This window comes from Marivivens sp. LCG002 (assembly GCF_030264275.1).
Taxonomy (GTDB): domain Bacteria; phylum Pseudomonadota; class Alphaproteobacteria; order Rhodobacterales; family Rhodobacteraceae; genus Marivivens.
The window spans coordinates 360,001-416,129 of sequence record NZ_CP127165.1 but is presented as its reverse complement, the minus strand read 5'-3'; the positions used below and the strand labels follow the sequence as shown (position 1 = coordinate 416,129).

56 protein-coding genes, 1 tRNA gene and 2 rRNA genes (2 of these 59 only partly in view) are annotated in these 56,129 nt (G+C 58.0%); 12 read left to right on the top strand and 47 right to left on the bottom strand.

Features of this window, described 5'->3' with window-relative positions; all coding sequences use genetic code 11:
• The 8 genes in view from QQG91_RS02150 to flgB are tightly spaced (at most 57 nt apart) and all read right to left on the bottom strand, a layout consistent with a single transcriptional unit that may run on beyond the window.
• A protein-coding gene (locus QQG91_RS02150; RefSeq protein WP_285772300.1) for a flagellar basal body P-ring protein FlgI crosses the window boundary here: on the bottom strand, nucleotides 1–518 show its 5' portion. The gene continues 601 nt to the left of window position 1, outside the view; 518 of the gene's 1,119 nt are visible here — the first part of the coding sequence; it begins with the start codon at nucleotides 516–518; its stop codon lies off the left edge, out of view.
• Between the two features lie 2 nt (nucleotides 519–520).
• Nucleotides 521–1,177 carry a flagellar basal body L-ring protein FlgH gene (locus QQG91_RS02145; protein WP_285771339.1) on the bottom strand — a complete coding sequence of 219 codons (657 nt, stop codon included), beginning with the start codon at nucleotides 1,175–1,177 and terminating at the stop codon, nucleotides 521–523.
• A gap of 11 nt (nucleotides 1,178–1,188) precedes the next feature.
• On the bottom strand, nucleotides 1,189–1,977 hold the full coding sequence (flgG, locus tag QQG91_RS02140) for a flagellar basal-body rod protein FlgG (RefSeq protein ID WP_285771338.1): 789 nt from the start codon (nucleotides 1,975–1,977) through the stop codon (nucleotides 1,189–1,191).
• Between the two features lie 57 nt (nucleotides 1,978–2,034).
• Nucleotides 2,035–2,790 carry a flagellar hook-basal body complex protein gene (locus tag QQG91_RS02135; RefSeq protein ID WP_285771337.1) on the bottom strand — a complete coding sequence of 252 codons (756 nt, stop codon included), beginning with the start codon at nucleotides 2,788–2,790 and terminating at the stop codon, nucleotides 2,035–2,037.
• 24 nt (nucleotides 2,791–2,814) lie between these two features.
• A complete protein-coding gene (locus QQG91_RS02130; protein WP_285771336.1) occupies nucleotides 2,815–4,092 on the bottom strand; it encodes a flagellar hook protein FlgE in 1,278 nt (425 codons plus the stop codon).
• Nucleotides 4,093–4,116: 24 nt separating this feature from the next.
• Entirely contained in the window at nucleotides 4,117–4,794 is a 678-nt protein-coding gene (locus QQG91_RS02125; RefSeq protein WP_285771335.1) for a flagellar hook assembly protein FlgD, read from the bottom strand.
• Between the two features lie 11 nt (nucleotides 4,795–4,805).
• A complete protein-coding gene (gene flgC, locus QQG91_RS02120; protein ID WP_285771334.1) occupies nucleotides 4,806–5,228 on the bottom strand; it encodes a flagellar basal body rod protein FlgC in 423 nt (140 codons plus the stop codon).
• Nucleotides 5,229–5,230: 2 nt separating this feature from the next.
• Entirely contained in the window at nucleotides 5,231–5,620 is a 390-nt protein-coding gene (gene flgB / locus QQG91_RS02115) for a flagellar basal body rod protein FlgB (RefSeq protein WP_285771333.1), read from the bottom strand.
• An 84-nt stretch (nucleotides 5,621–5,704) separates the two neighbouring features.
• Here flgB and QQG91_RS02110 point away from each other — a divergent pair, with 84 nt between their 5' ends.
• Complete coding sequence (locus tag QQG91_RS02110) at nucleotides 5,705–6,457, top strand: hypothetical protein (protein WP_285771332.1); 753 nt, start codon at nucleotides 5,705–5,707, stop codon at nucleotides 6,455–6,457.
• Here QQG91_RS02110 and QQG91_RS02105 read toward each other — a convergent pair whose 3' ends face one another.
• Nucleotides 6,458–7,060: a response regulator transcription factor gene (locus QQG91_RS02105; RefSeq protein ID WP_285771331.1), complete on the bottom strand. Its 603-nt coding sequence runs from the start codon at nucleotides 7,058–7,060 to the stop codon at nucleotides 6,458–6,460.
• Nucleotides 7,061–7,481: 421 nt separating this feature from the next.
• Here QQG91_RS02105 and QQG91_RS02100 point away from each other — a divergent pair, with 421 nt between their 5' ends.
• The 3 genes from QQG91_RS02100 (at nucleotide 7,482) to QQG91_RS02090 (ending at nucleotide 11,954) form a co-directional block, all read left to right on the top strand.
• Complete coding sequence (locus QQG91_RS02100) at nucleotides 7,482–7,895, top strand: putative pterin-binding protein (RefSeq protein WP_285771330.1); 414 nt, start codon at nucleotides 7,482–7,484, stop codon at nucleotides 7,893–7,895.
• A 22-nt stretch (nucleotides 7,896–7,917) separates the two neighbouring features.
• A complete protein-coding gene (locus tag QQG91_RS02095; RefSeq protein ID WP_285771329.1) occupies nucleotides 7,918–10,503 on the top strand; it encodes an ATP-binding protein in 2,586 nt (861 codons plus the stop codon).
• 71 nt (nucleotides 10,504–10,574) lie between these two features.
• On the top strand, nucleotides 10,575–11,954 hold the full coding sequence (locus QQG91_RS02090) for an aminotransferase family protein (protein ID WP_285771328.1): 1,380 nt from the start codon (nucleotides 10,575–10,577) through the stop codon (nucleotides 11,952–11,954).
• A gap of 29 nt (nucleotides 11,955–11,983) precedes the next feature.
• Here QQG91_RS02090 and QQG91_RS02085 read toward each other — a convergent pair whose 3' ends face one another.
• The gene (locus QQG91_RS02085) at nucleotides 11,984–12,382 is read right to left on the bottom strand and encodes a DUF2177 family protein (protein WP_285771327.1); all 399 of its coding nucleotides are present in this window, start codon (nucleotides 12,380–12,382) and stop codon (nucleotides 11,984–11,986) included.
• Between the two features lie 128 nt (nucleotides 12,383–12,510).
• Between QQG91_RS02085 and QQG91_RS02080 the strand changes: the two genes are divergently transcribed.
• The 3 genes from QQG91_RS02080 to uxuA all read left to right on the top strand — a co-directional run bounded on the left by QQG91_RS02080 (nucleotide 12,511) and on the right by uxuA (nucleotide 15,207).
• Nucleotides 12,511–13,002, top strand: coding sequence for a hypothetical protein (locus QQG91_RS02080; RefSeq protein ID WP_285771326.1), 492 nt, complete (start codon nucleotides 12,511–12,513; stop codon nucleotides 13,000–13,002).
• Nucleotides 13,003–13,059: 57 nt separating this feature from the next.
• Nucleotides 13,060–13,902: an asparaginase domain-containing protein gene (locus QQG91_RS02075; RefSeq protein ID WP_285771325.1), complete on the top strand. Its 843-nt coding sequence runs from the start codon at nucleotides 13,060–13,062 to the stop codon at nucleotides 13,900–13,902.
• A 102-nt stretch (nucleotides 13,903–14,004) separates the two neighbouring features.
• A complete protein-coding gene (uxuA, locus tag QQG91_RS02070; RefSeq protein WP_285771324.1) occupies nucleotides 14,005–15,207 on the top strand; it encodes a mannonate dehydratase in 1,203 nt (400 codons plus the stop codon).
• Between the two features lie 3 nt (nucleotides 15,208–15,210).
• Here uxuA and QQG91_RS02065 read toward each other — a convergent pair whose 3' ends face one another.
• From QQG91_RS02065 to QQG91_RS01950, 24 genes are all read right to left on the bottom strand, one after another.
• Entirely contained in the window at nucleotides 15,211–17,271 is a 2,061-nt protein-coding gene (locus QQG91_RS02065; protein WP_285771323.1) for a 3-hydroxyacyl-CoA dehydrogenase NAD-binding domain-containing protein, read from the bottom strand.
• 65 nt (nucleotides 17,272–17,336) lie between these two features.
• Entirely contained in the window at nucleotides 17,337–18,248 is a 912-nt protein-coding gene (locus QQG91_RS02060) for a helix-turn-helix transcriptional regulator (RefSeq protein ID WP_285771322.1), read from the bottom strand.
• An 81-nt stretch (nucleotides 18,249–18,329) separates the two neighbouring features.
• Complete coding sequence (locus tag QQG91_RS02055) at nucleotides 18,330–18,743, bottom strand: acyl-CoA thioesterase (protein WP_285771321.1); 414 nt, start codon at nucleotides 18,741–18,743, stop codon at nucleotides 18,330–18,332.
• Nucleotides 18,743–19,930 (bottom strand): benzoyl-CoA 2,3-epoxidase subunit BoxA, encoded by a 1,188-nt coding sequence (gene boxA / locus QQG91_RS02050; protein WP_285771320.1) that lies wholly within the window; start codon nucleotides 19,928–19,930, stop codon nucleotides 18,743–18,745. The genes QQG91_RS02055 and boxA overlap by 1 nt, the downstream gene beginning before the upstream one ends.
• 2 nt (nucleotides 19,931–19,932) lie before the next feature.
• Nucleotides 19,933–20,079: a hypothetical protein gene (locus QQG91_RS02045; protein ID WP_285771319.1), complete on the bottom strand. Its 147-nt coding sequence runs from the start codon at nucleotides 20,077–20,079 to the stop codon at nucleotides 19,933–19,935.
• 56 nt (nucleotides 20,080–20,135) lie between these two features.
• Nucleotides 20,136–21,587, bottom strand: coding sequence for a benzoyl-CoA 2,3-epoxidase subunit BoxB (gene boxB, locus QQG91_RS02040; protein ID WP_285771318.1), 1,452 nt, complete (start codon nucleotides 21,585–21,587; stop codon nucleotides 20,136–20,138).
• Between the two features lie 75 nt (nucleotides 21,588–21,662).
• Complete coding sequence (gene boxC / locus QQG91_RS02035) at nucleotides 21,663–23,318, bottom strand: 2,3-epoxybenzoyl-CoA dihydrolase (RefSeq protein ID WP_285771317.1); 1,656 nt, start codon at nucleotides 23,316–23,318, stop codon at nucleotides 21,663–21,665.
• 179 nt (nucleotides 23,319–23,497) lie between these two features.
• A complete protein-coding gene (locus tag QQG91_RS02030) occupies nucleotides 23,498–23,905 on the bottom strand; it encodes a DUF309 domain-containing protein (protein ID WP_285771316.1) in 408 nt (135 codons plus the stop codon).
• Nucleotides 23,902–24,711, bottom strand: coding sequence for an alpha/beta fold hydrolase (locus tag QQG91_RS02025; RefSeq protein ID WP_285771315.1), 810 nt, complete (start codon nucleotides 24,709–24,711; stop codon nucleotides 23,902–23,904). The genes QQG91_RS02030 and QQG91_RS02025 overlap by 4 nt, the downstream gene beginning before the upstream one ends.
• Nucleotides 24,708–26,243: a benzoate-CoA ligase family protein gene (locus QQG91_RS02020; protein ID WP_285771314.1), complete on the bottom strand. Its 1,536-nt coding sequence runs from the start codon at nucleotides 26,241–26,243 to the stop codon at nucleotides 24,708–24,710. Before QQG91_RS02020 ends, QQG91_RS02025 begins: the two co-directional genes overlap by 4 nt.
• A gap of 39 nt (nucleotides 26,244–26,282) precedes the next feature.
• On the bottom strand, nucleotides 26,283–26,750 hold the full coding sequence (locus QQG91_RS02015) for a 4-hydroxylaminobenzoate lyase (RefSeq protein WP_285771313.1): 468 nt from the start codon (nucleotides 26,748–26,750) through the stop codon (nucleotides 26,283–26,285).
• 85 nt (nucleotides 26,751–26,835) lie between these two features.
• Nucleotides 26,836–28,371, bottom strand: a complete 1,536-nt coding sequence (locus QQG91_RS02010; protein ID WP_285771312.1) for an acyl-CoA dehydrogenase family protein — start codon at nucleotides 28,369–28,371, stop codon at nucleotides 26,836–26,838.
• Nucleotides 28,368–29,243 carry an amidohydrolase family protein gene (locus QQG91_RS02005; RefSeq protein ID WP_285771311.1) on the bottom strand — a complete coding sequence of 292 codons (876 nt, stop codon included), beginning with the start codon at nucleotides 29,241–29,243 and terminating at the stop codon, nucleotides 28,368–28,370. Before QQG91_RS02005 ends, QQG91_RS02010 begins: the two co-directional genes overlap by 4 nt.
• A gap of 11 nt (nucleotides 29,244–29,254) precedes the next feature.
• Nucleotides 29,255–31,048, bottom strand: coding sequence for a feruloyl-CoA synthase (locus QQG91_RS02000; RefSeq protein ID WP_285771310.1), 1,794 nt, complete (start codon nucleotides 31,046–31,048; stop codon nucleotides 29,255–29,257).
• Complete coding sequence (locus tag QQG91_RS01995; RefSeq protein WP_285771309.1) at nucleotides 31,020–31,496, bottom strand: MarR family winged helix-turn-helix transcriptional regulator; 477 nt, start codon at nucleotides 31,494–31,496, stop codon at nucleotides 31,020–31,022. The genes QQG91_RS02000 and QQG91_RS01995 overlap by 29 nt, the downstream gene beginning before the upstream one ends.
• Before the next feature lies 1 nt (nucleotide 31,497).
• Nucleotides 31,498–32,259, bottom strand: coding sequence for a crotonase/enoyl-CoA hydratase family protein (locus QQG91_RS01990; RefSeq protein ID WP_285771308.1), 762 nt, complete (start codon nucleotides 32,257–32,259; stop codon nucleotides 31,498–31,500).
• Nucleotides 32,260–32,268: 9 nt separating this feature from the next.
• Complete coding sequence (locus QQG91_RS01985; protein WP_285771307.1) at nucleotides 32,269–33,030, bottom strand: SDR family NAD(P)-dependent oxidoreductase; 762 nt, start codon at nucleotides 33,028–33,030, stop codon at nucleotides 32,269–32,271.
• A gap of 75 nt (nucleotides 33,031–33,105) precedes the next feature.
• Nucleotides 33,106–34,419 carry a TRAP transporter large permease gene (locus tag QQG91_RS01980; RefSeq protein WP_285771306.1) on the bottom strand — a complete coding sequence of 438 codons (1,314 nt, stop codon included), beginning with the start codon at nucleotides 34,417–34,419 and terminating at the stop codon, nucleotides 33,106–33,108.
• Entirely contained in the window at nucleotides 34,416–35,000 is a 585-nt protein-coding gene (locus tag QQG91_RS01975) for a TRAP transporter small permease (protein WP_285771305.1), read from the bottom strand. Before QQG91_RS01975 ends, QQG91_RS01980 begins: the two co-directional genes overlap by 4 nt.
• 76 nt (nucleotides 35,001–35,076) lie before the next feature.
• Complete coding sequence (locus QQG91_RS01970; RefSeq protein ID WP_285771304.1) at nucleotides 35,077–36,123, bottom strand: TRAP transporter substrate-binding protein; 1,047 nt, start codon at nucleotides 36,121–36,123, stop codon at nucleotides 35,077–35,079.
• A 191-nt stretch (nucleotides 36,124–36,314) separates the two neighbouring features.
• The gene (locus tag QQG91_RS01965; protein WP_285771303.1) at nucleotides 36,315–37,535 is read right to left on the bottom strand and encodes a 3-hydroxybenzoate 6-monooxygenase; all 1,221 of its coding nucleotides are present in this window, start codon (nucleotides 37,533–37,535) and stop codon (nucleotides 36,315–36,317) included.
• Between the two features lie 21 nt (nucleotides 37,536–37,556).
• A complete protein-coding gene (gene maiA, locus QQG91_RS01960; protein WP_285771302.1) occupies nucleotides 37,557–38,198 on the bottom strand; it encodes a maleylacetoacetate isomerase in 642 nt (213 codons plus the stop codon).
• Entirely contained in the window at nucleotides 38,195–38,890 is a 696-nt protein-coding gene (locus QQG91_RS01955; RefSeq protein WP_285771301.1) for a fumarylacetoacetate hydrolase family protein, read from the bottom strand. The genes maiA and QQG91_RS01955 overlap by 4 nt, the downstream gene beginning before the upstream one ends.
• Entirely contained in the window at nucleotides 38,887–39,924 is a 1,038-nt protein-coding gene (locus QQG91_RS01950; protein ID WP_285771300.1) for a cupin domain-containing protein, read from the bottom strand. Before QQG91_RS01950 ends, QQG91_RS01955 begins: the two co-directional genes overlap by 4 nt.
• Nucleotides 39,925–40,023: 99 nt before the next feature.
• On the opposite strand from QQG91_RS01950, the gene QQG91_RS01945 reads away from it, so the two are divergent.
• Nucleotides 40,024–40,491: a MarR family winged helix-turn-helix transcriptional regulator gene (locus QQG91_RS01945; protein ID WP_285771299.1), complete on the top strand. Its 468-nt coding sequence runs from the start codon at nucleotides 40,024–40,026 to the stop codon at nucleotides 40,489–40,491.
• Here the strand turns inward: QQG91_RS01945 and QQG91_RS01940 are convergent.
• Together QQG91_RS01940 and paaZ are read right to left on the bottom strand one after the other, a co-directional pair.
• Entirely contained in the window at nucleotides 40,488–41,258 is a 771-nt protein-coding gene (locus tag QQG91_RS01940) for a hypothetical protein (RefSeq protein ID WP_285771298.1), read from the bottom strand. The genes QQG91_RS01945 and QQG91_RS01940 overlap by 4 nt on opposite strands.
• 31 nt (nucleotides 41,259–41,289) lie before the next feature.
• A complete protein-coding gene (gene paaZ, locus QQG91_RS01935) occupies nucleotides 41,290–43,317 on the bottom strand; it encodes a phenylacetic acid degradation bifunctional protein PaaZ (protein ID WP_285771297.1) in 2,028 nt (675 codons plus the stop codon).
• A 103-nt stretch (nucleotides 43,318–43,420) separates the two neighbouring features.
• Here paaZ and paaG point away from each other — a divergent pair, with 103 nt between their 5' ends.
• The 4 genes from paaG to QQG91_RS01915 are packed head-to-tail and all read left to right on the top strand — an operon-like array spanning nucleotide 43,421 to nucleotide 46,514.
• Entirely contained in the window at nucleotides 43,421–44,206 is a 786-nt protein-coding gene (gene paaG, locus QQG91_RS01930) for a 2-(1,2-epoxy-1,2-dihydrophenyl)acetyl-CoA isomerase PaaG (RefSeq protein WP_285771296.1), read from the top strand.
• Nucleotides 44,203–44,631, top strand: coding sequence for a hydroxyphenylacetyl-CoA thioesterase PaaI (paaI, locus tag QQG91_RS01925; protein ID WP_285771295.1), 429 nt, complete (start codon nucleotides 44,203–44,205; stop codon nucleotides 44,629–44,631). Before paaG ends, paaI begins: the two co-directional genes overlap by 4 nt.
• The gene (gene paaK / locus QQG91_RS01920; protein ID WP_285771294.1) at nucleotides 44,632–45,942 is read left to right on the top strand and encodes a phenylacetate--CoA ligase PaaK; all 1,311 of its coding nucleotides are present in this window, start codon (nucleotides 44,632–44,634) and stop codon (nucleotides 45,940–45,942) included.
• The gene (locus QQG91_RS01915) at nucleotides 45,942–46,514 is read left to right on the top strand and encodes a TetR/AcrR family transcriptional regulator (protein ID WP_285771293.1); all 573 of its coding nucleotides are present in this window, start codon (nucleotides 45,942–45,944) and stop codon (nucleotides 46,512–46,514) included. The genes paaK and QQG91_RS01915 overlap by 1 nt, the downstream gene beginning before the upstream one ends.
• On the opposite strand, the gene QQG91_RS01910 is transcribed toward QQG91_RS01915, so the two are convergent.
• The 11 genes from QQG91_RS01910 to QQG91_RS01860 all read right to left on the bottom strand — a co-directional run.
• The gene (locus QQG91_RS01910; RefSeq protein WP_285771292.1) at nucleotides 46,511–47,575 is read right to left on the bottom strand and encodes a 2Fe-2S iron-sulfur cluster-binding protein; all 1,065 of its coding nucleotides are present in this window, start codon (nucleotides 47,573–47,575) and stop codon (nucleotides 46,511–46,513) included. The genes QQG91_RS01915 and QQG91_RS01910 overlap by 4 nt on opposite strands.
• 9 nt (nucleotides 47,576–47,584) lie before the next feature.
• Entirely contained in the window at nucleotides 47,585–48,037 is a 453-nt protein-coding gene (gene paaD, locus QQG91_RS01905; RefSeq protein ID WP_285771291.1) for a 1,2-phenylacetyl-CoA epoxidase subunit PaaD, read from the bottom strand.
• A complete protein-coding gene (gene paaC / locus QQG91_RS01900) occupies nucleotides 48,037–48,789 on the bottom strand; it encodes a 1,2-phenylacetyl-CoA epoxidase subunit PaaC (RefSeq protein ID WP_285771290.1) in 753 nt (250 codons plus the stop codon). Before paaC ends, paaD begins: the two co-directional genes overlap by 1 nt.
• Entirely contained in the window at nucleotides 48,789–49,073 is a 285-nt protein-coding gene (paaB, locus tag QQG91_RS01895) for a 1,2-phenylacetyl-CoA epoxidase subunit PaaB (RefSeq protein ID WP_285771289.1), read from the bottom strand. Before paaB ends, paaC begins: the two co-directional genes overlap by 1 nt.
• A 9-nt stretch (nucleotides 49,074–49,082) precedes the next feature.
• Nucleotides 49,083–50,069: a 1,2-phenylacetyl-CoA epoxidase subunit PaaA gene (gene paaA / locus QQG91_RS01890; RefSeq protein WP_285771288.1), complete on the bottom strand. Its 987-nt coding sequence runs from the start codon at nucleotides 50,067–50,069 to the stop codon at nucleotides 49,083–49,085.
• 105 nt (nucleotides 50,070–50,174) lie between these two features.
• Entirely contained in the window at nucleotides 50,175–51,491 is a 1,317-nt protein-coding gene (locus QQG91_RS01885) for a pectinesterase family protein (protein ID WP_285771287.1), read from the bottom strand.
• Nucleotides 51,491–52,540 carry a glycoside hydrolase family 88/105 protein gene (locus QQG91_RS01880; RefSeq protein ID WP_285771286.1) on the bottom strand — a complete coding sequence of 350 codons (1,050 nt, stop codon included), beginning with the start codon at nucleotides 52,538–52,540 and terminating at the stop codon, nucleotides 51,491–51,493. Before QQG91_RS01880 ends, QQG91_RS01885 begins: the two co-directional genes overlap by 1 nt.
• Nucleotides 52,541–52,563: 23 nt before the next feature.
• Nucleotides 52,564–53,970: a glucuronate isomerase gene (uxaC, locus tag QQG91_RS01875; RefSeq protein ID WP_285771285.1), complete on the bottom strand. Its 1,407-nt coding sequence runs from the start codon at nucleotides 53,968–53,970 to the stop codon at nucleotides 52,564–52,566.
• Nucleotides 53,971–54,100: 130 nt separating this feature from the next.
• Nucleotides 54,101–54,177, bottom strand: a tRNA-Met gene (locus QQG91_RS01870).
• 88 nt (nucleotides 54,178–54,265) lie between these two features.
• Nucleotides 54,266–54,380, bottom strand: a 5S ribosomal RNA gene (rrf, locus tag QQG91_RS01865).
• Between the two features lie 81 nt (nucleotides 54,381–54,461).
• Nucleotides 54,462–56,129, bottom strand: a 23S ribosomal RNA gene (locus QQG91_RS01860) (it continues 1,160 nt past the right edge of the window).

The window sequence follows — 56,129 nt, the reverse complement described above, 5'->3', positions numbered from 1 at the left end:
ATTTGTTCGATCGTAGCCCCATTCGGAACGCGGCCCACAGTGGGAATATTGACGGTGATCGAGGATCCATCAGCGCCTTCGACGCCCATACCGCCGACGATGAGATTGCCTTGGGCAATGGCGTAAATCTCGCCATCCGCGCCCATGAGAGGCGTCATCAAAAGGGTGCCACCCTGAAGCGACTTGGCCTGACCTACGGTCGAAACGGTGACGTCGATCTCTTGCCCGACCTTTAGAAAGGGTTGCATATCGGCAGTGACCATGACGGCCGCTGCGTTCTTGGCATTGATATCGCCCACATCGACGGTGAGCCCCATGCGCGAGAGCATGGATTGCATGGATTGCAGCGTCAGACCCGAATTGCCATCCCCCGTTCCCGAAAGACCGACGACGACCCCATACCCGACAAGCGGGTTAGAGCGGACACCGGCAATCGATGTCATGTCCTTGAGACGGTCCGCCTGAGCCACCGAAGCAAGCCACAGAGCACAAAAAGCGAGGAAAAGGGAACGGCGGATCATCAGAGCGGGCTCACTGCGTTCATGCCGCGACGAAGCCAGCCTTGGCGGGCCGTATCCGCAGTATCGCCTGCGCCGACATATTCGATGCGTGCATTGGCGATGCGGTCCGAAGCGACGATGTTATCGGAGGAAATATCTTCGGGGCGCACCATACCCGTCAGGCGAATGTATTCGTGACCAAGGTTCAGCGTCATCCGCTTTTCCCCCATGATCTCGAGCAATCCGCCGGGAAGGATACGCACGACCTGAACGGTGAATTTGCCGCGCAGCGAATTGGACTGCGAGGCCGAGCCGTTGCCCGAAAAACTTTGCGAGGTGCCTGAGGTGAAATCGGCACCATCAACGTTTGCGGAAAGCGCATTGGGAAGATCGATCTCGAAGTCGCCCGAACGGCTTCCGCCTGCCGATTGGGTCTTGGAGGCGGTAAAGCGCTCGTTGAGTTCGACGGTGAGCACATCACCGACTTTGCCGGCGCGGCGGTCCATCACGAACAGACCCGGAGCCCCGTTGGCATAAATGCCGCCCGTCGGCTCGGAAAAGGCCGCATAGTGCTGGTCAGCGGGGAAAACGGGCTGATAATTCAGGGACTCTTTTTCCTGCGTATAGGTCGAACAGGCCGCAAGAGACACAAGAGCAAGGGCAGAGAAGAGGCGCATCATTTTACCGATCAAAGCTTGTTGGACATGTATTGGAGCATCTCGTCGGAAGCGGAGATGGACTTGGAATTGATCTCGTAGGCCCGCTGGGTCTCGATCATATCGACAAGCTCTTGCACGACGTTGACGTTGGACCCTTCGAGCATGCCCTGCCGCAGCTCGCCTGCGCCATCGGCAAGCGGGGCGGAGACGATGGCGGGGCCGGAAGCAATCGTTTCGACGAGGAAGTTTTCACCGATGGGTTCAAGACCGCGCGGGTTGGCGAAATTGGCAAGCGTGAGCTGTCCGACTTCTTGCGGCTCTGTCTCGCCGGGCATCACGACACTGACGATGCCATCGGCCGAGATCGAAATCGAATTCGCTCCTTGGGGGATCGCGAGTTCGGGTTGGACGATATAACCGCTCGATGTGGTGAGCGTGCCTTCTTGGTTCATCGAAAGCGCGCCGTCACGGGTATAGCCGATCCGCCCGTCGGGGAGCAGAACCTGCAAGAACCCCTGCCCCTCGATCCCGATATCAAGAGCGTTGCCTGTGTCCATCAAGGCGCCTTGGGTATAGAGCTTGTCGGTGCTCACGACCGACACACCCGTGCCCAGCGCCAACGGCGACGTCAGGTTGGTCGTCTCCGAGGTTTGATCCCCGCCCGGACGCTGCACCTGATACAGGAGCGTCTCAAAGTTAACACGGTCGCGCTTGAAGCCGTTGGTGTTGACGTTGGCAAGGTTGTTGGCAATGACCTGAAGTCGGGTCTGCTGTGCGTTGAGGCCCGTCTTGGCGACGTGCATGGCGTTGGTGGACATATCGGCTTTGCTCCTCAGAGGGACATCTTACCCCTCATGCTGCAAGCCACGTGCCAGTTAGCCCTGGGCAGGCCGCATTATTCGCGTGCCCGCTTCATCAAGCTCTTGGGCGGTCGACACCATCTTCATGTTCAGTTCGAAGTTTCGCTGGAGATCGATGTTCGCAATCAGCTCTTCCGTGATGTTCACGTTGGAGCCTTCAAGAACACCTTGCTGGACCGAAGCAAGCTGATTGGGCCGCGGCATAGGTCCGTTGATCGGGCGGATCAGGGCGTCATAGCCCTTTTCAAGCGGCTGATCCGTCACCACGGTGGCTATTGTGGCAACGACCTCTTGAAACCCGTCGGGCGCATCCAGCGGTGTGATCAGGATCTCCCCGACCTCGTTGATCGTAAAGCGTTTATAGGGCGGCAGGGTGATCGGCTGCATAGCCTGATTGAGGATTTTCTCACCTGCACCATTCAGCAAGAGACCGTCTTTATCCGTGCGCAGGTCCCCGCGCCGCGAAAGTCCGATCTCCGAGTTTCCTTCCTGGACAAAGAAATAACCCTTGTCGCTGATCGAGATGTCGAAAGGATCGCCGGTCTGGTTCATGAACCCGACCTCTTGCGAAAAATCCGCGCCTGCGCGAGAGGTTTGAAAAGCCCGCGCCTCGAACCCTTCGGCAAAACCCAGTTTTGCCGAGGAGCTGTCGGTCACAAGGTCCTTGCGATAACCCGGAACGTTCTGGTTGGCGAGGTTCTGGGCAGAGACGGACCGCAGCGTCTGGGAGTTCTGCATCGAATTCAGAACGGTATAGATCATGCGGTCCATGGGATGTCTCCTTCTCGCCTAGTCTTAGCTGCGGATGTTCAGGATGGTCTGCATCAAGGACGATGAGGTTTCCATCGCCTTGGCATTGGCCTGATAGTTCCGCTGCGCCGAGATGAGCGAGACAAGCTCGTCCGTGAGATCGACGTTCGAGCGCTCGAGCATACCCGACTGGATCACGCCGACACCCGCCTTGCCTGCGGCCGCCATCTTGGGCGTGCCTGATTCAGCGGTGGCGGCATAGCTTGCGTTGCCAAGCTGGCGCAGTCCGTTGGGATTGGCGAAGTTCGCGATGGCGACGCGACCAAGAGCGAGACGTTCTTCGATCCCGTAGTTCGCCCAGATCGTGCCCGACTCGTCGACTTCGAGGTTGCTCAGACCCGACGAGTTTGCGCCGTCATGCTTGGCGCTCTTTACGGCTGCGGTCTGGGGCTCGAGCATCGAGCCTGTGAAACTGACGTTCCAGCTACCTTGCGGCGTGCCCATGTTAAAGGTCGCATCCGCAGGCGTGACAAGACCGAATTCATCGAATTTGATCAAGGAGTCCGGCGAACCGAATGCAGGCTGCTCGACGCCGTCGACATAGAGACGAAGTTCAAAGGTGCTGGTGGGATCAAGCGCATCGGGGCTGTCCGTCTTGATGAAATAGGCCTGCGCCTCCATCGAGTCGCCCGCTTTATCGGTGATCGGAATGGTCGTCGTAAAGGTGTAGGTCGTGGGGTCCATCGGATCAAAAGCATTGGTCGGCGGCACCGCGTCCTGACGGTTGAGCATGGTGTCGTCGCTTGGAAGACGCATCTGGAGATTGATGTTCTCGGTCGCTTTCACCACCCCGCGCGAGGTCGGCACGTGAACGGGGCGTGCGGCGGCAATCGACTGTTCGAGCGCACTGCCGTCTTCGGCCACCGGCCACGTCAACATCGGACGACCGAGGCCGTCTAGGATCTGACCATCTTGGTTGAGGTTGAACGCGCCCGAACGGGTATATGCCACTTCGACCGCACGGCCTTCTTCGGTCATGGTCGCACCGACAGAGAAGAACCCCGAACCCTGGATCGCAAGGTCGAGCGTGTTGCCCGAAGCCATGAAGTTACCCTGACCGAATTGCACCGAAACGCTTTGCACGTGCGTGCCGCCGCCGATGGCTTTGCGCGATGCACCAAGCGGAGTGGTGTAGAATTCGTCCGCAAACTGGACGCGGCTTTTTCGAAAACCGTTCGTGCCGACGTTCGCGATGTTGTTCGAAGTGGTCGAAATGTCGTTCTGTGCGGCAATCAAACCGGAAAGTGCAGTGGTCATACTCATGGCTGGGGTCTCCGATCCTGAGAATTAGCGAAAGGCCGTCACTTCAAGCGTATCGAGGGCACCATAGTCCTCGACCTGAAGCACGATGTTGGGGGAAGACGGGCCACCGATGGCCGACGTCACTTTGGCATAGACCGACGGGTCGAGCATCAGATTGCCCTCGTCGGTTTTGGCGGTGACAGTGATGCGGACCTTGTCACGGTTTTCCACGATACTGTCGGGGACATTGTCCCAAGTGAACCCGAAGAGCCCTTGGCTCTGGATTCCGTGGGATTGCGAATGCAGCGTCTCGCCCGTTTCGACGTTGCTGTAGGTAACGACCACATCGCTGGCCCGCGAAGGAAGCTCGACCGCGCCGTGAATGTTGCCTTCGGCATCTGGGCGCGCGGTATTGCCCGGCACAAGAACCGAATGCCCGAGAAGATTGGCGGCCATCGCGATATGGCTGCTGTTGTTGTTGGCCGCCGCGCTCATTTGACCAAGGGTCGCGTTCACGCGGTCGATGCCCTCTACGGTCGAGAACTGCGCCATCTGGCCGAGGAACTCTGCGTTCTCCATCGGCGAGAGCGGGTCTTGGTTCCGAAGCTGGGTCGTCAGCAGCGTCAGGAAATCCTGTTGGGCCAGCACGCCGCCCTCGTTTCCCTTTTTATTGTCGGAAACCGAGTTGGAGTAATAGCTCGAGGTCGGGCTGATCTCTACCATTGCGTTCTACCTTACTTTCCCATGTTCACGGTGCGGGCCATAAGGTCGCGCAGCGTCGAAACCGCTTCGAGCGTGTTCTGGTACTGGCGGCTCGCTTCCATCATTTCGACCATTTCCTCTTCGACGTTCACGGTTGACGCAAAGACGAACCCATCCTCATTGGCCTTGGGATGGTCGGGGCGATAAAGCTGCTCGGGCTCGCGATCGAGCGCGACGATTTCTTCGACACGCGGCGTAGCAAGAAACTCGCGCGAGCCGAGCGCCTGATTGAATTCGGTCTCGAAGACGGGGCGCATTGTTTTATAGGCCTGATCCGCGGTGCTCGCGACGGTACCGACGTTGGCAAGGTTCGAAGCAATGGTGTTCATCCGCACCAGCTGCGACGACATCGAGCCAGCCGCGAGATCAAAGACGTTATTGAGGTTGCCTGCCATGATTACTCTCCGCGAATGACGCTCATGAGGCCGGAAATGCGGCGGTTGAGAAATTCGAGCGAGGCTTGGTAGCGCACGGTGTTTTCTGCGAATTCCATCTGTTCGACCGACATTTCGACCGTGTTGCCGTCGAGTGAAGGCATCGTGGACTGTCGATAGCCAAGCTCGACACCCGTGTTGCCGCTTGTCGTGGCCATATGACGGGCGTTGCTGACACGAAGCTCGCCCGCACCCACGGCTTTGGTCATCTCGGTCGCAAAGTCGAAATCACGCGCTTTGTAACCGGGGGTCGCCGCGTTCGCGATGTTGGACGCAATCAAATTGTTCCGTTGCCCGCGCAAAAGGAGAGCCTGGGAATGGACGGCTAAACTATCTTTGATGCTTGTCGTCATGGTGAATGCCGGTTTCGTGTTTGGACAGAGGTCTTCGCGGACTGAACTGCAAGCACAGTGCCAACTTTTGAACCGAGGGAAAAAATGTCGATCGAACTACGCCTGCCCCGTCACAAGACATTGTCGGAACAGGTGGAAATGCTGCTCGATCAAGTCCTCGATCAGGACCGCGACGAGGCGCTCGACATCCTTCAGGCGCTTTATACCAACTCAAAGCAAGGCAAGGAACGACGGGCGCTCAGAGCCTTTATCCTTGCCCTTCTCACTCTTGGGCCTGTGGAAGTTGTCGAACCGGAAGAATTGGAGCCTCCCGAACCCGAGCCCGAGCCGGAACCTGCTCCCGAGCCGGAGCCCGAACCCGCGCCACCACCGAAGCCCAAGAAAAAGAAAGAGATGTCGATGATGACGCTCGATCTGAGCGATGCGGCCATGTTGCTCCAGTTCGGCGGTGGGGCCGACACTTCTGATGAAGAACCCGCCGAAGAGCCTGTCATCGAAGCGAGCATCGCGGATTTCGACACAGACGCCCTTGTCGACGATATGGCGCAATTGCTTGACGTCGAAGGCACAAGTGAGCGCGAGGAGTTTGTCGCCTTGGCCGACCCGATCGAACTCGATCCAGCCGAAGCGGTCTTTATCGATGAAAAAACGCCCTTCCCCGAGCTGACGAGCGACGACATGGTGTCTGAGGAAGGTTCGGAAAGTGACGCTCAACCCGTCGATGTCGGCGAGATTGCACCCGCTCCCAAACCCAAGAAACAAAAAAAGGCGGCTACCTCACTCGAAGATAGCAGCGCCTTGTTTGCGGCTCTTGGGCCGGGGTTCTCGGATGAGTGATTAGACCAAATGACGGTCCCGAGCAATCATGGCTGCCTGAGTGCGGTTACGCGCATCAAGCTTGCGGCTGAGAGTTTTTACGTGGAGCTTCACGGTGACTTCCTGAAGATCGAGGTCACGCGCGATTTCCTTATTGGACTTGCCGTCGCAAATACCGCGCAGCACGTCCGTTTCGCGGCGGGTCAAGAGCCCGTCACCCGCAGTCGGGGCCTCTTGCAGGAAGCCGAACGGAGCATAGGTTTCGCCCGCAGCCATGAACCGAATGGCAGTGACCATCGATTTGGACGACAGGGTTTTGGGCACAAATCCCGCAGCACCCGCCTTGAGCGCGGCATCGGCTACATCGCGCGTCGCCGTCCCCGAAAGGATCGCAACAGGACGATTGCCATTGGCCTGTTTCATCACGGCGAGACCGTCAAGCCCCTTCATTCCGGGCATGTTGTAGTCCAGAAGAACCACATCGAACGAGCCGGTCTCTTTGACCACATCAAGAGCATCATCAAGGGTCGCCGCGGTCTTCACCTCGACCACACCCTCTGCAATCAAAAATGCGCCGATCGTCTCTCTGACAAGATCATGATCGTCTGCAATCAAAACTCGCATAGTACTTCACCTTTAACAGTTTACCGAACAATTGCCGTCTTTTTGGCACCAAAATTGGCCGAAAGTATGGCGGTCCGGTTGAATTATCGCCTTCGGAACAGCCTATAAAAGCAGAATGAACTAATAAAACTACACCTAAGTTCTGTGTATCGGGTAAACCGAGCCTCCCCAACGAAGCTAACGGTATAACAAACCCATCTTATGTCGACCTAACATATACTTTTGGATATATGATTAGTCGTTTGAATTCATGACCACTAACCAAAACGGTGCGATAAGTGCCGCTTAGACGCTCACAAAGAGAAATTAAACAATGCCTAGATTGAACGCCACCGTTATTGCCACAACTCTTGCTTTTGTTGGCGCATTTTTGACAACGCCCGCTTCTTCAGCGGATCTCGGAACCCCACAAGGTGAGATTGTGCTCACCGTTACGGGCTCAATCGAATCAACCAACCAAGGTGACGCAGCGGTCTTCGACCTCGAAATGCTAGAGGCGATGCCCTCGGAGACCTATAAAACCACCACGATCTGGACCGATGATGTTCAGGTGCTGACGGGCGTGCCTCTTTTCGATTTCCTCGAAAGCATCGGTGCCGAGGGGAGCTATATCACCGCCACTGCAGTCAACGACTATGCGATCGATATTCCGATCAACGAAATGAAGAGCTCGCGGGCGCTTATGGCCTATCACAACTTCGGCGAGCCGATGTCGCTTCGGGACAAGGGACCGCTCTGGATCGTCTTCCCCTATGACGAAGGCCCCGAGTATCAAACTGAAATAAATTATTCGCGCAGCATCTGGCAATTGAGTAAGATCGAGGTCGTCAAATAAACCAACCTCGAGAAACGGGCGGATGCCTCGGATAGAACGCAACTTCAAAATCGATGGGCGCTGGGTCAAAGCCGGCGCTCTTGGTTTTCTGCTGATGATATCCGTTGCGACGATCTTGTATCTCGGTCTCAGCGTCAGCAACAAAATCCAGAGCCAGACGACCGCCGCCTCCGACAACGTCCAATGGACGCTTGCGCAGATGGAGGTGGAGTATCTCTCCTTCAAGGTGGCAACACAGGACTCGCTGGCCCAGGACGAGCCCGACCTCAAATTCGTCCGAACGCGTTTCGACATCCTCTATGGCCGTGTCTCCACCATCGCCAAGGGCAAGATCTACGCCGAGCTGCGCAATGCCGCAGATTTCAACGCGCCGCTCCTTGCGGCACAAAACCTGCTCGATCAGGCGGCGGCGATCATCGATCTGGATGACGAGACGCTGACTGCGCGCCTTCCCGAACTCGATCTACTTGCCGAAGGGATACGCCCTCTTGTGCGGCAAGTGGCGCTTATCGGGATCACGCATTTTGCCAAAGTCTCGGATGCAACGCGTCTCGAGGTGCTTTTGACGCTCTCGCGCGTCGCAGGTATAACTATCGCGCTGGTTATGGCCCTGATCATTCTCGCCTTGGTTCTGTTCCAGCTTTACCGCGTTTCGCAACTCAACTCGCTCCAGAACAAGCAGACCTCTGCCCGTCTTCAGGCAATGGTGAGTTCGACGCTCGACGCCGTCATCGTGATCGATGAAACGGGTCGGATCGTCGAATACAACGGCGCGGCCGAGAGCATCTTCGGTTTCACGCGTGACGAGGCGATGGAACAACCGATTGTCGATCTCATTATCCCGCCGAAATACCGCAAAGCGCATATGGCAGGGATGAAGCGATACCAGAAAGAGCATACCCGCCGCGTGGTGGGACGTGGTCACGTCCAGCTCGAGGCGATGCGCAAGAACGGCGAAATCTTCCCTTGCGAATTCTCGATCGCAGAGGCGAAAGCAGGCAACCGTCAGCTTTTTGTTTCGTTCCTGCGGGACATCTCGCGTCAGGTCCAGAACGAAGAAGAACTCCTGCGTGCCCGCGATGAAGCACTGGCAGGCGAGAAAGCCAAGGCCGATCTTCTGGCTGTCATGAGCCACGAAATGCGCACCCCGCTCAACGGTATTCTGGGCACCATCGAACTGATGCGCGACAGCGAAATGACCGATCAACAGAAGTATCTTCTGCGGATCATGGAGACATCGGGCAACTTGCTCTTGCACCATGTCAATGACGTGCTCGACGTTTCGCGTCTTGACGCCGGACCTGTCCAGATCGCCCAAGCCCCCTTTGCTCTTGCGCCGCTTTTGACCGAGCTTCTGGACTCGCAAAAGGGTCAGGCCCAGCGCAACAACGACGTGCTCGAGATGGAAATCATCGGGGCCGAGGACGCAACCGTTCTGGGCGACCAGATCAAGCTGCGTCAAATCCTGCTGAACCTCACCTCGAACGCGATCAAATTCACGCACAACGGCGTCATCCGTCTCGAGGTCGAGCGCCACCCGAGCAGCAACGAATTCGAATTCCGCGTCATCGATACGGGTATCGGGATCACCGAAGAGGATCTTGCCCGTATTTTCGATGATTTCGTGACGCTCGATACGTCCTATTCACGCGTTTCGGGCGGAACGGGGCTTGGGCTCGGGATCGCGAAACGACTTGTTGAAGCGATGGGCGGCGAGATCGGCGCAGAGTCCGAGCGCGGCGAAGGAAGCTTGTTCTGGTTCCGCATACCTCTCCCGGTCCTGAGCGTTGTCGAGCCCAAGTCCGTCGGCACAGGCAAAGAGTTTGTCTCGCTTTCGGGTCGAAACCAAAGCCTCAATATCCTTGTGGTCGAGGACAACCAGATCAACCGCCTTGTGGTTCAGGAAATGCTGGTCCGCGAAGGCCACCAAGTCACCTTGGCCCATGACGGTCTCGAAGGCACCGAATTTGCGGACCGCGAGCATTTCGATCTGATCCTGATGGATATCTCGATGCCGAAACTGGACGGAGTCGAAGCCGCCCAACGTATCCGCGAATCCGGTGGAAAATCGTCGGGAACACGCATTATCGCGCTAACCGCGCATGCGCTGCCCGCCGATATCGAGCGCTTCCAGAAAGCTGGCATGGATGATGCATTGATCAAACCGATCACGCGGCAGGCTTTGAATGATCTCATCCAGAGCAAGCCGAGCCTCAAGCCTGTCGAAACCGTGGAGACCAAACGACCGATGCCATCCCAAATCAACGCAGCGATGCTGACTGAACTTGCGGGCGATCTTGGGGGCGAGCGCGTTGCGAACCTTGTCCGCCAGTATATCGAAGAGACAGAAACGATCCTCAACGAGATTTACGCGACCGTCGAAAGCGCCGCTGACGAGACCCTTATCGCAAGCGTCCATAAAATGGCGGGATCGAGCGCCATGTTCGGGGCGGACAGCTTTGCCAACAAACTGCGCTGGCTTGAAACTTTGGGCAAGACGGGCAAAGCCGAACAGATGCGCTTCGAACTGCCCGATCTGCGCACGATCTGGAAGAATACGCGCGTCGCTCTCGAGGTTGAAATCGGAACGCACCAGCATAGCCACTAACTTCAGGCTTGCATTAGCGGCACAGCGGCGTTTGATTATGATCAAATTCTTTCCCGCTGGAGTCAGCCGCTATGAACTCGATTGCCTTTCACAACGATCCGTCCGCGATCATCAAAGCAGACAGAGCCCACGTCTGGCACCACCTTGTGCAGCACAAACCCTTTGAGGCGATAGATCCCCAGATCATCGTCGAAGGCAAAGGGATGCGCGTTTGGGACATAACAGGCAAAGAACACCTTGATGCCGTGTCGGGTGGGGTCTGGACCGTCAACGTCGGCTATGGCCGCACCGAAATCGCCGATGCCGTGCGCGACCAGCTTGTGAAAATGTGCTATTTCGCAGGGGCCAAAGGCACCATTCCGGGCGCCCAATTCGCGGAACGCTTGATCGAGAAGATGCCCGGTCTGAGCCGCGTCTATTACGCCAACTCGGGCTCGGAGGCGAACGAGAAAGCGTTCAAGATGGTCCGCCAGATCAGCCACAAACACTATGGCGGCAAGAAATCCAAAATCCTCTATCGCGACCGCGACTATCACGGGACCACGATTGCTTGCCTCTCGGCGGGCGGGCAGCAAGAACGCAATGCCCAATACGGCCCCTTTGCCCCTGGATTTGTCGAAATCCCGCATTGTCTCGAATATCGCGCTCAGGACGGCAGCAGCGGCGAAGCCTATGCCGAAGCCTCGGCCCGCGCGATCGAAGAGGTGATCCTGCGCGAAGGCGCGGACACGATCGGCGCGCTCTGCCTCGAGCCGATCACTGCAGGCGGCGGCATCATCACACCGCCCAAGGGCTATTGGGAGCGCGTTCAGGAACTCTGCCGCAAATACGATATCCTGCTTCATATCGACGAAGTGGTTTGCGGTCTGGGCCGCACTGGCACATGGTTCGGCTATCAGCAATACGGCATCCAGCCCGATATCGTCACCATGGCCAAGGGCGTGGCTTCGGGCTATGCCGCGATTTCCTGCTGTGTGACGACCGAAGCCGTGTTCGACAAGTTCAAGGACGAGACGGATAAGCTGGGTTACTTCCGCGACATCTCGACCTTTGGCGGCTGCACCGCTGGTCCCGTCGCCGCACTCGAAAACATGAAGATCATCGAGACCGAAGACCTCTGCGGCAATTCGGAACGCATGGGCGAGAGGCTTCAGGATAACCTTCGCGCCCTTATGGACAAATACAAGATCATCGGTGACGTGCGCGGCAAGGGACTCTTTGCGGGGGCCGAGCTTGTCAAGGACCGCGACACCCGCGAACCGCTTGATGAAAAACTGGTGATGGGAGTGGTTGCGGACTGTTTGAAACAGGGGATCATCATCGGCGCGTCCAACCGCTCCATGCCCGGTTTCAACAACACGCTCCTTTTCGCACCTGCCCTGATCGCGGGTCCCGATGACATCGACGAAATAACGGCTGCCGTTGATAGGGCACTTGCCAAGATCGTGTAAGAGAGAGGGCCCCGAAAGGGGCCCTTTGTTTATCCTAAGCTGCGCGCAACCATTACACCGACCCAAGCCGTGGCGCCTGTCAGCACCCCGCCCCAAATGGTGTCGATAACCACCTGTTGCATGCTCCAACGGGCCAAAGTCGCATAATTGGTGAACTCGTAGGTTCCATAAGCCATCAGGCCAAGCACGAGACCGCCGACCAACGCCTGAACGGGATCGCCCTCGCGCAGAGCAGGGAGCGCCACGAGATAGACAAGACCGGCAATATACCCGAGATAAAATACTGCGGCCGGCCCCATTCGGAGCGGATCGGCCATCCAATCCCCTAAATGTTTTTCGAACAGCGGCGCCATGAAAACGCGCAACATCACTGCATCCACGGCAAGGAAGAAAACCAGACTGGCAAAATAGGTCACTGCGACTTGCATGAAACTCTCCTTATATGCCTCAGGACTTAGAGCGGGAATTTCACAAGTCCAGAAAGCAAGGCGTCCCAATTAACGGGGATTTAACATCCCTCGGGCCCAATAGCAGGAGCCCGCAAAAGGAGATCGCCATGTCCACCGCCCTTCAACTCGACCCGACGCCCCCAAGACGTGCCTCGCAACTCTGGAGGCCCGTCATCCTCGCAACAGGTTTTCAGGACGAAGCGCTCGAAATGCTCGTCTTCTGGTTTTCCGATATCGCCGACCATCCGTCCGAGCCGATCCTGATCGTGTCGGGTGCCCAAAGCGGTCTCCCGCAAAGCGTCGATCAGCTCGGACTTGTCGCGCAAATCCGCACATGTCCGAACTCGCATTTTGTGAAATGGGCCGATCATGCGGATATCTTTACCGTCGGTGCAGGGGGGTATGATCCAAGCTATCGCCCCCCTTGCCCGATGATCGCCGTTGCCGCGCGCGATGGGCGGGCGCAGCTTGGGATCGACGGGTTTTGCGCCAAAACGGGTGAAGAGTGGCGCGATGTGGTTCGCGCGATGCTGGACGACCCCGCGCTTTGTCTTGCCCTTAGCCCGCGCCGTGAAATTCCTGAGAACAAGCCGATATAGGTTGCACCCCGCCCCCCGAGACGTTTAGCCATATATGGCAGAAAAGGGAGGCAGGCTTTGGACATTCTTCTGATCCACACGGGCGGCACAATCGGCATGGCCCCGACCGAAAACGGCCTTGCGCCGATGACGGGCCTTGTGGAAACGGCCGTCGTCACGCGTCTTGACCCGAGTGATCGTCTCGCGGTCGAGGTGTTTGCGCCCCTTCTCGATAGTGCCGATGTCGGTCCGGCCCATTGGAACCTGATTCTCGACACCCTCGACCGATATCCGGACCACCGCGTCATCGTCACGCACGGCACGGATACGATGGCCTATACAGGCACAGCGCTTGCGCAGGCTCTCGCAGGAACAGAGCGCACCGTCATTCTTACCGGGTCAATGATACCGCTTGGAATGGACGGCGATGCCGAGACCAATCTTGATCTTGCGCTCACTGCCATCAAGGACGTGCAGGGCGTCCATCTGGCTTTTGCCGGAGCGCTTTTGCCCGCAGCTTGCCTCGCCAAGACCGACACGCACAAGGCAGATGCTTTCGCAAGCGTCGCTTCTCTGGCGCTACACGCGCCGAAACGGCGTCGGTTTGACGACCGCGCCCTCGCCGTCCTGACCCTCACCCCCGGCCTCAAGGCCAAGACCCTGAGCGCCATGCTGAGCGATCTGGACGGGGCAGTTCTACGGCTTTTCGGGTCGGGCACGGCGGCCTCTGACCCCGAACTCCTAGGCGTATTGCAAGAGGCCGTGGCCAAAGGCCTGCGTCTTCGCGCCGTAAGCCAATGCCTGACGGGTGGGTTGGCCCCCGGAACCTATGCCGCAGGGGCGGGGCTTTGGTCTCTTGGTATCGAGAACGGCGGTGCCGAAACGCCCGAGGCCGCGCTTGTGCATCTTTGGCTGAACTGACATGCCACAGACGCAAGGATTTCAATTCTCCGATGTCTTGCATACTAGTCAACCATCATGCCGCACTGTATGACACAAGCATGAGCTTCAAAGGAACGAGACATGGAACAGGCTTGGCGCTGGTTTGGACCCAAAGACAGGGTCAGCATTGACGACATGATGCAGGCGGGCGTCGAAGGCGTTGTCTCTGCACTTCATCATATTCCGACCGGAACGGTCTGGACGCCCGAAGAGATCGCACTGCGTCAACGCCAAATCGAGACCCGTGCAGATGGTCGCCCGTCGACACTCAAATGGACCGTGGTCGAGTCGCTGCCCGTTTCGGAAGACATCAAAAAGCAACGCGGTAATTGGAAAGAGCACATCGAAAACTGGAAAATTTCCATGCGCAATCTACGCGCATCAGGGATCGAGGTGATTTGCTATAACTTCATGCCTGTTCTAGATTGGACTCGCACCAACCTTCAATGGGAACGGCCCAGCGGTGCGCGCTGTATGCGCTTTGACCTGATCGATTTCGCTGCTTTCGATATCCATATCCTGGCGCGCAAAGGCGCGGCCGAGGATTTTTCCCCGACCGTGGTCGATGCCGCGGCGGAACGCTATTCCAAAATGACCGAAGCCGATCGCGAGCAGATCGCGGGCAATGTCGTTTTCGGCCTCCCCGGTGCAGCCGAGAGCTTCTCGCTCGAAGACGTCCGTGTCCACCTTGCCGAATATGATGCGATTTCAGAGGACCAGCTTCGCCGCCATCTGATTGATTTTCTTTCCGAAGTGGCTCCAGTGGCCCAAGAGCTCGGCGTGCGGATTTGCTGCCATCCCGATGACCCGCCGTTTCCGCTTCTTGGTCTGCCGCGCGTCATGTCGACGGCCGAACATTATCGCAAAGTGCTGGATGCGGTCGATCTGCCTGCAAACGGTGTGACCTTCTGCACAGGATCGCTCGGGGCGCGCCCCGACAATAACCCGACGGAGATATTCAAACTGCTCGCGGATCGGGTGCACTTCCTCCATCTCAGGAACGTTTGCATCGAGGGCACCGAGATCAAGAATTCCTTCTTCGAAGACGAGCACCTGAGTGGCCACACCGATATGGTCGGCATGGTTCAGGCCATCGTCGCCGAGGAAAAGCGGCGCAAAGAAAGCGGCCGCGCCGACTGGTCCATCCCGATGCGTCCCGACCATGGTCAGGATATCCTCGACGACATCGGACGACAGGCCCAGCCCGGATACCCCGCTATAGGCCGCCTCAAGGGACTTGCCGAATTGCGCGGGCTTTATCGGGCGTTCGAGCGGATGGCCTGAGGGTTACCCCTCGGGCGTCCAATCGGCAAAGGTGATGCCTTTGGCAGCGCAGTCCACGATGACCCTGGACGGTTTCCAGACAAGCGGGTCTTCTTGGCAAAGTGCCTCGAGATCGGCAAGGATCTGCGCTGCGCCAAGCGTATCGGCATAGTGCATGAGCCCCCCACGCCAGCGCGGGAAGCCATAGCCAAAGACCGTCACAATATCGATATCCTGCGCCGATTGCGCGATCCCCTCTTCGAGAATGGCGGCGGCTTCGTTGATCATGGCAAGCAAGAGACGGCGACGAATTTCATCGGGTTTATAATCGGTACGGGTGCGCCCCGCGAAATGGCTCTCTTCTAGAGCAAGGTCCGCGACGATCGGGTCTTCGACCTTGCCAGCACCGCCCGGATAACGATACCAGCCCGCGCCTGTCTTTTTCCCGAGCTTGCCGAGTTCGACCATGCGGTCGGCAATGGGGATATAGCGGCGGTTCGGGTCGCGCGTTGCGTCCTGACGGCGGCGATTGGCATAGGCGATATCAAGTCCCGAGAGGTCCTGTGCCTCGTAAGGGCCCATCGCATAGCCGAATTCGACCATGGCTTCGTCCACTTCCCACGGGGTCGAGCCGTCCATGAACACCGTATCGGCGGCCTCGCGATACCGCTGGAGAATGCGGTTCCCGATAAAGCCGTCACAGACACCCGCCAGAACTGGAATTTTGCGCAAGCGCTTGGCGAGCGCATAGCCCGTCGCCAAAGCAGTGTCCGAAGTGTCTTTGCCGCGCACGATCTCCAGAAGTTTCATGACATGCGCGGGGGCAAAGAAATGAAGCCCGACAAGCCGCGACGGTGTATCGAGACAGGCCGCAATCTCGTCAAGATCAAGGTAAGAGGTGTTGGAGGCGAGCACCGCATCGCTCGGCATAACCGCCTGAAGTGCGGTAAAGACGGTCTTCTTGACCTCCATACTCTCGAAGGCCGCTTCGATCGCCAGATCGGCATCGGACGCCGCACCGTAATCATCACTTGCGGTATATCGGCCAAGGATCTCGGCCTCTTGTGCATCGGACACGAAACCGCGCGCTTTGCTCTGGCCCAGAATTTTCCCGACATTGGCTTTGGCGCGCTCGACGGCCTCGGCATCGGTTTCAAGCGTGACAACCGTGAGACCAGCGCTCAAAAGAGCATAGGCAATCCCTGCACCCATGGTGCCGCCGCCGACGACTGCGACCTTGGCAATCGGCTTGGGCGCAGCCGTCAGCCATTTCGGCGCCTTGGCCGCACGCTCGGCAAAAAAGACGTGACGGAGGGCTTTGGCCTGAGTGCCGGAGCGAAGCTCGATGAAAACGCGGCGCTCTTCCTTGATCCCCTCTGCAAACTCCGAACTTGCGGCAAGCGCGACAAGACGGATCGCTTCGAGCGGGGCGATCTGGTTCGGCTGCTTTTTCTGGGCGGCTGCAATAGCCGCGTCCGTCGAAACCACATGATCGACGGGACGCTCCCAAAGCGGCACGATCTGATCGAGAAGCTCGGGCACCACCATCGCTGCTTCGATCAGAGGCGTGTCGGACACAAGATCAACCAGCGCCATGTCCTTGGCCTCTTGGGCGGAAACGGCTTTGCCTGTCGGGATAAGCTCGAGTGCTTTTTGCATGCCGACAAGACGCGGAAGGCGCTGCGTCCCGCCTGCCCCCGGAACAACGCCAAGAGTGACTTCGGGCAGGCCGAGTTTGGCATCGGGATGGGCAATGCGGTAACGACAGGCCAAGGCAATCTCGAGCCCGCCGCCAAGCGCAACGCCGTTGATTGCCGCGATCCACGGAACGAAAGAGGTCTCGATACGGGCAAGCACATCAGGCAGATGGGGTTCGACAGGCGGCGCGCCGAATTCACGCGCATCGGCCCCCGCCGCAAAGGCAGAACCCGCCCCCGTGACGATCACCCTCGTGAGCCTTTCGCTTTCGGCCCATGTCACGGCGCGATCCAGCCCTTGGCGCATTTCAAGTCCGATGGCATTCACCGGAGCATTATCCAGCGTCACATACCCGACATTGCCTTCACGACGCCAGTGCACCGACATAGCCTACCCTCCATGTGCGCTATATTTCCACAACATGTAATATAGTGCACAGCAAAAAAGCAAGTCTAGAAGAAGTCGCGCTCGCGGATGAGGGTAAACAAATCTTCGCAACTCTGCTCGACCGATTTGCCCGAGGTATCGAGCTGCGCCTCGGCGCGGGCATAGAGGGCCTCGCGGCTGGTGAGGATCGACTTGAGCTGCTCCATCGCTTCGGGATTACCCGCCATCGGACGGGTGTCCCCCTGCGCACGCACACGGGACATGTGATCATCCGGTGTCGCCTTGACCCAGATTGTGTGGAAATTCGCAAGGAGCGTTTTATAGGTATCGGGCTCTGCCACGATACCACCTGCCACCGCAAGAAACACACTGTCATGGGTCGCGATGATGCGCTCGAGCGCTTGGGCTTCGAGCTTGCGATAGCCTTCTTGGCCGTAAAGCGCGAGCACCTCATTGACGGGCATGCCCGCTTGCGACTCGATCTCGCGGTTCAACTCGACAAAGGGAACACCAAAGGCTGCACCGGCATAGGCACCCAAAGTGGATTTCCCCGCCCCTCGCAAACCGATGAGACAAACGCGATTGCCCCGTTGGCCTTCGTTGCCCGCAGGCGCAAGGATGTCCCGCACCTGCTGACGCACGTCTTTGCTTGCGACGCGATAGAGGTCGGCAATCTGGATGACTTCGGATGTCCACGGGTCGTCTTCGGACAAAAGCCATTCGATGCGATGACCCAAAGCGGTCGAGACACGCTGCAAAAGGCCGATCGAAATATTCCCTTCACCCGCTTCAAGCTGTGCAAGATAGCGCGGCGAAACACCCGACATTTCCGAGAGCACACGGCGCGGAATGCCCTTGCGCTCCCGCACGAAACGAACGCGTTCGCCCACGCGTTTGATCAATGCGTCTGCCGATGCTTCGGGGTCGGTGTCTGCAACTTGTGCCACTTCGCCCTTGAAATTGGTGATTTCGCTCATTCTGCGCCATACGGTGAAATATAGTGCAACAACCTAGCGAAAAACTGCGTAACCTCAACCCGAAACGACAAGAAAAAAGGATTACTTGGCGGGGCGCAGCAAAGGCGTCACGATATCGCGAATGTCCTGTGGCGGAGGCGCCTTGCGGAACTCTTTCGCGACGATGAACACATTCACGAAATCGCCCTCGAAGCAGAGTTTGCCGTCCTGATAGGCATCGACGTGAAAGCCGATCGAAGTCTCGCCGAGTTTGGTCGGCCAGACCTTGAGTTTCAGCCGATGGCGCGGGGTGACGGGCGAGCGGAAGTCGAGCGACATATGGACAAAGGGCGTGCCGACATTGCGGTCAAGCTCCATCCGGTACCAATCGTCACCAAGGTGATGCTCCCACCAGGCATTGATCGCATCCAGCGCAAACCATGGAAGGCGGCCTGTGTAGACGATCTTGGCAGGGTCGCAATCGCCCCAGGTGACGCGGATTTCATGTTCGAACATCAATAGGTCTCGACGTGGTATCTTCCATCTTCGCGCATCGCATCGCGGATAGTGGTCCATTCAAGACCGATCCCGCGCGCAACATCGGAGAGCGCCTGTTCAACACCGGCTTCCATCTCTTTCTTGCCGCACATGTAGATATAGCCCTTGGGGTCTTGCAGCAACTGCGCAACCTCGATGGCATTTTCGCGGATCTTGTCCTGAACATAGGCCTTGGGCTGGCCATCCTGACGGCTGAAGGCAAAATGCTTCTTGAGGAAGTTTTCAGGCACTTTTTTCAGCGGCCCGAAATAAGGAAGGTGCTCGGGCGTGCGCGCGCCGAAATAGAGTGACAGCTTGCCGTCGATCCCCGAGTTCTCGCGCTGGCGGCGCATGGTAAAGCCGCGGAACGGCGCAGAGCCCGTGCCCGTGCAGATCATCATGAGATGGGCATTCGGATCGGAAGGCAGCAAGAAGGTCGAGCCGAAAGGTCCCGTCACCTGAACCTTGTCACCCACCTTGAGGTCGCAGACATAGTTGGAGCACAGCCCATTCGGCTCGCGCTTTACCGTCAAGGACAGATTGTTGTAGTTCGGACGCTCGCCATCACGGGGCGAGGATACCGAATAGAGACGCGGCAGATGCGCTTTGCCGTCATCCGCAGTGCCCGGCGGGATGATCCCGATGGACTGGCCCTCGAGCACAGGGAACGGCAGGCCGCCGAAATCAAGGATGATGTGGCGGACGTCGTTGTCTTCGGCATCGGTCAAGCGATAGTTGCCCTGCACCGTTGCTGTGGCAGGTTTGCCGAGATTGTAAAGGTTGATCGACGCTTTGGCCGCGGTCTTGGGCGCTTTGGCCTTGCCGCCAGCGCCCTTGTGCGCCTCGGCGAGGAGTGCGGCCATCGCTTCGTCCATAGCTTCAAGGCCGACATCGGCCTCGTCACCCGAGAGATCCTCTTGCTCGGGCAGCTCGGTCCAGCCGTATTGATCGTCAAGCGAATAGGGCTCGCTCACAACGCGCCACTCATCAATCGAACCCGTCGGGCATACGGGGATACAATCCATGCAGAAGTTGCACAAATCGGCATCGACAACCACGTTGTTGTCGTCATGCACGATGGCATTCACGGGACAGGTCATCTCGCAGGTATAGCAGCGGATGCAGATCTCGGGGTCGATCAGGTGTTGTTTGAGCGGCTTGTTCATTTTCACTTGCCCTTGGATTTGAGCACGGTCGGCGGAACAGTCGCAAGTTCGAATGCGGTCCAGCACGAGCCCTGACATTTCGGACAATCCAGACAGATGCCCGACGCGGGTGAATTAGCAGTCATAGTCGTCACAGTGCGAGTGATCATGATGTCCTCCTCCCTTCTGGAATGGGCGGGCCCTCCTCGGCCCGCCCGATTGGCCCTTAGGCCATGTGCAGTTTGACGTACTCGAAGTCACCGGGCTTGTTGTCGATGCCGACCTTGGGCGCGGCAATCCACGACGCATACTGGCCGGGCTCATAGACTGGCTTCATGAGCGACTGGATGAAGTCACCGTCCGCCTTGGTCGGGAGCCAGTCCTTCATGCCCAGATCATAGGCCTCTTTCGAGATCATCTGGCCTTCGGGGTTGAAGGTGAGACCTGCAAACACGCCGATCTGACGGTGGAAGGCTTCGTGGGGAAGCTTGAGTTCGAACTGGATACTGGCTTTTTCGATGATCTTGTTCCAACGGCCTACGCCGCCGGCCGCATCGCGGGTGTAGTCATCGCGCAGACGCATGTTGATCGCGGTCAGTGCAGGCACTTCTTCGCGGACAAGCTTGCCGTCGACGAAGTTCCAAACCGGATAGGTTGCACCCTGAAGCTTGTGGTCGTCGTCGATACGGCTTTCCATGTAACGACCCTTGATGCCTGCGTTGAACGCATTAGCGGCGTTGGTCGAAACTTCCTGACCGAAGAGGTCGAGCGAAAGCGTATAGTGAAGATTGAGCTTCTTCTGGATGGTCGGAAGGTCGATCACACCAAAGGAACGGATCTTGTCTATGTCATAAGGATCATCGATGCCGTTTTCCTTCATCACCGTTACGGTCTTTTCGATGGTGCGGCCTACGCCCGTTTCACCCACGAACATGTGGTGGGCTTCTTCGGTAAGCATGAAGCGGCAGGTGCGCGACAGCGGGTCGAAGCCCGACTGGGCCAGCGATTCAAGCTGCATCTTGCCGTCACGGTCGGTGAAGTAGGTGAACATGAAGAACGAGAGCCAGTCAGGGGTCTCTTCGTTGAAAGCACCAAGCATACGCGGTGCTTCTTCCGATCCCGACGAACGGATCAGCATTTCATCTGCTTCTTCACGGCCGTCTTTACCGAAATACTTCTGGAGAAGGTAGACCATCGCCCAGAGGTGGCGGCCTTCTTCTACGTTCACCTGGAACAGGTTGCGCATGTCATAAAGCGACGGCGCGGTCAGACCAAGGAAACGCTGCTGTTCAACCGAACCCGGCTCGGTGTCGCCCTGAATGACGATGAGGCGCTTGAGCATGTTGCGGTATTCGCCCGGCACTTCCTGCCATGCTTTTTGACCAGCATGCTCACCACACGGGATCACGCGGTCTTCGACCTGCGGCGCAAGAAGAACGCCCCAGCGGTATTCGGGCATCTTTACATAGTCGAACTTGGCCCATCCTTTGGGGTCAACAGAGACCGCCGTGCGCAGGTAAACCATCGACTTCTGGAAGTTCTGGGGGATGAGGTCGTTCCACCAGTTGATATAACCGGGGTGCCACTTCTCCAGAGCTTTGAGGACCTTCTTGTCCTCGCTAAGACCCACGTTGTTCGGGATCTGGGTGTCATAACTTACGTTGATGAGATCAAGCATCGTTCTCTCCCTTGTGTCCGGACCAATCCCGCCGGACGAATGAAACGGGCGGGCACCATAGCCCGCCCGTGAAAATCACACGCGCTGCATGTTGTAGTCGCCGCGAACACCCGTGCCGTAGCGCTGGAGCGCGCCGTCTGCACCCGTGGCGTTGGGGCGGTTGAAGATCCAGTTCTGCCAAGCGGTGAGGCGACCGAAGATACGGGTCTCCATCGTCTCGGGGCCAGCAAAGCGGATGTTGGCTTCAAGACCCGTCATGGCGTCGGGGCTAAAGGACGCGCGCTCTTCCATGAAGATACGGATCTCGTCCTCCCAGTCGATGTCGTCGAGGATCATCGTCACAAGACCGGCCTCATCCGCCTCTGCTGCTTCCAGAGCTTCACCGATCTTGCCCTTGAGGGATTCGATCGTATCGGCCTCGTCAAGGAAGCGGGTCTCAAGACGGGTCAGACCGTTGCCCATCGGGTATTGGCCAAAGTTCGTCTCGGACAGGGTCACGGTTGCGATCGGGCGGTTATCGCCTTCGAACTCGTCTTCCATCATGTAGCTGCGGTCGACCGACCAGAGCAGCTCGGCCAGAACACCGGCGTAGCACGAACCATGCTCGACCAGAGCCACCATCGAACGCGAGGTCACGTCGATCCGCTTGAGCAGGCGCTTCCAGTATTGAAGGATTTCATTGGCGAGCCAGTGATCCTTGTTCGCGGTCAAGAGAGCCTCGTGAGCGCCGAGCAGCTCGGGGTCGCCTTGGGTGCGGAACACGAGAAGGCCAAGCTCCATTTCGTTCAGACGCAGATGAAGGATCGCATCGTCAAGCTCGCGTGCCAGACGGAGCATATACACCTTATCGCCCAGAGCAACGACCTCGTCCATCGAAGAAGCCGCGGCACTGTCGGGACCCGAAAGCGTGATGGTCGCCTTGCGGCCTTCGCGGTCGATGGCAACATCAACGAGCGAGTAAGCAATACCCGAAGCCGAAACCGATTTTTGCAGCGGGTTGAGCGCAATACCCTTGCCTGTTGCCTTGGTCGAGGCAGCGGCGAATTCTTTGGCGCGGGCTTCGACGGTTTGGTCGAACTTGGAGGTCGGGATCACTTCATCCACGAGCTTCCATTCCTGAGCGCGCTTGCCCTTCACACCTTCTTCGATCGAGCAGAAGATGTCGGCGCGGTCACGGCGCACCTTGCGCTTGTCGGTGACGCGGGTGAGACCGCCGGTGCCCGGAAGAACGGCAAGAAGCGGAACTTCGGGAAGCGAAACAGCGGACGCGCTATCGTCGACAAGCATGATGTGGTTGCAAGCGAGCGCCAGTTCGTAGCCGCCCCCTGCACAGGCACCCTTGACCGCTGCGATCCATTTTTGACCACTGTCGGCCTCGGCTGCTTCAAAGGTGTTGCGGGTTTCGTTGGTGAACTTACAGAAGTTGACCTTGTGGGCATGGGCCGCACCGCCCAGCATGCGGATATTCGCACCTGCGCAGAAGACCTTGTCCTTGCCCGACTTCATCACGACGACTTTGACTTCGGGATGCTCGAAGCGCATGCGCTGGACAACGTCCGCAAGCTCGATATCGACCCCGAGATCATAGGAGTTGAGCTTGAGTTGATACCCTTCGAACAGGCCGCCGTTCTCGTCGACGTCCATGGTAACAGTTGCAACGTCACCGTCAAAGTCCACACGCCAGTGGCGATACTTGGACGGGTCGGTTTGAAAATCGATAACTTGGGTCATGATGCCCTCCCCTGAGCTTCGTGTTGAGAGGTTTGTAGTGCATTCTAGTGCATAGGTAAACAAGAAAGTGCACAATAATGCAGATCAATATTTAATTGCATAAAAACAATGGCTTAAATCATGAATGACTTCTGCACTTTCATGCATAATTGCATTATAATGCAAAAATTGGATGTGCTTCAGAGCGCGTCGATCCACAAAGTGACTCGGTTCACCTCTACCCCCAGAACAACGGACCCCGTCCGAGCGGCCTCGATCAGGTGGGTGCGCGCAATGGCAGCAATGCGGCGCGCGGCATCTGGGCGCGCCATTTCCTGTTTGAGCCTCGCGTTGGCAAACTGGATAAGGGCCTGCGCCATTGATCGTTCCGCAGAATTCGGCGGACACGCCATCCAAACAGGCTCGAGAACCTCGTGGGCCTCCCAGTAGAAACCCGTTTCAAGGTATCTCAACCCGAAAAGCATCGCGTCGCAGCGTGCAAGCTCCGAAACATCTGCCCCCGCGTTGACCGTGTCGCGCAAAACGTCAAACGCCCCGTCCGGATGGCGGGGCGTTCGGCCTGGGATATAGGCGTGGGTCGGGATCACGCGATCTCGACCTCGGCGGCCTCGATCCGTTCAAGCCGCGCGCAAAACTCGGCCATAGCGGAAAGCACCGCTTCGGGTTTTTCAAGATGGGGGGAATGCCGACAGTCGTCGATCATCAAGACATCGACCGGAGCATAGGAGCGGCTCTCGATCTCTTCGATCTGGGCCTTGGTTCCGTATTGATCGGCAGTGCCCTGAATAGCGAGCGTCGGCACCCGCAGATAGTCGATCACATCAGCCACATTCCACGACTTGAACCCCTCGGCCAACCATGCATCGTTCCAGCCGCGAAATGCGTTTTCTGCGTCTTTATGGTATTTACCGAGCTTTTGCCCGAGGTCAGTGGTGTCATACGCGACTTTGGCCTTCGCGATCTCGGCAAGCCCCATGTCTTCGGTAAAGAAATGCGGTGCTACAACGGCTAGTCCGCGCACGCGGAAATCCTCGACGCTTCCCGCATAAATCGTGGCAATCGTCGCCCCATCGGAATGGCCGAACAGAACGCCCCGCCGAAAACCGATTGCGTCGAGCACCTCGGGAAGCACTTGGGCCGCCTCGCGGGTCATGTAATCGAGAGGGCGCGGAAGCTCGGTCGCTTCAGACTGGCCATATCCTGCACGGGAATAGGCCATCACACCGAACCCCGTCGCAGCAGCAAGCTTTTCAGGGAAATCCCTCCAAAGCGCGACACAGCCAAGCCCTTCGTGCAAGAGAACGATGGTCGGAGCGGCGTCAGGAGCAGGCCCCCAGCATTTGTATTCCAAACGCTTGCCGCCCGCTGTCAGGAAACCCGCGCCCCAAGTCATGCCAACTCGCGCAGCTTGAAGCGTTGGATTTTTCCGGTTGCGGTCTTGGGGAGGTCTTCAACGACCTCGATCCAACGCGGATATTTCCACTTGCCGATCTTGTTCTTGACGAATTCCTTGATGTCTTCGGGAAGCTGATTGCCGCCCTTGAGCACAACAAAGGCTTTGGGCTTTTCCAGCCCCTCTTCGTCGCGCGCCGCAACGACCGCCGCTTCGAGAACATCGGGGTGGGCGATCAGCGCTTGTTCGATTTCAAAAGGACTGACCCAGATGCCCGAGACTTTGAACATGTCATCGGTGCGACCGCAGTAGATGAAGCGGCCCGTTTCGGTCAGCTCGTATTTGTCACCCGTGCGGGTCCATTCACCCTCGAAGGTCGAGCGTGATTTGGAACGCTGGTTCCAATATCCTTCGGCGGCAGAGGGCCCACGGACGAGAAGCTCGCCAACGCCACCTGCTGCAACATCTGCACCTTCCTCGTCGACGAGGCGGAGGTCATAGCCGGGCACCGCCTGACCCGACGTGCCATAGACGACGTTTCCGTCACTGTTGGACAAGAAGATATGGAGCATCTCGGTCGAACCGACGCCATCGAGGATATCGACCCCCCAAAGCGCCGCCCATTTTTTGCCGATCTCTTCGGGAAGCGCCTCGCCTGCGGAAATACAACGGCGGAGCGGGGCCTCGGGATGGCCGCCCTGCTTTTCCCAATGGTGGATCAGGGCAGCATAAAGCGTCGGCACACCGCAATAGACCGAAGGCTTGAACTCGGTCAGCACCTCGGACACGCTGTCGGGTGTCGGACGCCCCGAAAGGAGGACAGTGGTCGCTCCGACCGAAAGCGGGAAGGTGATCCCGTTGCCCAGACCATAGGCAAAGAAGAGCTTGGCGACGGAAAAGACAACGTCGTCTTCCTTTACCTTGAGCACCTGCTCGCCGTAGGTTTCAGACGTCGCCTTGAGACTTCCATGAACATGGCGCACGCCCTTGGGCGTTCCCGTCGATCCCGAGGAATAAAGCCAGAACGCAGTTTCGTCGGCCCCGACATCGATAGCGGGAAGCGCCTCGGCGCCCTCCATGAAAGCGTCCCAGCTGAGCGAGTTGGGATAGCCTTCGCCGCCGATCACCACCACATCCCGAAGGTCGGGGCAATTCGCAAGCGCAGGTAGGACGGTCGGCAAAAGCTCCACCGACACAAAGAGAACAGCGGCACGGCTGTCGCGCAGGATCGCTTCATAGACCGCGTCCGAGAGAAGCGTATTTAGAGGGATCGGAACGACCCCCGCTTTCATTGCCCCAAAGTAGATCTGAGGAAACTCGATCTGGTCGAGCACGATCATCGCTGCCCGCTCTTCGCGGCGCACGCCGAGTTTGCCCAAAGCACCTGCGACGCGGGATGTGCCTTCTGCAAGCTGGCCATAAGTCAGGGAACGCTTTGCCCCGACCGCTTCTTGAAAGGCGACTTTGTCACCGCGGCCTTCGGAAAGGTGACGATCCACGAAATAAACTGCTGCGTTTTGATTTTGCGACATAAGAGGTCCTCCCCGACCTATTGTCAGCTGACAATCGACCTAGCGGCCGGTGAATTCGATGGCACCTTCGGGCAGAAGATAAACCACATAGGCATCTCCGTCGGTGACGGTCGGATGGTGATCGGACCTAGGCGCATAGACATACCAACCCGCTTCGAACCCATCGAATTTCGGATCGCCGTCGATCGGAATAATTGCCCCGATTTCGCCTGTGGTGTGAATGTGGTGCGGGCCTTTGACGTCCTTCATGCGGACAACATCGACACTGAATTTACCCGCATGTGTCGCAGGCTTGATCGGGCGACCGAACTTGATCCCGCCGTGCTCGCGCGCGCAGAGCCAGCCCTCGGACTCGCCTGCCTCGCAAAGCCCTGCGAGCATATGGAAGTCCTCTCCGCCCTCGGGAAAAGCCGCGTTCAACTTCTCTGCCAAAGCATCATCAAGCGGATCGTCACCGATAAACGCGGCAACGCGCGACATGAGGTCGTTGAACGCATCAACTGACATGGAGCCCTCCCAAACTTCGAGTCGTTTGCACTATTATGCATCATTATGCATAAGATGCAAGATAATGCTAAACGAGATCGAAATTTTAGAGAGCGGCGTTGAAAATCGCTTTGGCGACGGGGAAACGGCGCGCTGCAACAGCGGCGAGACGCTCGATCCTTTCGGGATCGACATGGGCGGACATCTGGGCCCGCATGCGGTCCCAAACGATCTGGTGCACAAGCTCGGCGGTCAGCGTCATGAACGCCGAGGCAATCGGCGTCGGGTCCGCAAGACTCGCCACACGGTTCCGAGCCTCTTGCCAGTCGGAAAGAAGATCGGGCCTCTCCGCGGCAAGCTCTTCGAGCGCGTCCATCGGCGCAACAAGGCGCATGAGGCGGGTGGCAAGGGCCGTCGCATGGATGCCGTTCGCGCCCTCGTAGATACGGGTGATCCGCGCATCGCGGGCGATTTGCTCCATGCGGTATTCCTGAAGATAGCCATAGCCGCCAAGGCACTGGATACCGAGGTCCGCAGCGAGAGATGCGCCATCGGTGCAGAACACCTTGGCAATCGGGGTCAATGCTTCGACAAGGTCGGGGTTCTCGCCCGTCTCCATCGTCACGAGTGCGAGGTGGGCAATACCGCGCCCGCCCATGGCCAGAACGTCCATCTCGTCAAGCATCCGCGCCACATCGGCGTGCTGATTGATCGGGCGGCCACCCTGAACGCGCTCAGCGGTATAGGCGCGGGCAATGTCTGTCGCACGGGCGGCAAGGGCTGCACCTTGGAGTGAGACGTCAAGACGGGCGTGGTTCATCATGGTGAACATCGCCTTGAGACCACCACCAAGTTCACCGACAAGTTCCGCTTCGGCCCTGTCAAAGGCCAACTGACAGGTGGGCGAGGCATGAAGGCCCATCTTCTCTTCGATACGGGTGACAGTGATCGCGTTACGCTTGCCATCGTCACGCTCGGAGCGAGCAAGAAAGAGCGAAAGGCCTTTGATCCCGTCATCGGAGGTGCGGGCAAGGATGAGGTGGAACACGCCCTTGGACATGTCCTGATCACCGCCCGAGATGAAAATCTTCTCGCCCGTGATTTTCCAGCCTTTGTCATCGACCGCGCGGGTGCGCACGCGTGAGAGATCAGAGCCCGCACCAGGCTCGGTCAGACACATGGTGGCAAGCCATTCTCCGGAGGCAAGAGGCGGGATATTGCGGGATTTCTGCTCTTCGCTGCCAAAGTGCATCAGCGTGCGCACAGCCCCAGGAACCAGCCCCGTCACCATCTGGAGCGAGACATTCGCACCCGAAAAAATTTCGGATGTGACGCCGAGAACCGCAGCACCCATCCCCTGCCCGCCATATTCCTCGGGCGCCGTAAGGCCACACCAACCTTGCTCGACATAGGACTGATAGACGGGCTGGAAACAGGGTGGCATGCGCACGCGTCCGTTTTCGAGAACGGTACCGACGCGGTCACCCTCTTCGTCCACGGCTGCGATCTCGCCTTCGGCAAAGCTGGCAAAGTGACCTGCAAGCTCGGCGACGAGCGCGCCATCCCATTCGGGGATGCGCTCTGCGCCCATGGCATTCAGTGTGAACAGGATGTCATCGACGGGCGCAGAAAACCGTTTCATTCCATGAACCCCAGCAAACGGGCAGCGTTGTTCTTGATGATATCGGGACGGATCTCGTCCTTGATCGCGATATTTTCAAAGTCCGAGATCCAGCGTTCGGGCGTGATCATCGGCCAGTCGGACCCGAAGAGCACCTTTTTCTTGAGGATCGAATTGCAATATTTCACGAGGATTTCAGGGAAATACTTGGGCGACCAACCCGAGAGGTCGATATAGACGTTGGGCTTGTGCTGGGCCACGGCGAGCGCCTCTTCCTGCCACGGGAAAGACGGGTGCGCGAGGATGATCTTCATGTCGGGGAAGTCCACCGCCACGTCATCCATATACATCGGATTCGAATACTTGAGCCGCATTCCATTGCCGCCGCGCATCCCCGAACCAACGCCCGTTTGACCCGTGTGGAAGAGCGCAATCCCGCCTTCCTCTGCAATCGCCTCGTAAAGGTCATAGGCCATGCGGTCGTTGGGGAAAAAGCCCTGCATCGTCGGGTGGAACTTGAAACCTTTGACCCCGAAATCCCGCATCAGACGGCGCGCTTCACGGGCACCGAGTTTGCCCTTGTGCGGGTCGATCGAAGCAAAGGGGATGAGGACGTCATCGTTTTCAGCGGCAAGCTCGGCCACTTCTTCATTCTTGTAGCGGCGATAACCCGTCTCGCGTTCGGCATCCACGGGAAAGATCACCGCCGCGATATTCTGCTCGCGGTAATGCTGCGCCGTCATCGGCACCGTCGGCGGATGGTTCCACGGCGCTCCGAAATATTTGGCCATCGTCGCCTGAAGATCATCATAGCCATCATCGGAATGACAGCCACACGGCTCTTCTGCGTGCGTGTGAATGTCGATGGCGCGGACTTTGGTAATATCGACCACGGGATTTCTCCTTAGATGTGGATCACAGCGGGGTCGTTGTCGTCGTAGAGACGTTCGACAAGACCCGCGCGGCGCATTTGGATTTTGCGGAAGTTGAGATTGCCCTTGGCGGTGATTTCACCCTCGGCGATCGAAGGCATCTCGGAGAGCACACAGGCGCGCCAGACCTTGGTCGCAGAGCCCTCGTCGGCACGGGCGTGGAGACACGCACGGATTTTCTCGACGACTTCGGGCGCAATCAAAAGCCCGTCAGCATCCTCGACACCGGCAGTGCCGCGAAGTGCGTCTGTCGGGAAAATCATAAGTCCGATCTGAGTGCGATCCGCACCGGTGATCACGATATCCTGCGCGAGCGAGCCAAGCTTCTTGAGAAGATCAAGACGCAAGTTTGCCGCCCGCACCCATGTTCCCGTCAGAAGTTTGAAGTCCTCGGAAATACGTCCGTCGAACTTGAGGCCCTTTTGAATGTCGGCCTCATCTACAAACTTCATGGCATCGCCCGTGATGAAATATCCTTCTTCATCAAAAGCTTCTGCTGTCTTCTCGGGGTCCTGGAAATACCCCGGCATGATCGTCGGGCCTTTGACGCGGATTTCGCAGCGCATCTCGTCATCGGGAATGAGTTTGACGCTCAGACCAGGCAGCGGCACGCCGACGATGCCTGAACGGTCGGTCGGTTCATGCTGAATGAGGCAAGCGGGCGCAGTTTCCGTGAGCCCCCAGCTGCTTGTGAAAAGGGGCACGTCGCCGCGCACTTCGCGGGCCATGTCTTCCAGATCGGTCCAGACATCCTGTGGAAGCGAGGCCCCCGCGTAAAAGAGCATGTCCATGTCACGGAAATAGGTCTCGCGCAGCGCGGCATCGGCTTTGAGCGCATCGCGCAGCATCGCAAACCCGACCGGCACGTTGAATGCGAGGTTGCCTGCGATCATCCCGAGATTTTCGATGGTTTTTCCGACCAGCGCAGGAGTTGGCTTGCCGTTGTCGATATAAAGCGCACCACCGTTCGCGAGCATCATGTTGAAATTATGAGACCCGCCAAAGACGTGGTTCCAAGGGAGCCAGTCGACGATCTTGGGCGGTTTGGCCTTGAGGAACGGGAGAGCGGTGCGAAGCTGCGTCTGGTTGGTGCACATCATGCGATGGGTGGTGAGCACGCCCTTGGGATTGCTGGTCGACCCCGAAGTCATCAGGATCTTGGCGACCGTATCTGGACCGACCTTGGCCAAAGCGGCTTCGATATCCGCATCCACTCCGCGCAGCAGCGTGTCGAACTGGAGCGCTCCGGGATAGTCGCCGTTTGCGATCAGCTTGAGACAGTCATCGAAAAGCGGAAGATCAAGCGCATCGAAAAAGCGCGGATCTTCGGCAAAGACCATCGTGGGGCGGATCAGGCGCTGGATATGGTCGAACTGCACCCGCGCGGCAGGGATGAGGGCATATTGCTCGGCCACGGGCACAATGGGGGCGCCGATATACTGGGCGGCGAGCGCAAGAAGGCCGTGATTGACCGAATTTCCCGAAATCACAAGGATCGGCGTATCGGGGCCAAGGCCCTCGGCCAAAAGCGCCGAGGCCAAGGCACGGACCATCTCGAGCCCTTGGGCATAGTTGACTTCGCGCCAACCCTCGCCGCTCCGCTCGGCAATCATGACGGCATCGGGCGTTTTGGCGGCCCATTCGACGACCCAATCAATCGTCCGATCGGCGACAGGTTCAAGCGGGAGATTTGCCGTCAGGATAAGCGTCCCGTCGGGGCGCGTTTCCTGCGAGATATCATGCTTCTGATAGCGATCCAGTCCCATCCGTCTCTCCTCCTGCTTTTCCGTTGGCTTCGATACGCCGAAGCATAGCGATAAGGGCGACACGTTCCTCGGCGGTCAGCCCTTCGGTCATTCGGTCTTCATGCGCTTCGACGGCCAAAAGCGCTTCGGCATAGAGAGCCTCGCCCGTGTCGGTGAGGCTCAGGCAATAGGCGCGGCGGTCGGCGCTATCGCGGTCACGATTGATCAGGTCCGCGCGTTCCAGCTCGTCAAGGAGCAGCACGAGATTGGGACGCTCGATAGAAAGGATATCCGCCAGTTGGCTTTGGCGCAGACCCGGATTTTCCTTGATCACGGAAAGCGCGGACCACGTCACAAGCCGAAGACCGAACCGCACGAGCGTTTGGTTCACATCGGCCTGAATGACGTTGAACGCCCGTTTGATGTTATAGCCGCAGAATTTGCGAAGACCCTGATCTTGTTCTGTCATGTCAGCTGAACGTCGGATTGCGTTTTTCGAGGAATGCGGCGAGCCCCTCGACCGCATCGGGGCTCGTCTGGGTGAGCGCAGCGCAGAGGCTTTCCGTAAAGAGACCATCCGCCTTGGACATATCTTCGATCCGCGAAAGCGCCTGAATCATCACATAGTTCGACAAGGGCGCGTTCGACGCGATCTTGCGTGCAAGATCCATCGCCATGGGAAGCGCTTCGCCCTCGCCCACGCTGTAATGCGTCAGCCCAAGGCCGAGCCCCTCGTCCGCGCCATATTTGCGGCCCGTAAGCATCATCTCGATCATGCGGTCGGCCCCGAGAATGCGGCCGACACGGACGGACGCGCCGCCTCCGACGAAGATCCCGCGACGTCCTTCGGGAAGTTGGAAGATGGTCGAAGGCTCGGCGATCCGCACATGCGTCGCCGTCGCAAGCTCGAGCCCACCGCCGATGACCGCGCCGAACATCGCCGAGACAACAGGAAGGCCGCCGTATTGGATGCGGTCCATGACCTGATGCCACGCGCGCGAGTGGCGCATCGTGCCTTCGGCATCGCGCTGTTTGTGCTCGGACAGATCAAGCCCGGAACAGAAGTGACCAGCGGTTCCCGTCAGAACAACGACCTTCACCTCAGCGGGTGGGGCCGAGAAAAACGCGTCGATCTCGCGCAAAAGATCGTCGGACATCGCATTGCGTTTGTCGGGGCGGTTCATGGTAAGGACAGCAGTTCCGCCGTCGATTTCGATATCTACGAGAGCCATTGGATTTCCTTAGCGCGGCGGGAGGCGGGTTGCCCCGTCAAGACGGATCACCTCGCCATTGAGATAGGGGTTGGCGATGATCTGGCTGGCCAGAAGGGCGAATTCTTCGGCAAAGCCGAGACGCGCGGGGTGGGGAATATTGCGCACAATCGCCTCGGTCACCTCCTGCGGAAGGGTCTCCATCATCGGTGTCTCGAAAAGTCCCGGTGCGATCGCCATGACGCGGACAGCGGATTGGGCCAACTCTCGGGCAAGAGGCAGACACATCGACGCGATCCCGCCCTTGGACGCCGAATAGGCCGACTGACCAAGTTGACCGTCCTGATAGGCGGCAGAGGCCGTATTCACGATGACACCGCGCTCACCCCCCTCCATGACGGGGAGGTCGAGCATCGCTCGGGTCGCATAGGACATAACGTTATAGGTACCGACCAAGTTCACGCGGATCGTTCGCTCGAAAAGATCGACCGAAAGCTTGCCTTCGCGCCCGACCATGCGGGCGGCGGTGCCTATACCTGCGCAATTGATAATGACGCGCGGAGCACCGATGGCGGCCACGACCCCTGCGATGGCTGCCTCGACACTGGCGGCGTCACCCACATCAACCTTGACCGCGTAGCCGTCGATCTCTTGGGCGACGGATTGCGCGCGTTCGAGGTCAAAATCGAGGATCGCCACCTTGGCGCCTTGGCTTGCAAGCTTGCGTGCCGTTGCTGCGCCAAGCCCACTGGCGCCGCCCGTTACGACCGCAGAAACACCGTTGATGTCCATGGTTGACCCTCAAGAAAATAGGTATCCGACATAATGATTATGTTGGATACCTATTTTTGAGTCAAGTTTTTTTGCTTAGAGCAAGAACAGAGTGATCGAGGGGAAAGCCACAAGGATGATCACGCGCACAATGTCCGATGCGACGAAGTACATGACCGCTTTGTAGGTCTCGGACATGGGGGTCGTCTTTTCCATCGCGTTGATGATGAAAAGGTTCATCCCCACTGGCGGAGTAATGAGTCCCACCTCGACCACGATCAGCACGATGATGCCGAACCAGATCGAGACTTCTTCGATCGTCATACTGCCCCAGTCCATCGCGCTGATTGCAGGATAGAAAATCGGGATCGTCAAAAGGATCATCGAGAGCGAGTCCATCAGACACCCCATCACAAGGTAAAAGACCAAGATGATGATCAGCACGACGATGGGCGCGAAGCCTTGGGCCACGACCCAGTTCGATAGCTCTTGCGGCACATTGGTGCGCGCAAGGAAGCTGTTGTAGGTGCCCGCGCCGAGAACGATGAAAAAGATCATCGCGGTGGAGCGCGCCGTTGCGGTAAAGCTTTCGAGAAGCGTCTTGATCGTCAGTCCACCGTTGACGAGGGCGATGATCCCGGTGCCCAGCGCACCGACGGCAGCACCTTCGGTCGGTGTGAATACGCCAAGGTAGATGCCGCCCACCACAGACGCAAAAACGAGGAGCACGGGCCAGACATCGACGAGCGCGCGGAAACGTTCCGCATAGGGAACAGGCTCGCGCACCCCTGCAGAGCCGGGGTTCAAGCGGACATAGATCGAAATGGTGATGACATAGCCCAGCGCCGCAAGCAGACCCGGAATGAACGCCGCAAGAAAGAGCTTGGCGATGTTCTGCTCTGTGAGGATCGCATAGATCACAAGAACTACAGAGGGCGGGATCAGGATGCCGAGCGTGCCGCCCGCCGCGAGCGTAGCGGTCGAGAAACCGCCAGCATAGCCATAGCGGCGGAGTTCAGGCAGTGCGACACGGCTCATCGTGGCAGCAGTTGCCAAGGACGAGCCACAGATCGAACCGAAGCCCGCACAAGCACCGATCGCGGCCATTGCAACGCCGCCCTTGCGGTGGCCGAGCCAGCTTTCTGCCGCCTTGAAGAGCGCTTGGGACATGCCGCCAAGCGTGGCGAAATACCCCATCAAGAGGAACATCGGCACAATCGACAGCGAATAGCTTGAAAAGGTGGTGTAGCTTTCGGTTTTGAGCTTTGCCAGCGCGACGTTCAGTCCGCCCGGCAAGAGCGAAAGCCCGACAAAGCCCGCGAGGAACATGGCGAGACCGATCGGCACGCGCATGAAGATAAGGGCCATAAGAACAGGAAAGGACCAAAGTCCGATTTCAAGAGGGGTCAATGGTCTGCTCCTCCGCCGGCTTCGACGATTACGGTATCGGTGATGGCCTCGACCACACGGACAACTCCCATGTAGACGGCGACGATGGCCGATGCGACCGCACCGACGAGCGCCCCTGCATAGGCCCACCAAAGGGGAAACTGGAGCAACAGGGTCGTTCCGCCCGAACGATGCTTCGAAACCGTGCCGTCATAAAGTTTCCAAGCGATGATCACGAGGGTGATCGCGAAAACCACCTCGATCAAAGCGGCAAGCCAGCGCTGGACAACGGGCGGCAGGGCATTCGTCAGAATGTCCACTGTCGCGTGACCAGAGGTAGCCTGCGTCAGAGGAATGAAGGCAAATATCGCAAAGGCCATCAGAGCCTCGACGATTTCATAGTCCCCATTCACTGGACCAAGGCCTGCTTCGAGCGACCAGGTCGCGAACCCCGAGGCATAGGTCTGCATGAAGTCGGAGTGCATGATCGTGGCACCCGTCCGACCGATGATCGAGAGACAAACAATAAGGATCATGGCCGAAAGTGCTGCCCCGCCAATGAGAGCGAACACATGCGCCAAACCCATCATGAAACGTTTCATGTGCTCAGCTTTTCCTTGGGATCCGAACCGAGAAAAAGGGCCATCTCGATCACTCGGGACGGCCCTTTGTCGGGGTTTAGTTGTTGGCTTCGTACTCAGCCATCAGAGCGCGTGCTTCGTCGATCAGAGCCTGACCGTCGATACCTTTGCCTTTCATATCCTCGACCCAGCTTTCGTAGATCGGGGTCACAAGATCACGCCACTCGCCCGTGTCGGTTTCGGCAACGGTGATGATGTTGTTGCCGAGATCGACAGCGATCTGGCGCGCGGGACCGTCTGCGTCCGACTGCGTGCCGCCCGCAAAGATCGAGAAGTCGAGACCCGAGTTCTGATCGATCACGGCTTTGAGGTCATCGGGAAGACCTGCGTAGGTGTCGTTGTTCATCGCCAGAACGAAGGTGAGGTTGTAAAGCGCGGGGCCTTCGAATTCGGTGTGGTTCTTCACAAGCTCGGGCACTTTGAGCGAGGTGGTGACTTCCCACGGAATAGTGGTGCCGTCGAGAACACCCTTGGAGAGCGCTTCGGATACGGCAGGAACGGGCATGCCGACCGGCGTCGCACCGACGAGCTCGAGAAGCTGGTTCACAAGACGCGAACCGCCGCGGATCTTCATACCCTGAAGGTCGGAAGGCTTGGTAACGGGTGCGTTGGTGTGGAACATGCCAGGACCATGAACCCAGGTTCCCAGGATGTGGACATCCTTGAACTCGGTGTCCTTCATGTGGGTTTCGAACATCTTCCAATAGGCATAGGACGCCGCACGGGCATCGGCCACCATGAAGGGAAGTTCAAAGACTTCGGTCGACGGGAAACGGCCGGGGGTATAGCCGACAACGGTCCAAACGATATCGGCAACGCCGTCGATCGCCTGATCCATCAGCTCGGGCGGGGTGCCGCCGAGAGACATGGCAGCGTAACGCTCTACCTTGATACGGCCATTCGAGTCAGCCTCGACTTTATCGGCCCAAACGTCGAGAACCTGCACAGGCACGTTGGCCTGAGCGGGAAGGAACTGGTGCAGGCGAAGCGTCACTTCCTGAGCGAAGGACGCAGTTGCGGAAATACCAAGCGCAATGGCCGAAGCCATAGCAGTCTTGAGAAAGCTCTTACGCGTGATGGTCATGTGGTCTCCTCCCTATTGACCAGCACCTGTTTTCAGGTGCTTCATTTATTCGTTTTCGGTGCGGGACCTTTCGCCCCCGAACCAGAATGTGGTAGAACCCTAAAATCCCGAGAGTATAACCCGCAACACAACCTGCGGCCCCTCGTTTATATTAGGTATACTACATAACTGTTATGACCTGTCATCAACTTTTATGTGAACATCGGACGTTTTCGGGTTTCCGCTGAAACAGCCCCCTCGAGTCCCGTGGAACCATAGAGCCAATCGATCTGGTCGTACCATTCCTCCGCACTGCGGCTGTTCATAACAGCATTCCGTAGCTCCGCATGCGCACCCGCAGGGTGATAGACGTGCTGGCCGATTTCGCGAGACTGCAGCTGAACCCGAGCCGTGCGCAAACGACGGCGTGCGTTATAGCGTTGCAGAGCTCCCTCGAGATCGTCCGGCGCGGCATCAAGCTCCGCAGACAGACAGACGGCGTCCTCCATCGCCATACAAGCACCTTGTGCAAAATATTGCAACATTGGATGTGCGGCATCCCCTAAAAGAGCCACCCGACCATCGACCCAATTGGACACTGGATCACGGTCGCACAGCACCCAAAGCTTCCAGTCCTTGCCCTTCTCGATGATCTGCCGCGCAACGGGGTTAACGTGTTCAAATCCCTTACGAACTTCGTCATGGGAAACGGGCTTTCCTGCCACCGGTTCGGGGGCGTCATTGTGGTATGTCACGACCAGATTGAACACCTTCCAACCCGAAAGCGGGTAATGCACAATATGACACTTTGGACCCGCCCAAAGGGTCGCCGCATTCCACCGAAGGTCTTCGGGCATCTCTTCGGTGGGAATCACCGACCGATAGGTCGTGTGCCCCGACACACGCGGCATGCCGTCCCCGACGAGCTGTTTGCGGATGTTCGACCAGAGCCCATCGGCCCCGATCAGAGCACGACCCACGACTTTTTCCCCGCTCGAAAGGGTGACAGTGACCGAAGCGCCGTCCTGATCATAGCTCTCGACCGCAGAATTGGTCCGCAAGTTGATGAGCGGATGCGCGACACAGGCCTTGAGGAACACCCCGTGAAGATCGCCGCGATGGACGACGGCATAGGGGTTTTTGAACCGCGCGCGGAACGCGTCATCAAGCGGGATACGGGTGATCTCGTCCCCCGAAATCGCATCCATCAGGCGCAGGTTGTCGATATAGACCGCCATAGCGCGCGCCTGATCGCCGACCCCGAGGTAATCAAAGGCATGAAAGGCATTCGGGCCAAGCTGGATTCCCGCGCCGATTTCGCCAAGCTGGGCGGCCTTTTCCAGAACAATGGAGCCGATGCCCTTTTGCGCAAGGCCGATGGCTGTCGCAAGGCCGCCGATACCGCCGCCTGCAATGATGATCTTGTCACTCATGTTATTCTCCCCCGCGCTGCCCTATTCGGCGTCAGGCTGTTTGGATGGGTGCGCATCGGCAAAAGCCGGAAGCGCTTCACAGTTGGCGTAAATGCGGCGCAGGTTCGGCATGGCCGAAAGGTCCACTTTGAAGCGGGCCGCAGAAAAAATCTGGGGAACCAGATAGATATCCGCCATCCCCGGAGTGTCGCCAAAGCAGAAATCGGCTTGCGGACGCTTCGCGAGAAGCGCTTCGCAAGTGGCAAGACCATCGCCGATCCAACGCTGGCACCATGCCTCTTTGCCCTCGAGCGCCTGACCGTAGTTGGCTTCGAGATATTGAAGCACACGCAGGTTCTGGAGCGGATGGATCTCGCAGGCGATCACGTTACAAAAGGCGCGGACATGCGCACGCAGCGTCGCATCCTCGGGCAAAAGCTTTGGATCGGGGAACTGTTCATCGAGCCACTCGAGAATGGCGGGCGACTGGGTAAAAACCTCGCCTTCATGCTCTACCGTGGGCACCAACCCTTGGGGATTGAGCGCCCGATAGGCTTGGGATTTTTGCTCACCGCCGTTCCGAACAAGATGGACCGAGCGGAACTCGGGATCGATCCCCTTGAGACCAAAGGCGATGCGAAGCCGATAAGAGGACGAGCTTCGGAAATAGCCGTGATAGATCATTCCGCCGCCCCGATGGTCAGCGCGATCGGATCAAGTCCGTCGATGCCGCCTGTGATCTTGTCACCAGCAACCACAGGACCCACACCTTCGGGTGTGCCTGTGAGGATCACGTCGCCTGCGCGAAGGTGATAGTATTTCGAGAGATCCGAGACCACAGCGCTGACGTCATGAATCAGAAGCGACAGGTTGGAGTTCTGCTTGACCTCGCCGTTCACTTCGAGATGGATGCGCTGCTCCGTCACTTCAAACTCCGAGGCTTTCGTGATCGTGGAAAAGACCGCCGATTGCTCGACGTCCTTGCCAAGATCCCAAGGACGCTGCTTGGACCGCGCGACGAGCTGAAGATCGCGACGGGTCATATCGAGCGCGCAGCAATAGCCGTAGATGAGGGCCATTGCTTCGTCCTTGGAGACCCGAAACCCGTCTTTGCCGATGACGAGAGCCAGCTCCATTTCGTAGTGATAGTTCTCGGTGCCCGAAGGATAAGCGATGGTCGAACCCGAAAGGATCGCCGCGGTCGGCGTCTTGGTGAAGTAGAACGGCGCCTCACGATCGACTTCGACGCCCATTTCCGCCGCATGTGCCGCATAGTTCCGACCGACGCAGAAAATGCGACCGACGGGATATTCCGCCTTCTCGCCCTTTACGGGAATGGACGGCGTGGCGGGAAGTTCGAAAAGCATATCGGTCATCGGCTGCGTTCCTCGTAGTAACCAAGTTTTTCCTGAAGCGGGCGATCGTGAACGCGAATGAGATAGGCGTCTTCGTCGGCCTGATGGGTGATCTTTGCAAAGACAGGTGCGGTAAAGGTGTCCTTGGGACCCCATTCGATCACCCTGTCGTTGACGATGGTGCGACCTTTGCCGCCGATCACATGGAACGCCGCAGAAGACGAGCGCAAGGAAGGCTCTTCCTTCGCCCCTTTGGTCAGCATCATCGCGGTAAAGCCCATGGTCGGGAGCACGTCCGCTCCCGTTTCGGGGTTCACGTAGTCGAGTTCGGCCACATCGCCGCCGTTGTATTTCACGAGCTCGCGCAGCGCTTCCTTTGTGCGCTTCCAAGGATAGCGCATCATAGGATAGCGGCGCACCCCTGCTCCGTGCTTGCGGCTCGGTGCAAGGCCCGAGGCTAGATATTCGACCTGAGAGGCATCGGGGCGGTTCCGCTGTGCCTGAAGCGGGCCTTCTTCAGCGTAAGACCCTTCGAGATAGACGAAAAGCGGCAGATCAAGTGCGTCCAGCCAGATCACGGGCTCCGTTCCCTCATGCCCGTGGTCGTGCCACTCGCCACCAGGCGTCAGAACAAGATCACCCTCTTCCATCGGGAGTTTTTCACCGTCCACGACTGTGTAACCGCCTGTCCCCTCGACGATGATCCGAACAGCGGACGGCGTGTGCACGTGGGCGGGAGCCGTTTCGCCGGGGAGCAGGAGTTGCATTCCCAGATAGATCGACGAAGTGGCCTGCATCGCGCCCGTCCCACGACCGGGGTCAGAGAGAACGAGAACACGGCGCTCGGCCTTTTCGACGGGCGTCAGCTCGCCCGCACGCATGAGGAGCGGACGAAGCGCCGCAAACTCCCAATGCCCGGGCTTGGTCACGGGACGCGGCGCTCCGTGCGGCAGCACATTGCGCATCATCGGCCAAAGTGGCGCGACACCGGCGGCGGCCATGTCGTCCCTGTAATCCTGCGGAAGCTCTTCGAGCGTGCCAAGTTGCGTCGACATCATATCCTCCCCTTGAGTCGATTTATAGTTAGCATGCTTATCATAAGTATGCTTGTCAAATTCTTTCATTCGGACGATTGTATGCCGCAAGAGGTGAAGATGACCGAAATTTATATGATGCCCGGCAACCTGATCCGGCGTTTGAACCAGATCTCGCTGTCCATATTCCAGGACGAAACCAAAGCGGCAGGGTTGGAGCTCACCTCTGTCCAGTTCGCGGTTCTTGCCGCGCTTGCCGAGAACGACGGCGTTGATCAGGCAACGGTCGCAGGACTGATTGCCTATGATCGCCCAACGACAGGCAGCGTTCTTGATCGCCTCGAAAGCCGCGGATTGATCCGACGCGAAACCAACCCGAACGACCGCCGCGCACGGCTTGTCTGGATCACAGAAGACGGCAAAGAGGTGCTTGGCCGCGCCCTTCCCGTCGTTCGCAATCTCCAGCAGAGCATTCTGACGGGACTGAGCCAAGAAGAACAAGAAACCTTTATCGCGCTTGCCGCCAAGGTTGCCGAAGCAGCGAACGATCTCAGCCGCGCGCCGCTCATCCTTCCCAAGGCGCCCTAGAGACCCGTGGCCTCGGCGAGATCCTGCAAGGTTGGACGGTCGAGCAGCTCCAGACACTCGGCGACCCGCGCGCGGCAGAGCGCCGGGGGCTGGTCCGCGCCCGACATCGCTTCGGCCAAGGGGTCCATGCGCAAGGCAAGCCGTCGCCAGCGGTGCAAAACGAGAATGCGAAGGGCCGTTCTCTCAATCAAGCCCAGCGCGTCAGGACTGACGCTTTCGCGAAAAACCGCGAGATCCGCAGCAAGTTTGGCGCAATCGGTAAAGCAGGCGCTTTCCCTGATTTTCGAAATGACCCATTCAGGAAGCGCATGGACTTCGACGGTTGTCGCCAAGAGATCGCGGACATCCTGTTCAGGCGGGAGCAAGACAACATTGGACGCAATCGCAAAGCCCTGATCCGTTGGCTCGGTCTCTAGCGGGTTTCCGACGACCAAGCGCGCCAAAGTCATCGGTTCGACGCGGGGCGCATAGACGCGCGGGCTAACCGCAAATGTGGTCGAAGTCGCCGCCCTGCTCATTCGGTAAAACCCGACCCGCCCGATCTTTTCGCTCTCGACCCAGCCATCCCGCTTGAGACGGTGGAGCGCGACGCGCATAGCTTGGGGTTGGAGCCCCATGCTCTCGATCAAAGCGGTGAGGATCGGACCGCCGATTGCAGACTCGGGCGCGATATCCCCGATGATCGTCACGAGCACGGACCAGACCTTGATGTCGGCGGGATCAAGGAAGGGTTCGGCAAGCGTGGCAAAGGCGGGTGCTCTGGTCATGCCAGAGTTATACCCGCCTCGGCCGGATGTTCTAGTGCGCAACCATGGTCAGAAGATCATATTCCGCGACCTGTTCGTCATCCTGATTGGTGATCGTCACATTCCAGCGCACTTCTGCGTATTCGGCATTCCGCGGGTGCTTGCCCTTGACCGTGAGGCGGACTTTGATCGCCTCGCCTGCCGTGACAGGTTTCTGGAACGAGAGGTTCTCGAGACCCGTATTCGCGAGAACAGGGCCTTCGTTCGGCTCCACAAAGAGCCCCGCTGCAAAGGACAGCAAGAGATACCCATGGGCAACGCGATCGGGGAAGAACGGGTTCCGCTTGGCTGCATCCTCGTCCATGTGGGCGTAGAAGGTGTCGCCTGTGAACTGCGCGAAATGCTCGATATCGTCCATCGTGATCGTGCGCAAAGGCGAGTTGAACGTCTCACCCAGCTCCAGCTCGCCCCATTGGCGGGTAAAGGGATGCGCGTCCTTGGTGATCTCGGTCGCGCCAGTGACCCAGCGCTTGCCCACCGCGGTGATGAGGTTTGCGCTCCCCTGAACGGCGGTGCGCTGCATAAAATGCTTTACCCCGCGAATACCGCCAAGCTCTTCGCCGCCGCCTGCACGGCCAGGACCGCCGTGAACCATATGCGGCATGGGCGAGCCGTGACCCGTGGAGTCCTTCATCGACTCGGCATTGTTGAAGTAGAGACGGCCATGCCACGCGCCTGCTTCCTGCACGACTTCGCGTGCAACGGCGCCATCGCGGGTAATGACCGATGCAACAAGGCTACCGCCGCCACGATTGGCAAGTTCGATGGCGTGACCAAGATCGCGATAAGGCATAATGGTGGACACAGGGCCAAAGGCCTCGGTCTCGTGAAGCTTCACCGCCTTGTCGGGGTCAGCACAGTGGAACAGTGTCGGGTTCACAAAAGCCCCCGCTTCAGCGTCCGCACCGACAACCTGCAAGCCATCCTGACCGCCGTAGACACGCTCTGCCTCGGTCGCGATGATCGCAGCTTTGGCAAGGACATCTTCGCGCTGGTCGCCTGAAACCACCGCACCCATACGGACGCCTTCGACCTTGGGGTCCCCGATCGTCGTTTTCGCAAGGCGCGCAGAGAGCGCCTCGATCACCGGCTGGACAAGCCCCTCGGGCGTGATAATGCGGCGAACTGCCGTGCACTTCTGACCTGCTTTGACGGTCATTTCACGGTGCACTTCTTTGATAAAGAGATCGAACTCTTCGGAACCAACCTGAACATCAGGTCCAAGGATCGAAGCGTTCAAGCTATCCTGCTCTGCCGAGAAGCGCACGGAATTGCGGAGAATATTGGGATTGGAGCGGAGCTTGAGAGCTGTGTCGGCAGATCCCGTAAAGCTCACCACATCCTGCGCGGCAAGACGGTCAAGCGTGTCGCCAAGACCTCCCGTCACAAGCTGAAGCGCACCATCAGGCAAGAGGCCCGACTCGATCATCATGCGCACGCAGCTTTCCGTCACCTGACAGGTCGCAGTGGCGGGCTTCACGATCGAAGGCACGCCCGCGATAAGGCTCTGCGCGAGCTTTTCCAGCATACCCCAGACGGGGAAGTTGAAAGCATTGATATGCACCGCGACCCCTTGGAGCGAGGTATAGACATGCTGACCGACAAAGGTGCCGCCTTTACCGAAACGCTCGATCTCGCCGTCCAGAAGAATGGTATCATCAGGAAGCTCGACACGGCCCTTGGAGGCATAAACGAACATAGTGCCGATGCCCCCGTCCACGTCGATCATATGATCAGTGGCCGTCGCCCCCGTCGCGAACGAGATGTCATATAGTGCACTTTTCCGCTCATTCAAATAGAGCGCCAGCGCTTTGACCATCTTGGCGCGCTGGTGGAATGTCATCTTGCGAAGGGCGGGACCACCTTTGGTCCGCGCATGCGCCAGCATCGCCTCGACATCGAGATCCCCGCCAGCAAGGCCTATTACCTGACCGTTAATGGCGGATTTGACCTCTCGCGCTTGCGAACCGGCGTCAAGCCAACGACCAGCAACAAAGCTCTGGATGTTCTGAACCGTCATTTCTTCCTCCCAAAGAACCGCCAAGATGGATTCGGTTATTCATTGACCGATCGTTCGGCATATGCAACATATTGCTTATCGACGATTGGGAGGACTGCCGTCAATGACTCATTTGGTTCTCGTGCAGGATCATGGCGATTGGGTGGAAATTACGCTCAACAGACCGGATCGCCTGAACAGCTTCACTGCAGAAATGCATCTCGAGCTTCGCGGTGCGCTGGAGGCCGCGCGGGCGGCAGGCAAACGCGCTGTGCTCTTGACGGGTGCGGGACGTGGGTTCTGTGCAGGCCAAGACCTTGGGGATCGCGATCCTCGGAAAATGGACACGCCACCCGACCTTGGCGAGACGGTCCGGAATTACTGGGCGCCCCTCGTGCGGCTCATCCGCAACTTTCCCGCCCCTGTCATTTGCGCCGTGAACGGCGTCGCCGCGGGCGCGGGATCGAGCGTTGCGATCAACTGCGATATCGTTCTTGCCGCCTCGAGCGCGAAATTCATCCAATCCTTTGGCAAAGTCGGCCTTATCCCCGATACAGGTGGGAGCTGGCAGCTTACCCGCCTTATCGGAGAGGCCCGCGCAAAAGCGCTCGCCATGACCGCAGAGCCGATCACCGCCCAAACTGCCGCCGATTGGGGGCTGATCTGGAAATGCATTCCCGACGAAGACCTGATGACCGAAGCCCGCGCGCTCGCCGCCCGCCTCGCTGCAGGTCCGACCTTTGGTTATGCGCAGACCAAGCGTGCCATTGACGCGGCCCAAACGAACAGCCTCGACCATCATCTCGACTTTGAAGCCGAGTTGATGCGCGAATGCGGGCGGAGTGCGGATTATGCCGAAGGCGTCGCCTCCTTCCTCGATAAACGTGCACCGGAGTTCCAAGGCAAATGACCCCGCAAGAGCGCGCCGAAAAATCCGCATCCGCAATGATGCAAAACGACGAGACGCTGCGCTGGATGGGCATGTCGCTCGACAGCGTTGGTGAGGGCACGGCTGTCATGTCGATGACCGTCGAGAAACAACATTGCAATGGTCACGGGATTACGCACGGGGGCATGACCTTTGCCCTTGCTGATACGGCATTTGCCTATGCCTGCAACAGCCGAAATCAGGTGACGGTCGCACAGCACAATCTGATTTCCTATCTCGCCCGCGGCAAGCTTGGCGATCGTCTGACCGCGACCGCAGTCGAGGTGAAAGCAGGGCGTTCGGGAATATACGACGTCACCGTCGCCAATCAGGACGGCAAAGTCATCGCTGAATTTCGCGGGTTTTCCCGCTCGATCGAAGGCACATTGTTCAAGGAGGATGAATAAATGCGCGACCTCACACCCCCACGCGAAAGCCTTGATCCTATCGAGATTGCAAGCCGCGACGAGATTTCTGCGCTTCAACTCGAGCGCATGAAATGGACGCTGCGCCATGCCTATGAGAATGTACCGATGTATCGCCAGCGCTTTGATGCGGCGGGCGTGCATCCTGATGACCTAGAGTCTCTGGCTGATCTCGCTAAGTTCCCGTTCACTTACAAATCCGACCTGAGGGACAATTATCCCTTTGGTCTCTTTGCAGTGCCGCAGGACAAGATCGCGCGTCTTCACGCCTCATCGGGAACAACAGGCAAACCGACCGTCGTCGGTTATACCGCGAACGACATTTCCAACTGGGCGGATCTTGTGGCGCGGTCGATGCGTGCAAGCGGAACGCGTCCCGGAGATAAGGTGCACGTTGCCTATGGCTATGGCCTCTTTACGGGCGGCCTTGGTGCGCATTATGGGGCCGAACGTTTGGGCTGCACAGTCATTCCCGTTTCGGGCGGGATGACCGAACGGCAGGTCATGTTGATCGAGGATTTCAAACCCCAGACCATCATGGTCACTCCGAGCTATATGCTCAATATCCTTGAACAATACCGCAAAGAGGGTCGCGATCCGCGCGAATGCAGTCTTCAGGTCGGTATCTTTGGGGCCGAACCGTGGACCAATGCCATGCGCGCCGAGGTCGAAGCCGCCTTTGATATGCATGCCGTCGATATCTATGGGCTCTCGGAAATCATGGGCCCCGGCGTTGCCAACGAATGCGTGGAAACCAAAGACGGGCTGCACATCTGGGAGGATCACTTCTATCCCGAGATCATCAACCCCGAAACCGGCGAGGTCTGCGCGGACGGCGAAATGGGCGAACTCGTGTTCACCACGCTGACCAAAGAGGGGCTTCCGATGATCCGCTATCGCACGCGCGATCTGACACGCCTTCTTCCTGGAACTGCGCGGTCGATGCGGCGGATGGAGAAAATCACGGGACGCAGCGATGACATGATCATTCTGCGCGGGGTGAATGTGTTCCCGACCCAGATCGAAGAGCAGCTTCTCAAGATCGAAGGACTGGCCCCGCATTTCCAGATAGAACTTCATACTGCGGGCCGGATGGATGCAATGCGCGTGATTTGCGAAGCGCTTCCCCATGCCGCGGACGATGCGTCCCGCGCCGCCGCGTCCAAGGCACTGTCCAAGCGGATCAAGGATATTGTGGGGGTCAGCGCCGAATGCGTCGTCGGCACCCCAGGCAGCGCACCGCGCTCCGAAGGCAAAGCGAAGCGGGTCGTGGACAATCGGACCAAAGACTGATGGCGCGCCCTATTGCCGAAGACTATGAAATCAAACGCCGCCTTCTCATGAAGGCGGCAGCACATGTTTTCGCCTCGGAAGGATATTCAGGGGCGGGCATGGCGGGCATCGCGGCGATGGCAGGCGTGTCCAAAGCGAACATCTATCATTACTACAAAAACAAAGAGGATCTGCTCTTTGCGATGCTGGATCAGTATCTTTCGGAGCTGAAGGAAACGGTGTGCTCGTTAACGCTCCCCGATGATCCTGAAGTCGCTCTCGAGGTAACGATCAGGACGATCCTACGCGCCTATCGCGGTGAGGATGACATGCACAAGGTCCAGATCAACGATCTCGGCTCTTTGCCCTTGGAGCGGCAGCTTCCGCTCAAGGCCTATCAGAAAGACATTATCCGATTTGTGCGCGACAGGCTCGATGCCTTTGATGTCGCCGACAGCTATGTGGTCGCCATGTCGATTTTCGGGATGCTGAATTGGTTCTACATGTGGAACGCAGGCGCCGATGACAACGCCCGCGATGCCTATGCCGCGACGGTCACCAAGCTGGTGCTCGGCGGCATCCCCCGTCTTTAGTGCTCGTCATAGGTCACAACGACCTTGTCGGTGAGCGGATAGGACTGGCACGAAAGCACAAAACCCTTTTCCACCTCGTAATCCTCAAGCGCGTGGTTCGTGAGCATCTCGACCTCGCCTTCGATCACGCGGCATTTGCAGGTCGAACAGACGCCGCCTTTGCAGGCATAGGGCGCATCAAGATTTGCCCCAAGCGCCGCATCGAGCACAGAGGTGCCACGACTGGCCTCAACCGAACGGGTTGTCCCGTCTATCGTCACCGACAGCGCATAGGTGGCATCCCCCTTTTCAGCAGCCTCGGCCACGCGCTGGGGCAGACGCCCGGGCTGGCTGCTTGCAAAGAGTTCGAATTTGATCTGCTCTTCGCTGAGCCCATGGTCCTTGAGGCTCTCGGCGATGGTAAGCATCATCGGCTCGGGACCGCAGATGAAAGCGGTGCGGATATGGGAAAGGTTCACCCATGACGCAAAGAGCTGTTTGCACTTGTCCGCATCCACGCGCCCCGTGAAAAGATCGATGTCCTGCGCTTCGGTTTCAAGCACATGGATCACCGTAAAGCGGCCAAGATAGCGGTTCTTGAGATCCTCCAACTCTTCGCGGAACATGATCGTGTTCACTGCGCGATTGGCATAGATCAAAGTAAAATGGCTGCTCGGTTCATCTTCGAGAACCGTTTTGAGGATCGAAAGAACGGGCGTGATCCCCGAGCCGCCCGCAAAACCAAGGTAATTCTTGCGCTCTGGCCCGCCCAAGGGAACATGAAAGTTCCCCATCGGCGGCATGGCTTCGATCATATCGCCGGGCTTGAGGTTGTCGTTGGCCCATGACGAAAACGCGCCGCCCGCAACCCGTTTGATCCCGACCTGAAGCTTGCCTTCGGACCGCCCTGCACAGATCGAATAGGAACGGCGCACTTCGACGCCCTCTATGGTCGTGCGGAATGTGAGGTATTGTCCGGGGATAAACTCGAACGCGTCTTTGGGGGCATCGAGCGTCACCACAATCGCGTCGCGAATGGTGTTTTGAACGTCAGTGACTTTGAGCGGATAGAAGCGCGACATGAAGGCTCCCTAGATACATTTGAAATAATCGAAAGGCTCTTTGCAGTCGTTACACCGCCAAAGCGCCTTGCAAGGAGTGGAGCCGAACTGGCTCACCCGTTCGAGATCGTGACCGCCGCAGTGGGGGCATTCCGCGGGTCCCTTGGCGGTGGAAGGAGGCGCGATGCCATAAGCCTTGAGCGCGGCGCGCCCTTCATCCGTGATCCAGTCGGTGGTCCAAGGCGGGGCAATGCGACGCTCGATCTTGACGTCAAGCCCGTGCTCGGAGAGGTGCTTGCGAATATCGCTCTCGATCACAGCGGTCGCGGGACATCCCGAATAGGTGGGCGAGACGACGACCCAAGTTTCCGCGCCGCGCTGTTCGACGTCACGGATGACCCCGAGATCGACCAGAGAAATCACGGGGATTTCAGGATCGGGAACCTCGCGCAGACGCGCCCAGACCTGTTCAAGCCCGGACATTACCAACGTGCATCCGGATAGGCGCGCGGCAGGAACTGCATCACGGCCAGCATATGCCCGAGGTGTTCCGTATGACGCGACCCATCGCGGCCACCACGATGCGCAAAGCGGCTATCGGGGATTCGCAAAGTGGCTTCAGCCATGACTTCGGAAACGATCCGGTCGTAGTCCGCGCGGAGCTCGCTCGGGTTTACGGTGACGCCCTCTTGGGCATTCAGATCATCGACACGATCGGCTTCGAACATTTCACCGACATAGGGCCAAAGACGGTTGAGAGCGGCCTGCATTTTCGCATGGCTTTCCTCCGTGCCGTCGCCAAGGCCGATCACCGTATCGGCAGAACGCTCCAGATGATAGCTCACCTCTTTGAGGGCCTTCATCGCGATGGCGGCCACCCGCTCATCCGAGCTGTCGCACAGGCGGGTCAGCATCAGCTTGTGCCACGTATCGAAAAGGAACTGGCGCATGAGGGTATGGCCGAAGTCGCGGTTGGGCAGCTCGGTCAAAAGGCAGTTGCGAAAGTCGATCACATCGCGGCGATAGGCCAGATCATCAGCTGTGCGGCCCTTGCCCTCGACTTCGGCAGCAAGGCCGAGCCACATTTGCGTTTGGCCGATAAGGTCCAGCGCAGTGTTGGCGAGCGCGATGTCCTCTTCGAGGATCGGGGCGTGGCCGCACCACTCCGAGACGCGGTGTCCCAGAACCAAGGTGTTGTCACCCATCCGAAGAAGGAATTCAAGAAACGCCGACATCACATCGCCCCTACTTCATCGGGAATGTCGAAAAAGGTGGGGTGGCGATAGACTTTGCTCCGTGACGGGTCATAGAGCGGGCCTTTTTCCGTCGGAGAGGACGCCGCGATATTCGCGGCCTCAACAACCCAAATCGACACGCCTTCGTTGCGGCGGGTATAAACATCGCGCGCATTCTTGATCGCCATCTCGGCGTCAGGGGCGTGGAGCGAGCCGACGTGACGGTGGCTCAAACCATGCTGGCCGCGGATAAAGACTTCCCAAAGGGGCCATTCATTGCTCATCGGTAACTCCTATTCCGCAGCCATTTTGCGGGCGCGTTTCTTGGCGGCATGGGCCATCAAACCATCACGGACCCACTGACCGTCGGCCCAAGCCTCTTGGCGGGCTTCCATGCGTTCGTTGTTGCAGGGGCCATTCCCGTTGAGAACGTCGAAGAATTCGGTCCAATCGGGCTCGCTAAAGTCATAGTGACCGCGTTCTTCATTCCATTTGAGGTCGGGATCAGGAACGGTCAGGCCAAGGTATTCGGCTTGCGGCACGGTTTGATCCACGAACTTCTGGCGCAACTCGTCATTGGTGTTGATCTTGATCTTCCACGCCATGTTCTGGGCCGAGTGCACGGACTCGGCATCCGAAGGGCCAAACATCATCAGCGAGGGATACCAGAAGCGGTTCAATGCGTCCTGAGCCATCCGCTTTTGCTCGGGTGTGCCCTGCGCCATCTTCATCATGATGTCGAAGCCTTGGCGCTGGTGGAAGGACTCTTCCTTGCAAATGCGGATCATAGCGCGGCTATAGGGGCCATAGGAGGTCCGCTGGAGCGGCACCTGGTTCATGATCGCGGCGCCATCGACAAGCCAGCCCACGGCCCCAACGTCCGCCCATGTCAGGGTCGGGTAATTGAAGATCGACGAATACTTCATCCGTCCCGAAAGGAGCTGTTCGGTCAGGTCATCACGGCTCACGCCAAGGGTCTCGGCGGCGCAATAGAGATAAAGGCCATGCCCTGCTTCGTCCTGAACTTTGGCGAGAAGGATCGCTTTACGTTCAAGGGTCGGGGCGCGAGTGATCCAGTTTCCCTCGGGCAGCTGACCGACGATTTCGGAATGTGCGTGTTGACCGATCTGACGGATCAGGGTTTTGCGATACCCCTCGGGCATCCAATCCTTGGGCTCGATTTTTTCGCCCGCGTCGATACGTGCCTGAAAATGAACCTCGTCGGGCGTCATTTCCGAGGGATCTTTTCCACCTTCTGACTTGATCATTTGTGCGTACATTCGTTCCTCCCCGAAACAATGTCTGGAGAGGTTTTACACCAAAATGCGTTTCCGCTCAATTATTGTGTTACATATTTTAAAATTTTTCTCAAAACAGTAACACTTTCAGAAATCAGAGGAGACATTATTATATTCAGCAAGAAAAATCATATCAGGATCAATATCTTGATAGCTTAGCCCCTGCCCCTTCAGCCATGGCGCAAGATGCTGGAACATATCTCGGGCGATGTATTGAGCGGGGCGATAACGGGGATGCCAGCTGTTGCCACCCCAATGATCCCAAGGCTGATCCGTGTTGATATGCCGTCCGATCCGTGAGTTCTGGATAACGCATTTGCCCACAGATTCGAGCGTGGTCTTGCTGATCTTGCCGAACGGAGCGTCATAGGACGACAACGGCCCAAGATCACAGCGATACCCCTCGATCGTCGAGCCGGGATAGGGCGTCGCCCGCACCCCTTCGAACCACTGCCGCCCAAGACTCATTTGGGCGTGAAGCGCCCTTTCGGACCCGTCGTGGCAAAACTCGCAGGTGTCGAAGACAAAGCCATAACGGGTGCGAATATCCGTGCTTGGCGCTGTGACCCATGATTGGGGCGCGCGCGACCCCAAAGAGCGGATCGTGCAACCTTCGAACCAGGCTGTAGATTGACCGAATATGAAATCGACATCCCCTTCGATATCGCAGTCGACCAGGCAACTGCGAACCGTCCATCCTTTTTGCGGAGACTGAAGATACAAGGTGTCCTGAAAGCTCCTGAGCCGAACGGACTTGACCAAAAACCGATCCGCGCCTGCGCTGAGCAATGCGACCGCTTGATGCTGGCCCTTGGCAAATTGGCCGAACGCGTTTTTGTCCGAAGCGCCGTCCTGATCTCGGTCACAATTATACGTGTTGCGAACCGTCAGGTTAATGAGTTCAAAATCATCGGCCTCAACTCTCATCACCGAGGCATTCGCCGTTGTGATGAAACCCCGCGCACCGATCCGCTCAAAAATCTCGCGCACGGCCTTTGGTGCTTGCTCAAACTGTGGCGAAAACCGCGTGCGATATTCGCGACCCGTCATCTCGGCGTCGATGTTTTCATGAATGAGCACTTCTTCACGATCAGTGCCCAACCCGATGATGGTCAGCGCTCCAACACCCCGAGGCACATAGACCAGCCCCTCGTAGCGTCCTGGTTTCACGCCGATGACCAAACGTCGGTGAGGATGACGAAGATCGACGATATGATTGAGCGCGTCCTGAATTGTGGGGAAGTCGCTCTCGGGTCCTACGACAAAATCGGGCGCGAGAGACTTTGCCGCGCCGATGCGCGGGAACCATGGGTCAAGCCGATCCGCCCCCGCCTTTCCTGTATAGCGCAGCACCTCGTCCCGTCGGAAGAACTGTGCTTGCTCTGGTGTCAGGACGGGACGCATCAGACACCGGACAGTGCGGCAACCATCATCAGTGGGCCAACGCCTTTGGTATCATCGCTCACCCGCTTTTCGCTCAGGTAATAGGCTGCGCTTCCATCGCGAAAGCGATCTTCGTACCACCCAAGCCCCGCAACATGGCAAATCTCGATCATCTCGTATCCGTTTTTTTTCGGTCTGAGCGCCAGTTCGGTCAAAACCTGCGCAAGTCCTTCAGGCGCTTTGCATAGGCCAAGCCTTTCGCCCCGCAAAAGCGCATAGGTAAACATCGCCGACGCCGACATTTCTTGGTAATTGTCGGCAAGATCGGGGCGGTTGATCACCTGCAACCAAAGCCCGTCAGAGGTGCGCAAAGCCTTGAGCGTTTCAAGGAGTGCGACCGTGCGTGCGCGCAGCGGTAGAAAGTCCTCGCCCGTGAGCTCTGCGACATCAACGAGAGCCATCGCAAGCCAGCCAATGGCGCGCGCCCAGAAGTCCTGGTTCTGGCCAGTAATCGGATCAGCCCAAGGCTGCTCTCTCGCTTCATCAAAGGCGTGTTTGTAAAGCCCCGTTTGCACATCGAATAGCGCATCGAGCGCAACATTGATCTGGCGGAGCGAGTCTGCGACGGCCGCCTCGTCTCCGATCAGCTTCGCATAGGCGATCCTGAACGGTTGGCCCATATAAAGACCGTCGAGCCAGATTTGCCATGGATACCGAAGCTTGTGCCAGAAAACGCCCGAGTTGGTTCGAGGATGTGACTTGAGCTGCCGTGCCAGCAAATCCGCGGCGGCTTTGTATTTCGCGGCGCCCGTCTTGTCGTAGAGATAAAGCAGAGCGCGCCCTGACAGAACATTGTCGATATTGTAATCCGAAAGCACGTATCCCTTGAGCGTTCCCGTCGGGCCAACCTGTGCATCAACAAGCCGCTGTAAATGGTCAAGCCACAGCGGATCGCCCGTTTCGATATGCAAAAGCTCCAGCCCACGATAAATACAGCCGTCCTCATAGCACCACGCGCCGCCTTTATAGGGTTGGTGGTGCTGCACGTAATGCGCGATAAAATCTTTCATTTTTTCCCTAATCTGCAGGAAATTCAAAGACGATAAGCCTCTTTGGCAAGTCGATAGGTCAGATCGTAAGCAAGCTCGTGCGCCTCGTCCTCTCGGAGCCGCCCCGTCATCACAAGATTGGCAAGGAAAGAACAATCAACCCGCCGCGCCACATCATGGCGCGCGGGGATGGAGCAAAAAGCACGGGTGTCATCATTGAATCCGACTGTGTTATAGAAACCTGCCGTCTCGGTAGCTTGCTCGCGAAAGCGCATCATGCCTTCATAACTGTCGTGGAACCACCAAGGGGGACCAAGCCGCAAAGCAGGATAAACGCCTGCAAGGGGCGCAAGTTCGCGGGCATAAGAAGTCTCGTCCAGCGTGAACACGATCACTGTCAGATCGGAGCGCTCTCCAACCGCGCTCAAGAGAGGTCGCAGCGCATTGACGTAGTCGGTCCGTGTCGGGATGTCATATCCTTTGTCCCGACCGAACTGACTATGGACAGTCGAAGAGTGGTTACGCGATGAGCCCGGATGGATCTGGAGAACGAGCCCGTCATCAAGGCTCATACGGGCCATTTCGGTAAGCATATGGCCCCTGAACATATCCGCCTCTTCGCCCGAGCACTTGCCGCGGAGTGCCTTGTCGAACAACCGTGCCGCAACGTCCTGAGCAAGGTCCTCGGTCCGCGCTGTGGCATGACCATGGTCGGTCGACGTGGCACCAAAGGATTTGAAAAACGCCCTACGCGCACGATGTGCAGCCAGATACCCGGTCCATGTCGTGGTATCTTCCCCCGTCAACTCGCCAAGGCGGGCAACATTTTCCGCGAAACCGTCAAACTCCGGATCGACAACAGCATCAGGGCGATATGCGGTGATAACGCGGCCCTGCCACCCGCTTTCACGGATCATCCGATGCCATCGAAGATCATCAAGCGCACTCTCCGTGGTCGAAATCGCTTCGATGTCGAACCGCTCGAACAGAGCGCGCGGCCGAAATTCTGGTCGAATGAGTTTTTCAGCTATCTGATCGTAGATCTCATCCGCAGTTTCGGCAGAGAGACGTGTTTCGATCCCGAACACGTCCTGAAAGGAATGTTCGATCCAAAGTCTGGACGGTGTGCCCCGAAACAGGTGAAAATTCTGCGCAAAGAGGCGCCAAATCTTGCGGGTATCCTGTTCTGTCGCTCCACCATCGGCGCGCGGAACGCCAAGTGCCTCGAGCGGAACACCTTGGGAATGCAGCATCCGAAAAACATAGTGGTCAGGCACGACAAAAAGCTGTGCGGGGTCGGGAAAGGCCTCATTCTCGGCGAACCAACGGGGGTCGGTATGGCCATGCGGGCTCAAGATGGGAAGATTACGCACCTGCGCATAGAGGTCGCGCGCAAGCGAACGGGCACTCGGATCAATGGGAAAGAGCCTGTCGTCGTCCAAAAGAGCCATAATTCATCTCGCTCGCTAGAGTTGGCCTTAAAGTGCCAGTCTAGCATATTAGTAAGCGAGAAAGTAAGTCAACAGGCCAGTTGCCTTTATGAGAGGCAAGCATGCTTTAAATTACTATTGCCTTAAGGATTGGTTGCGGGAGTAGGATTTGAACCTACGACCTTCAGGTTATGAGCCTGACGAGCTACCGGGCTGCTCCATCCCGCGCCATTTTTAGCTTGGCGCTAAGTTGTTTCCCATCTGGGTTATGTGATGGGATTTGCTATCGTTTAGAGAGAATTTTGGTTCTTACTAGGTCTGGCGGTGACTTACTCTCCCACGTCTTAAGACGCAGTACCATCAGCGCGACGGCACTTAACGGCCGAGTTCGGAAAGGGATCGGGTGTTTTGCTCGTGCTATAGCCACCAGACCGAGAAAGAACCAAGAATTCCAAGTCATGTACACATTGTTGGTGTATGGCTTTTGATTTGCAGCGTTGCTTTTACTGGATCAAATCAAGCCTATCGGACCATTAGTACCGGTCAACTGAACGCATTACTGCGCTTACATCTCCGGCCTATCGACGTGGTGGTCTACCACGGTCCTCAGGGATACCTTGTTTTGAGGGGGGCTTCCCGCTTAGATGCCTTCAGCGGTTATCCTGTCCGATCATAGCTACCCAGCACTGCCGTTGGCACGACAACTGGTCCACCAGTGGATCGTTCACCCCGGTCCTCTCGTACTAGGGGCAACTCCTCTCAAGTATCCTACACCCACGGAAGATAGGGACCGAACTGTCTCACGACGTTCTAAACCCAGCTCACGTACCTCTTTAAATGGCGAACAGCCATACCCTTGGGACCTGCTCCAGCCCCAGGATGAGATGAGCCGACATCGAGGTGCCAAACGATGCCGTCGATATGGACTCTTGGGCATCATCAGCCTGTTATCCCCAGCGTACCTTTTATCCGTTGAGCGATGGCCCTTCCACTCGGGACCACCGGATCACTATGGCCGACTTTCGTCTCTGCTCGACTTGTCAGTCTTGCAGTCAGGCTGGCTTCTGCCATTGCACTCAACGAGCGATTTCCGACCGCTCTGAGCCAACCTTCGCGCGCCTCCGTTACTGTTTAGGAGGCGACCGCCCCAGTCAAACTACCCACCACGCAGGGTCCCGGACCCGGATAACGGGCCGCGGTTAGACATCAAGCAGAGCAAGGGTGGTATCTCAAGGGAGGCTCCACAGAGACTGGCGTCCCTGCTTCAAAGCCTACCACCTATCCTGCACATGCTGTACCTGATGCCAGTGCGAAGCTATAGTAAAGGTGCATGGGGTCTTTCCGTCTAACCGCGGGAAGTGTGCATCTTGACACACAATTCAATTTCGCTGAGTCGATGTTGGAGACAGCGGGGAGGTCGTTACGCCATTCGTGCAGGTCGGAACTTACCCGACAAGGAATTTCGCTACCTTAGGACCGTTATAGTTACGGCCGCCGTTTACCGGGGCTTCAATTCGGAGCTTGCACTCCTCCTTTTAACCTTCCGGCACCGGGCAGGCGTCAGACCCTATACGTCGTCTTACGACTTCGCAGAGCCCTGTGTTTTAAGTAAACAGTCGCCACCCCCTGGTTTGTGCCCCCCGCCCGTAGTTGCCTACGAACGGGGCCTCCTTCTCGCGAACTTACGGAGGTATTTTGCCGAGTTCCTTCAACATCGTTCTCTCAAGCGCCTTGGTATTCTCTACCAGTCCACCTGTGTCGGTTTAGGGTACGATCTCATGGAGGGCTATTTCCAGGAACCTCTAAACGGCTCACCCAATCCGATAAGGGCAAACAATCTTCGAGATCCGTCACATCCTCCTGGCTCAGGAATATTAACCTGATTCCCATCGACTACGCCTTTCGGCCTCGCCTTAGGGGTCGGCTTACCCTGCTCAGATTAGCTTTAAGCAGGAACCCTTGGACTTTCGGCGAGAGGGTCTCTCACCCTCTTTGTCGCTACTCATGTCATCATTCTCACTGGTGATCTCTCCACCGGATCGCTCACGCGCCAGCTTCACAGAAAGCTCCCTGCCTCCAATCCCACCGAAGTGAGTAAGGAGGCGTGGAACTATATCACACCACGCTCTGCTACCACGCACATATGTGCATCCTAAGCTTCGGCTCATGGCTTGAGCCCC

What these genes read in the sequence shown, in the direction of transcription:
- QQG91_RS01970 (WP_285771304.1), bottom strand. Translation starts at nt 36,123, where the DNA reads ATGACCATCACGCGTAAGAGCTTTCTCAAGACTGCTATGGCTTCGGCC.
- QQG91_RS02135 (WP_285771337.1), bottom strand. Translation starts at nt 2,790, where the DNA reads ATGGACCGCATGATCTATACCGTTCTGAATTCGATGCAGAACTCCCAG.
- QQG91_RS02130 (WP_285771336.1), bottom strand. Translation starts at nt 4,092, where the DNA reads ATGAGTATGACCACTGCACTTTCCGGTTTGATTGCCGCACAGAACGAC.
- paaG (WP_285771296.1), top strand. Translation starts at nt 43,421, where the DNA reads ATGACTCATTTGGTTCTCGTGCAGGATCATGGCGATTGGGTGGAAATT.
- paaZ (WP_285771297.1), bottom strand. Translation starts at nt 43,317, where the DNA reads ATGACGGTTCAGAACATCCAGAGCTTTGTTGCTGGTCGTTGGCTTGAC.
- QQG91_RS02110 (WP_285771332.1), top strand. Translation starts at nt 5,705, where the DNA reads ATGTCGATCGAACTACGCCTGCCCCGTCACAAGACATTGTCGGAACAG.
- QQG91_RS02055 (WP_285771321.1), bottom strand. Translation starts at nt 18,743, where the DNA reads ATGTTCGAACATGAAATCCGCGTCACCTGGGGCGATTGCGACCCTGCC.
- boxC (WP_285771317.1), bottom strand. Translation starts at nt 23,318, where the DNA reads ATGACCCAAGTTATCGATTTTCAAACCGACCCGTCCAAGTATCGCCAC.
- QQG91_RS01955 (WP_285771301.1), bottom strand. Translation starts at nt 38,890, where the DNA reads ATGACCGATATGCTTTTCGAACTTCCCGCCACGCCGTCCATTCCCGTA.
- paaA (WP_285771288.1), bottom strand. Translation starts at nt 50,069, where the DNA reads ATGTACGCACAAATGATCAAGTCAGAAGGTGGAAAAGATCCCTCGGAA.
- paaK (WP_285771294.1), top strand. Translation starts at nt 44,632, where the DNA reads ATGCGCGACCTCACACCCCCACGCGAAAGCCTTGATCCTATCGAGATT.
- flgB (WP_285771333.1), bottom strand. Translation starts at nt 5,620, where the DNA reads ATGACGACAAGCATCAAAGATAGTTTAGCCGTCCATTCCCAGGCTCTC.
- QQG91_RS02060 (WP_285771322.1), bottom strand. Translation starts at nt 18,248, where the DNA reads ATGAGCGAAATCACCAATTTCAAGGGCGAAGTGGCACAAGTTGCAGAC.
- flgG (WP_285771338.1), bottom strand. Translation starts at nt 1,977, where the DNA reads ATGTCCACCAACGCCATGCACGTCGCCAAGACGGGCCTCAACGCACAG.
- QQG91_RS01880 (WP_285771286.1), bottom strand. Translation starts at nt 52,540, where the DNA reads ATGAAAGATTTTATCGCGCATTACGTGCAGCACCACCAACCCTATAAA.
- paaD (WP_285771291.1), bottom strand. Translation starts at nt 48,037, where the DNA reads ATGTCCGGGCTTGAACAGGTCTGGGCGCGTCTGCGCGAGGTTCCCGAT.
- QQG91_RS02145 (WP_285771339.1), bottom strand. Translation starts at nt 1,177, where the DNA reads ATGCGCCTCTTCTCTGCCCTTGCTCTTGTGTCTCTTGCGGCCTGTTCG.
- flgC (WP_285771334.1), bottom strand. Translation starts at nt 5,228, where the DNA reads ATGGCAGGCAACCTCAATAACGTCTTTGATCTCGCGGCTGGCTCGATG.
- QQG91_RS02010 (WP_285771312.1), bottom strand. Translation starts at nt 28,371, where the DNA reads ATGAAACGGTTTTCTGCGCCCGTCGATGACATCCTGTTCACACTGAAT.
- QQG91_RS02000 (WP_285771310.1), bottom strand. Translation starts at nt 31,048, where the DNA reads ATGGGACTGGATCGCTATCAGAAGCATGATATCTCGCAGGAAACGCGC.
- QQG91_RS02125 (WP_285771335.1), bottom strand. Translation starts at nt 4,794, where the DNA reads ATGGTAGAGATCAGCCCGACCTCGAGCTATTACTCCAACTCGGTTTCC.
- QQG91_RS01910 (WP_285771292.1), bottom strand. Translation starts at nt 47,575, where the DNA reads ATGTCGCGCTTCTATCCGCTCAAAGTCACTGACGTTCAAAACACCATT.
- QQG91_RS01975 (WP_285771305.1), bottom strand. Translation starts at nt 35,000, where the DNA reads ATGAAACGTTTCATGATGGGTTTGGCGCATGTGTTCGCTCTCATTGGC.
- QQG91_RS02065 (WP_285771323.1), bottom strand. Translation starts at nt 17,271, where the DNA reads ATGTCGGTGCACTGGCGTCGTGAAGGCAATGTCGGGTATGTGACGCTG.
- QQG91_RS02020 (WP_285771314.1), bottom strand. Translation starts at nt 26,243, where the DNA reads ATGTCGCAAAATCAAAACGCAGCAGTTTATTTCGTGGATCGTCACCTT.
- paaC (WP_285771290.1), bottom strand. Translation starts at nt 48,789, where the DNA reads ATGTCGGCGTTTCTTGAATTCCTTCTTCGGATGGGTGACAACACCTTG.
- QQG91_RS02085 (WP_285771327.1), bottom strand. Translation starts at nt 12,382, where the DNA reads ATGCAAGTCGCAGTGACCTATTTTGCCAGTCTGGTTTTCTTCCTTGCC.
- paaB (WP_285771289.1), bottom strand. Translation starts at nt 49,073, where the DNA reads ATGAGCAATGAATGGCCCCTTTGGGAAGTCTTTATCCGCGGCCAGCAT.
- QQG91_RS02095 (WP_285771329.1), top strand. Translation starts at nt 7,918, where the DNA reads ATGCCTCGGATAGAACGCAACTTCAAAATCGATGGGCGCTGGGTCAAA.
- QQG91_RS02045 (WP_285771319.1), bottom strand. Translation starts at nt 20,079, where the DNA reads ATGATCACTCGCACTGTGACGACTATGACTGCTAATTCACCCGCGTCG.
- QQG91_RS01915 (WP_285771293.1), top strand. Translation starts at nt 45,942, where the DNA reads ATGGCGCGCCCTATTGCCGAAGACTATGAAATCAAACGCCGCCTTCTC.
- QQG91_RS02090 (WP_285771328.1), top strand. Translation starts at nt 10,575, where the DNA reads ATGAACTCGATTGCCTTTCACAACGATCCGTCCGCGATCATCAAAGCA.
- QQG91_RS01885 (WP_285771287.1), bottom strand. Translation starts at nt 51,491, where the DNA reads ATGCGTCCCGTCCTGACACCAGAGCAAGCACAGTTCTTCCGACGGGAC.
- QQG91_RS01950 (WP_285771300.1), bottom strand. Translation starts at nt 39,924, where the DNA reads ATGTCGACGCAACTTGGCACGCTCGAAGAGCTTCCGCAGGATTACAGG.
- QQG91_RS01945 (WP_285771299.1), top strand. Translation starts at nt 40,024, where the DNA reads ATGACCGAAATTTATATGATGCCCGGCAACCTGATCCGGCGTTTGAAC.
- uxuA (WP_285771324.1), top strand. Translation starts at nt 14,005, where the DNA reads ATGGAACAGGCTTGGCGCTGGTTTGGACCCAAAGACAGGGTCAGCATT.
- boxB (WP_285771318.1), bottom strand. Translation starts at nt 21,587, where the DNA reads ATGCTTGATCTCATCAACGTAAGTTATGACACCCAGATCCCGAACAAC.
- paaI (WP_285771295.1), top strand. Translation starts at nt 44,203, where the DNA reads ATGACCCCGCAAGAGCGCGCCGAAAAATCCGCATCCGCAATGATGCAA.
- maiA (WP_285771302.1), bottom strand. Translation starts at nt 38,198, where the DNA reads ATGATCTATCACGGCTATTTCCGAAGCTCGTCCTCTTATCGGCTTCGC.
- QQG91_RS02080 (WP_285771326.1), top strand. Translation starts at nt 12,511, where the DNA reads ATGTCCACCGCCCTTCAACTCGACCCGACGCCCCCAAGACGTGCCTCG.
- uxaC (WP_285771285.1), bottom strand. Translation starts at nt 53,970, where the DNA reads ATGGCTCTTTTGGACGACGACAGGCTCTTTCCCATTGATCCGAGTGCC.
- QQG91_RS01990 (WP_285771308.1), bottom strand. Translation starts at nt 32,259, where the DNA reads ATGGCTCTCGTAGATATCGAAATCGACGGCGGAACTGCTGTCCTTACC.
- QQG91_RS01985 (WP_285771307.1), bottom strand. Translation starts at nt 33,030, where the DNA reads ATGGACATCAACGGTGTTTCTGCGGTCGTAACGGGCGGCGCCAGTGGG.
- QQG91_RS01965 (WP_285771303.1), bottom strand. Translation starts at nt 37,535, where the DNA reads ATGAGTGACAAGATCATCATTGCAGGCGGCGGTATCGGCGGCCTTGCG.
- QQG91_RS02105 (WP_285771331.1), bottom strand. Translation starts at nt 7,060, where the DNA reads ATGCGAGTTTTGATTGCAGACGATCATGATCTTGTCAGAGAGACGATC.
- QQG91_RS01995 (WP_285771309.1), bottom strand. Translation starts at nt 31,496, where the DNA reads ATGACAGAACAAGATCAGGGTCTTCGCAAATTCTGCGGCTATAACATC.
- QQG91_RS02025 (WP_285771315.1), bottom strand. Translation starts at nt 24,711, where the DNA reads ATGACTTGGGGCGCGGGTTTCCTGACAGCGGGCGGCAAGCGTTTGGAA.
- QQG91_RS01940 (WP_285771298.1), bottom strand. Translation starts at nt 41,258, where the DNA reads ATGACCAGAGCACCCGCCTTTGCCACGCTTGCCGAACCCTTCCTTGAT.
- QQG91_RS02015 (WP_285771313.1), bottom strand. Translation starts at nt 26,750, where the DNA reads ATGTCAGTTGATGCGTTCAACGACCTCATGTCGCGCGTTGCCGCGTTT.
- boxA (WP_285771320.1), bottom strand. Translation starts at nt 19,930, where the DNA reads ATGAACAAGCCGCTCAAACAACACCTGATCGACCCCGAGATCTGCATC.